Source organism: Nocardia brasiliensis, from assembly GCF_042691675.1.
GTDB classification, from domain to species: Bacteria; Actinomycetota; Actinomycetes; order Mycobacteriales; family Mycobacteriaceae; genus Nocardia; species Nocardia brasiliensis_D.
In genome coordinates, this window is record NZ_CP170507.1 from 8433615 (window position 1) to 8488775 (window position 55161).

At 66.7% G+C, this 55161-nt stretch carries 58 protein-coding genes (2 of these 58 running past the window's edge); 30 read left to right on the forward strand and 28 right to left on the reverse strand.

From position 1 onward, the window contains the following. Positions 1-642 carry the 3' portion of a class I SAM-dependent methyltransferase gene (locus ACFK0J_RS38890; protein ID WP_378734758.1) on the forward strand. The gene continues 147 nt to the left of window position 1, outside the view, so the window shows 642 of its 789 coding nt (coding positions 148-789); the start codon falls outside the window, past its left edge; the stop codon is at positions 640-642. A gap of 2 nt (positions 643-644) precedes the next feature. Here the strand turns inward: ACFK0J_RS38890 and ACFK0J_RS38895 are convergent, their stop codons facing one another. After that, a complete protein-coding gene (locus ACFK0J_RS38895) occupies positions 645-947 on the reverse strand; it encodes a hypothetical protein (RefSeq protein ID WP_378734760.1) in 303 nt (100 codons plus the stop codon). A gap of 210 nt (positions 948-1157) precedes the next feature. On the opposite strand from ACFK0J_RS38895, the gene ACFK0J_RS38900 reads away from it, so the two are divergent. Then, the gene (locus tag ACFK0J_RS38900) at positions 1158-2600 is read left to right on the forward strand and encodes an aldehyde dehydrogenase (protein ID WP_378734762.1); all 1443 of its coding nucleotides are present in this window, start codon (positions 1158-1160) and stop codon (positions 2598-2600) included. Here ACFK0J_RS38900 and ACFK0J_RS38905 read toward each other — a convergent pair whose 3' ends face one another. The 5 genes from ACFK0J_RS38905 to ACFK0J_RS38925 all read right to left on the reverse strand — a co-directional run bounded on the left by ACFK0J_RS38905 (position 2601) and on the right by ACFK0J_RS38925 (position 8874). Continuing rightward, positions 2601-2804, reverse strand: a complete 204-nt coding sequence (locus ACFK0J_RS38905; protein WP_218472286.1) for a hypothetical protein — start codon at positions 2802-2804, stop codon at positions 2601-2603. It lies immediately after the preceding gene. Positions 2805-3225: 421 nt separating this feature from the next. After that, a complete protein-coding gene (locus ACFK0J_RS38910) occupies positions 3226-5058 on the reverse strand; it encodes a phosphoenolpyruvate carboxykinase (GTP) (RefSeq protein ID WP_378734764.1) in 1833 nt (610 codons plus the stop codon). Between the two features lie 242 nt (positions 5059-5300). After that, positions 5301-6908 carry a hypothetical protein gene (locus ACFK0J_RS38915; RefSeq protein ID WP_378734766.1) on the reverse strand — a complete coding sequence of 536 codons (1608 nt, stop codon included), beginning with the start codon at positions 6906-6908 and terminating at the stop codon, positions 5301-5303. Then, on the reverse strand, positions 6895-8028 hold the full coding sequence (locus ACFK0J_RS38920; RefSeq protein WP_378734768.1) for a hypothetical protein: 1134 nt from the start codon (positions 8026-8028) through the stop codon (positions 6895-6897). The genes ACFK0J_RS38915 and ACFK0J_RS38920 overlap by 14 nt, the downstream gene beginning before the upstream one ends. Positions 8029-8091: 63 nt before the next feature. Then, the gene (locus ACFK0J_RS38925; RefSeq protein WP_378734769.1) at positions 8092-8874 is read right to left on the reverse strand and encodes an SDR family oxidoreductase; all 783 of its coding nucleotides are present in this window, start codon (positions 8872-8874) and stop codon (positions 8092-8094) included. Between the two features lie 152 nt (positions 8875-9026). On the opposite strand from ACFK0J_RS38925, the gene ACFK0J_RS38930 reads away from it, so the two are divergent. Genes ACFK0J_RS38930 through ACFK0J_RS38945 form a run of 4 tightly spaced genes read left to right on the forward strand, consistent with a single transcriptional unit; the run spans position 9027 to position 14948 of the window. Further along, complete coding sequence (locus tag ACFK0J_RS38930; RefSeq protein WP_378734771.1) at positions 9027-10367, forward strand: lipase family protein; 1341 nt, start codon at positions 9027-9029, stop codon at positions 10365-10367. Positions 10368-10425: 58 nt separating this feature from the next. Then, positions 10426-11235: a tRNA (guanosine(46)-N7)-methyltransferase TrmB gene (gene trmB / locus ACFK0J_RS38935; RefSeq protein ID WP_378734773.1), complete on the forward strand. Its 810-nt coding sequence runs from the start codon at positions 10426-10428 to the stop codon at positions 11233-11235. After that, the gene (locus ACFK0J_RS38940; RefSeq protein ID WP_378734775.1) at positions 11235-11963 is read left to right on the forward strand and encodes an NYN domain-containing protein; all 729 of its coding nucleotides are present in this window, start codon (positions 11235-11237) and stop codon (positions 11961-11963) included. The genes trmB and ACFK0J_RS38940 overlap by 1 nt, the downstream gene beginning before the upstream one ends. Then, positions 11964-14948, forward strand: coding sequence for an MMPL family transporter (locus tag ACFK0J_RS38945; RefSeq protein ID WP_378734778.1), 2985 nt, complete (start codon positions 11964-11966; stop codon positions 14946-14948). It begins immediately after the preceding gene. Here ACFK0J_RS38945 and ACFK0J_RS38950 read toward each other — a convergent pair. After that, the gene (locus ACFK0J_RS38950) at positions 14914-16515 is read right to left on the reverse strand and encodes a DUF2339 domain-containing protein (RefSeq protein ID WP_378734779.1); all 1602 of its coding nucleotides are present in this window, start codon (positions 16513-16515) and stop codon (positions 14914-14916) included. The genes ACFK0J_RS38945 and ACFK0J_RS38950 overlap by 35 nt on opposite strands. 912 nt (positions 16516-17427) lie before the next feature. On the opposite strand from ACFK0J_RS38950, the gene ACFK0J_RS38955 reads away from it, so the two are divergent. Beyond that, positions 17428-17622, forward strand: a complete 195-nt coding sequence (locus ACFK0J_RS38955) for a type II toxin-antitoxin system VapB family antitoxin (protein WP_378734780.1) — start codon at positions 17428-17430, stop codon at positions 17620-17622. Further along, positions 17612-18031, forward strand: coding sequence for a PIN domain nuclease (locus ACFK0J_RS38960; RefSeq protein ID WP_378734782.1), 420 nt, complete (start codon positions 17612-17614; stop codon positions 18029-18031). The genes ACFK0J_RS38955 and ACFK0J_RS38960 overlap by 11 nt, the downstream gene beginning before the upstream one ends. Positions 18032-18052: 21 nt before the next feature. Here ACFK0J_RS38960 and ACFK0J_RS38965 read toward each other — a convergent pair whose 3' ends face one another. Continuing rightward, on the reverse strand, positions 18053-18511 hold the full coding sequence (locus ACFK0J_RS38965; protein ID WP_378734784.1) for a hypothetical protein: 459 nt from the start codon (positions 18509-18511) through the stop codon (positions 18053-18055). A gap of 184 nt (positions 18512-18695) precedes the next feature. On the opposite strand from ACFK0J_RS38965, the gene ACFK0J_RS38970 reads away from it, so the two are divergent. Continuing rightward, positions 18696-19886 (forward strand): helix-turn-helix domain-containing protein, encoded by a 1191-nt coding sequence (locus ACFK0J_RS38970; RefSeq protein WP_378734786.1) that lies wholly within the window; start codon positions 18696-18698, stop codon positions 19884-19886. Positions 19887-19899: 13 nt separating this feature from the next. On the opposite strand, the gene ACFK0J_RS38975 is transcribed toward ACFK0J_RS38970, so the two are convergent. The 5 genes from ACFK0J_RS38975 to ACFK0J_RS38995 all read right to left on the reverse strand — a co-directional run bounded on the left by ACFK0J_RS38975 (position 19900) and on the right by ACFK0J_RS38995 (position 24326). After that, on the reverse strand, positions 19900-20274 hold the full coding sequence (locus ACFK0J_RS38975) for a MerR family transcriptional regulator (protein ID WP_378734788.1): 375 nt from the start codon (positions 20272-20274) through the stop codon (positions 19900-19902). Between the two features lie 132 nt (positions 20275-20406). Continuing rightward, positions 20407-21054, reverse strand: a complete 648-nt coding sequence (locus ACFK0J_RS38980) for a DUF1707 domain-containing protein (protein WP_378743324.1) — start codon at positions 21052-21054, stop codon at positions 20407-20409. Positions 21055-21191: 137 nt separating this feature from the next. Continuing rightward, positions 21192-21824, reverse strand: a complete 633-nt coding sequence (locus tag ACFK0J_RS38985) for a response regulator (RefSeq protein ID WP_378743326.1) — start codon at positions 21822-21824, stop codon at positions 21192-21194. 67 nt (positions 21825-21891) lie between these two features. Then, positions 21892-23067 carry a MacS family sensor histidine kinase gene (macS, locus tag ACFK0J_RS38990; RefSeq protein WP_378734789.1) on the reverse strand — a complete coding sequence of 392 codons (1176 nt, stop codon included), beginning with the start codon at positions 23065-23067 and terminating at the stop codon, positions 21892-21894. Positions 23068-23072: 5 nt separating this feature from the next. Further along, positions 23073-24326 (reverse strand): AI-2E family transporter, encoded by a 1254-nt coding sequence (locus tag ACFK0J_RS38995; RefSeq protein ID WP_378734791.1) that lies wholly within the window; start codon positions 24324-24326, stop codon positions 23073-23075. 204 nt (positions 24327-24530) lie between these two features. Here ACFK0J_RS38995 and ACFK0J_RS39000 point away from each other — a divergent pair, with 204 nt between their 5' ends. The 3 genes from ACFK0J_RS39000 to ACFK0J_RS39010 all read left to right on the forward strand — a co-directional run bounded on the left by ACFK0J_RS39000 (position 24531) and on the right by ACFK0J_RS39010 (position 27605). After that, positions 24531-26051 (forward strand): adenylate/guanylate cyclase domain-containing protein, encoded by a 1521-nt coding sequence (locus tag ACFK0J_RS39000; protein WP_378743328.1) that lies wholly within the window; start codon positions 24531-24533, stop codon positions 26049-26051. A 4-nt stretch (positions 26052-26055) separates the two neighbouring features. Then, positions 26056-27144 carry a YbhN family protein gene (locus ACFK0J_RS39005; RefSeq protein ID WP_378734793.1) on the forward strand — a complete coding sequence of 363 codons (1089 nt, stop codon included), beginning with the start codon at positions 26056-26058 and terminating at the stop codon, positions 27142-27144. 80 nt (positions 27145-27224) lie between these two features. Next, complete coding sequence (locus tag ACFK0J_RS39010) at positions 27225-27605, forward strand: DUF3054 domain-containing protein (RefSeq protein WP_378734795.1); 381 nt, start codon at positions 27225-27227, stop codon at positions 27603-27605. On the opposite strand, the gene ACFK0J_RS39015 is transcribed toward ACFK0J_RS39010, so the two are convergent. After that, positions 27602-29239, reverse strand: a complete 1638-nt coding sequence (locus ACFK0J_RS39015) for an NTF2-like N-terminal transpeptidase domain-containing protein (RefSeq protein ID WP_378734797.1) — start codon at positions 29237-29239, stop codon at positions 27602-27604. The two genes, ACFK0J_RS39010 and ACFK0J_RS39015, sit on opposite strands and share 4 nt — an antisense overlap. A gap of 439 nt (positions 29240-29678) precedes the next feature. On the opposite strand from ACFK0J_RS39015, the gene ACFK0J_RS39020 reads away from it, so the two are divergent. Then, a complete protein-coding gene (locus tag ACFK0J_RS39020) occupies positions 29679-30278 on the forward strand; it encodes a hypothetical protein (RefSeq protein WP_378734799.1) in 600 nt (199 codons plus the stop codon). A gap of 16 nt (positions 30279-30294) precedes the next feature. Then, positions 30295-30735 (forward strand): type II 3-dehydroquinate dehydratase, encoded by a 441-nt coding sequence (gene aroQ / locus ACFK0J_RS39025; RefSeq protein WP_378734801.1) that lies wholly within the window; start codon positions 30295-30297, stop codon positions 30733-30735. 64 nt (positions 30736-30799) lie between these two features. Here aroQ and ACFK0J_RS39030 read toward each other — a convergent pair whose 3' ends face one another. Beyond that, positions 30800-31246 (reverse strand): nitroreductase family deazaflavin-dependent oxidoreductase, encoded by a 447-nt coding sequence (locus tag ACFK0J_RS39030; RefSeq protein ID WP_378734803.1) that lies wholly within the window; start codon positions 31244-31246, stop codon positions 30800-30802. A 238-nt stretch (positions 31247-31484) separates the two neighbouring features. On the opposite strand from ACFK0J_RS39030, the gene ACFK0J_RS39035 reads away from it, so the two are divergent. Further along, entirely contained in the window at positions 31485-32609 is a 1125-nt protein-coding gene (locus ACFK0J_RS39035; protein WP_378734804.1) for a glycerate kinase, read from the forward strand. Positions 32610-32744: 135 nt separating this feature from the next. On the opposite strand, the gene ACFK0J_RS39040 is transcribed toward ACFK0J_RS39035, so the two are convergent. Beyond that, entirely contained in the window at positions 32745-33119 is a 375-nt protein-coding gene (locus tag ACFK0J_RS39040) for a winged helix-turn-helix transcriptional regulator (RefSeq protein WP_378734806.1), read from the reverse strand. Between the two features lie 119 nt (positions 33120-33238). Here ACFK0J_RS39040 and ACFK0J_RS39045 point away from each other — a divergent pair, with 119 nt between their 5' ends. Together ACFK0J_RS39045 and ACFK0J_RS39050 are read left to right on the forward strand one after the other, a co-directional pair. Beyond that, positions 33239-34120: an NAD(P)-dependent oxidoreductase gene (locus ACFK0J_RS39045; protein ID WP_378734808.1), complete on the forward strand. Its 882-nt coding sequence runs from the start codon at positions 33239-33241 to the stop codon at positions 34118-34120. A gap of 27 nt (positions 34121-34147) precedes the next feature. Then, positions 34148-35071 (forward strand): NAD(P)-dependent oxidoreductase, encoded by a 924-nt coding sequence (locus ACFK0J_RS39050; RefSeq protein ID WP_378734810.1) that lies wholly within the window; start codon positions 34148-34150, stop codon positions 35069-35071. Positions 35072-35091: 20 nt separating this feature from the next. Here ACFK0J_RS39050 and ACFK0J_RS39055 read toward each other — a convergent pair whose 3' ends face one another. The 3 genes from ACFK0J_RS39055 to ACFK0J_RS39065 are packed head-to-tail and all read right to left on the reverse strand — an operon-like array spanning position 35092 to position 37101. Beyond that, entirely contained in the window at positions 35092-35334 is a 243-nt protein-coding gene (locus tag ACFK0J_RS39055) for a helix-turn-helix transcriptional regulator (protein WP_218472310.1), read from the reverse strand. After that, a complete protein-coding gene (locus ACFK0J_RS39060; protein WP_378734812.1) occupies positions 35324-36175 on the reverse strand; it encodes an ABC transporter permease in 852 nt (283 codons plus the stop codon). The genes ACFK0J_RS39055 and ACFK0J_RS39060 overlap by 11 nt, the downstream gene beginning before the upstream one ends. After that, positions 36172-37101 (reverse strand): ABC transporter ATP-binding protein, encoded by a 930-nt coding sequence (locus ACFK0J_RS39065; protein WP_378734814.1) that lies wholly within the window; start codon positions 37099-37101, stop codon positions 36172-36174. Before ACFK0J_RS39065 ends, ACFK0J_RS39060 begins: the two co-directional genes overlap by 4 nt. A gap of 159 nt (positions 37102-37260) precedes the next feature. On the opposite strand from ACFK0J_RS39065, the gene ACFK0J_RS39070 reads away from it, so the two are divergent. The 4 genes from ACFK0J_RS39070 (at position 37261) to ACFK0J_RS39085 (ending at position 40260) form a co-directional block, all read left to right on the forward strand. Next, positions 37261-38058 carry an ArsR/SmtB family transcription factor gene (locus tag ACFK0J_RS39070; RefSeq protein ID WP_378734816.1) on the forward strand — a complete coding sequence of 266 codons (798 nt, stop codon included), beginning with the start codon at positions 37261-37263 and terminating at the stop codon, positions 38056-38058. A gap of 160 nt (positions 38059-38218) precedes the next feature. Beyond that, a complete protein-coding gene (locus tag ACFK0J_RS39075; RefSeq protein ID WP_378734818.1) occupies positions 38219-38701 on the forward strand; it encodes a peptidylprolyl isomerase in 483 nt (160 codons plus the stop codon). Positions 38702-38789: 88 nt separating this feature from the next. Further along, positions 38790-39149 carry an MmcQ/YjbR family DNA-binding protein gene (locus tag ACFK0J_RS39080; protein ID WP_378734821.1) on the forward strand — a complete coding sequence of 120 codons (360 nt, stop codon included), beginning with the start codon at positions 38790-38792 and terminating at the stop codon, positions 39147-39149. A 220-nt stretch (positions 39150-39369) separates the two neighbouring features. After that, the gene (locus ACFK0J_RS39085) at positions 39370-40260 is read left to right on the forward strand and encodes an alpha/beta fold hydrolase (RefSeq protein WP_378734823.1); all 891 of its coding nucleotides are present in this window, start codon (positions 39370-39372) and stop codon (positions 40258-40260) included. A gap of 22 nt (positions 40261-40282) precedes the next feature. Here ACFK0J_RS39085 and ACFK0J_RS39090 read toward each other — a convergent pair whose 3' ends face one another. From ACFK0J_RS39090 to ACFK0J_RS39110, 5 genes are all read right to left on the reverse strand, one after another. Continuing rightward, the gene (locus ACFK0J_RS39090) at positions 40283-40645 is read right to left on the reverse strand and encodes a hypothetical protein (RefSeq protein WP_378734825.1); all 363 of its coding nucleotides are present in this window, start codon (positions 40643-40645) and stop codon (positions 40283-40285) included. A 116-nt stretch (positions 40646-40761) separates the two neighbouring features. Next, positions 40762-41451, reverse strand: a complete 690-nt coding sequence (locus tag ACFK0J_RS39095; RefSeq protein ID WP_378734827.1) for a nitroreductase family protein — start codon at positions 41449-41451, stop codon at positions 40762-40764. A 96-nt stretch (positions 41452-41547) separates the two neighbouring features. Beyond that, positions 41548-42510 (reverse strand): alpha/beta hydrolase, encoded by a 963-nt coding sequence (locus ACFK0J_RS39100; RefSeq protein WP_378734829.1) that lies wholly within the window; start codon positions 42508-42510, stop codon positions 41548-41550. A gap of 193 nt (positions 42511-42703) precedes the next feature. Beyond that, positions 42704-43255, reverse strand: a complete 552-nt coding sequence (locus ACFK0J_RS39105; RefSeq protein WP_378734831.1) for a GNAT family N-acetyltransferase — start codon at positions 43253-43255, stop codon at positions 42704-42706. Positions 43256-43320: 65 nt separating this feature from the next. Further along, a complete protein-coding gene (locus tag ACFK0J_RS39110) occupies positions 43321-44907 on the reverse strand; it encodes an alpha/beta hydrolase (protein ID WP_378734833.1) in 1587 nt (528 codons plus the stop codon). A 216-nt stretch (positions 44908-45123) separates the two neighbouring features. On the opposite strand from ACFK0J_RS39110, the gene ACFK0J_RS39115 reads away from it, so the two are divergent. Beyond that, positions 45124-45435 carry a GNAT family N-acetyltransferase gene (locus ACFK0J_RS39115; RefSeq protein WP_218472322.1) on the forward strand — a complete coding sequence of 104 codons (312 nt, stop codon included), beginning with the start codon at positions 45124-45126 and terminating at the stop codon, positions 45433-45435. Here ACFK0J_RS39115 and ACFK0J_RS39120 read toward each other — a convergent pair. Beyond that, complete coding sequence (locus ACFK0J_RS39120; protein WP_378734835.1) at positions 45429-46190, reverse strand: lysophospholipid acyltransferase family protein; 762 nt, start codon at positions 46188-46190, stop codon at positions 45429-45431. The genes ACFK0J_RS39115 and ACFK0J_RS39120 overlap by 7 nt on opposite strands. 115 nt (positions 46191-46305) lie before the next feature. Between ACFK0J_RS39120 and ACFK0J_RS39125 the strand changes: the two genes are divergently transcribed. From ACFK0J_RS39125 to ACFK0J_RS39135, 3 genes are all read left to right on the forward strand, one after another. Next, positions 46306-46950, forward strand: coding sequence for a YqgE/AlgH family protein (locus ACFK0J_RS39125; RefSeq protein WP_378734837.1), 645 nt, complete (start codon positions 46306-46308; stop codon positions 46948-46950). Positions 46951-47097: 147 nt separating this feature from the next. Further along, positions 47098-47634: a sigma-70 family RNA polymerase sigma factor gene (locus ACFK0J_RS39130; protein ID WP_378734839.1), complete on the forward strand. Its 537-nt coding sequence runs from the start codon at positions 47098-47100 to the stop codon at positions 47632-47634. Then, positions 47631-48362 (forward strand): anti-sigma factor family protein, encoded by a 732-nt coding sequence (locus ACFK0J_RS39135; protein ID WP_378734841.1) that lies wholly within the window; start codon positions 47631-47633, stop codon positions 48360-48362. Before ACFK0J_RS39130 ends, ACFK0J_RS39135 begins: the two co-directional genes overlap by 4 nt. A 64-nt stretch (positions 48363-48426) precedes the next feature. Here the strand turns inward: ACFK0J_RS39135 and ACFK0J_RS39140 are convergent, their stop codons facing one another. The 3 genes from ACFK0J_RS39140 to ACFK0J_RS39150 form a co-directional block, all read right to left on the reverse strand. Next, positions 48427-49197 carry an ABC transporter permease gene (locus ACFK0J_RS39140; protein WP_378734843.1) on the reverse strand — a complete coding sequence of 257 codons (771 nt, stop codon included), beginning with the start codon at positions 49195-49197 and terminating at the stop codon, positions 48427-48429. After that, entirely contained in the window at positions 49194-50174 is a 981-nt protein-coding gene (locus tag ACFK0J_RS39145; RefSeq protein WP_378734846.1) for an ATP-binding cassette domain-containing protein, read from the reverse strand. The genes ACFK0J_RS39140 and ACFK0J_RS39145 overlap by 4 nt, the downstream gene beginning before the upstream one ends. A 129-nt stretch (positions 50175-50303) precedes the next feature. Further along, positions 50304-50819, reverse strand: a complete 516-nt coding sequence (locus ACFK0J_RS39150; protein WP_378734848.1) for an EXLDI protein — start codon at positions 50817-50819, stop codon at positions 50304-50306. A gap of 181 nt (positions 50820-51000) precedes the next feature. Between ACFK0J_RS39150 and ACFK0J_RS39155 the strand changes: the two genes are divergently transcribed. The 5 genes in view from ACFK0J_RS39155 to ACFK0J_RS39175 are tightly spaced (at most 22 nt apart) and all read left to right on the forward strand, a layout consistent with a single transcriptional unit that may run on beyond the window. Next, positions 51001-52686 (forward strand): thiamine pyrophosphate-binding protein, encoded by a 1686-nt coding sequence (locus ACFK0J_RS39155; protein ID WP_378734850.1) that lies wholly within the window; start codon positions 51001-51003, stop codon positions 52684-52686. After that, positions 52683-53345, forward strand: a complete 663-nt coding sequence (locus ACFK0J_RS39160) for an SRPBCC family protein (RefSeq protein ID WP_378734852.1) — start codon at positions 52683-52685, stop codon at positions 53343-53345. Before ACFK0J_RS39155 ends, ACFK0J_RS39160 begins: the two co-directional genes overlap by 4 nt. Positions 53346-53352: 7 nt before the next feature. Next, positions 53353-54396 carry a 3-oxoacyl-ACP synthase III family protein gene (locus tag ACFK0J_RS39165; RefSeq protein WP_378734854.1) on the forward strand — a complete coding sequence of 348 codons (1044 nt, stop codon included), beginning with the start codon at positions 53353-53355 and terminating at the stop codon, positions 54394-54396. Next, a complete protein-coding gene (locus ACFK0J_RS39170; RefSeq protein WP_378734856.1) occupies positions 54393-54755 on the forward strand; it encodes an aminotransferase class I/II-fold pyridoxal phosphate-dependent enzyme in 363 nt (120 codons plus the stop codon). The genes ACFK0J_RS39165 and ACFK0J_RS39170 overlap by 4 nt, the downstream gene beginning before the upstream one ends. Positions 54756-54777: 22 nt before the next feature. Next, positions 54778-55161, forward strand: partial view of a recombinase family protein gene (locus ACFK0J_RS39175; protein ID WP_378734858.1) — the 5' portion only. Its footprint extends 1170 nt past the window's final position; the window shows 384 of its 1554 coding nt (coding positions 1-384); its start codon is at positions 54778-54780; its stop codon lies off the right edge, out of view.

The window sequence follows — 55161 nt, forward strand, 5'->3', positions numbered from 1 at the left end:
GACAGTGCGGCGATGATCGGCGATTTCTACGCCGATCTCACGGGCCAGGCTTTGACGGGCGCGACGATTCTGGATGTCGGCGGCGGTCCGGGTTACTTCGCCGACGAGTTCGTCAAGACGGGTGCGCGGTATATCCCGGTGGAGCCGGATCCGTCGGAGATGCACGCGGCCGGGCTGTCGGTGGCGGGTGCGGTGCGCGGCTCGGGGATGGCGTTGCCGTTCCGCGACGACGCGGTGGATATCTGTTTTTCCTCGAATGTCGCCGAGCATGTGTCGAAGCCGTGGCTGATGGCGGACGAGATGGTGCGGGTGACGCGGCCGGGTGGGCTGATCGTGTTGTCGTACACGGTCTGGTTCGGCCCGTTCGGCGGACACGAAACCGGGCCGTGGCATTACCTGGGTGGCGAATATGCCGCGCGCCGGTATCGCCGCAAGCAAGGGCGGGAACCGAAGAACCGGTTCGGCGAGTCGCTGTTCGCGGTGCGTGCGGCGGACGGATTGCGCTGGGCGGCGGGTACTTCCGCGGACGTGCGGACGATCTTCCCGCGCTATCACCCGCGTTGGGCGTGGTGGCTGGTCCGCATTCCGGTGGTGCGGGAGTTATTGGTGAGCAATCTCGTCGTTGTGGCAGCCAAGAAGTAGCGCTAGTGCTCCAGCCAGCCGCGCCGCCAGGTGCGCCGGCCGCACGGCTCGTGTAGCGGCTGGCTCCACGGCGATTCCTGAATGGCGAGTCCGACGGTCTCCAGGGTGGTCAGCCCGACTTGGTCGGCTAAAGCTCCGACCACGGCGACAGCCTCAGCTGCCTGCATAGCGGCGGTCGCTTGCTCGATGGTCAGCGTCCGGCCGGGCAGGAAGGAGACGACCCAGCCGCCTGCGCCAACGCTCTTCGCTTGATGTTCGGTCTGGTCGCTGGTCATCAGCGATCGGCCGACAACTTGCACCGCCATGACTCGGTCTCCCCAATGGTGGTATCGGTTCAGAAATCGAGCGAGCTGATCAGTAGCTATTAGCATCCTCCGTCCAGCAACAGAACGCAATAGTGCGTTCTACGAAAAGCGAACCGACGGGTTGGGATTCGTCCTGCTCAGCGAGACTGTCGCACTACGGAACTGAAACAGGTTACAGACAAGCGAGAGGCAAAACTGTAACGTGTTCTCATGCATTACGACAGCTTGTTCATCGGCGGCCGCTGGACCGCGCCAGCCACCGCCGAGCGCGTCCAGGTCATCTCGCCGGTCACGGTCGAGCCGGTGGGCAGCGTCCCCGCGGTGGCTCGGGCCGATGTCGACGCCGCGGTCGCCGCGGCGCGGCACGCCTTCGACCACGGTCCGTGGCCGTCGACGCCGCCGGAAGAGCGAGCTCAGGTGCTCACCCGCGCCGCGCGGCTGATCGAGGAGCGCTCGGCCGCACTGCTCGCCGCGCTCACCGCGGAGATGGGCGCGCCGCAGATGATCGCGATGACGCTCAACCAGATTCCGGCGGTCGCCGCGCTCGACGCGTACGCCGGACTCGCGAAATCGTTCCCCTGGAACGAAACTCGCACCGGCCTGTTCGGCACCGCACGCGTCAGCAGGGAGCCGCGCGGGGTCGTCGCCGCCGTCACCGCGTGGAACGTCCCGCTCTTCCTCGCGGCCAACAAGCTCGCGCCCGCGTTGCTGGCGGGCTGCACGGTGGTGCTCAAACCCGCACCGCTGACGCCGATCACCGCCAATATGGTCGCCGATATCTGCACCGAGGCGGGCCTGCCGGAGGGCGTGCTCTCGGTGCTGCCCGCCGAGGCCGAGGTCGCCGAATACCTGATTTCGCACCCTGGCGTCGACAAGGTCACCTTCACCGGTAGTACCGCGGTGGGCAAGAAGATCGGCGCGATCGCCACCGGACAGCTCAAGAGCGTCTCGCTCGAGCTCGGCGGTAAGTCGGCGGCGATCCTGCTGCCGGATATGGACATCGCGGGCATTCCGGTGCTCGCGTTCTCCGGACTGATGAACAGCGGTCAGGGTTGCGTCGCGCAGACCCGAATCCTCGCACCGCGCAGCAGGTATGGCGAAATCCTCGACGCGCTGGTGGAACACGTGAAGACGATGAAGGTCGGCGTTCCCGATGATCCGACCGTGCAACTGGGCCCGCTGATTTCGGAGCGCCAACGTACGCGGGTCGAGGGCTATATCGCCAAGGGCAAGGTGGAGGGCGCGCGCCTCGCGCTCGGCGGCGGTCGCCCGGCGGGTCTGGATCGCGGCTGGTTCGTCGAGCCGACGATCTTCGCCGACGTGGACAACAAGTCGACCATCGCACAGGAGGAGATCTTCGGCCCGGTGCTGTCGGTGATCCCCTACGAGACCGAGGACGAGGCCGTGGCCATCGCCAACGACTCGGTATACGGCCTGGCCGGATCGGTCTGGACCGCGGATGTCGAGCACGGTGCCGAGATCGCCGCACGGGTGCGGACCGGGACCTCCGCGATCAACTGGTACGCGTTCGACCCAAGCGCACCGTTCGGCGGCTACAAGAGCTCCGGACTCGGCCGGGAGAACGGCCCGGAGGGCCTCGACTCGTTCTGCGAGCAGAAGTCGGTGCTCATGCCCATGGGCTGGGCGGGCTGATCAGTCGGTCGGCATGACCACCCGCAGCACGGGTTCATTGTCGCGGCCCGTGAGGCTCGGCGCGTCGACGATCTCGACGCGCCAGCCCGGGGGCAGGACGGCCTGCAAACGCCCGGCAGCGCGGCGCAGCGGCGTGCTAGCGGTCGCCAGTTCGAAACCAGCAACCAGGGGCGCGATGGACGCCCCGGTTTCCAGATCGGTCATGCTCCAACCACCTCTCGCGCGTCGATCCCATCGTTCGCCGCGAGCATCGCGGAAACCCGATGTCGATAGGGAAGTAGTTCAGTCGATCAGTTAACAGTTAGCAATCGGACTGGCAGGTCATGAGACTAAGAACACGGCAAGCATAGGCCACTTGTGCGCAAACCTCGCACACCGGGCAACTACCCTATACCGCGTCTTGGCAAACCTTTGGGCGCTCGCACCGTGTGAACACTCGACCATTACCCATAGCACCACAACATGGGGTCCGCGCGGCGGGAAACACGCACAACAACCGATCATTGATCTGTCATTGTGATCCGCAGGGGGCGCATCGCCCATCTGCACCGAATAGCACTGTCGCACAAACAAAACCGCCCGCACCAAGGGAAATGGTGCGGGCGGCTTGGTCTTTGCCGGGCGATTATGCCAAACGCTGCTTCAGCGCCTCGAATTCATCGCGCACGCCGGACGGCAGCTTGTCGCCGACGAATTCGAACCATTCCTCGATCAGCGGAATCTCCTTGCGCCACTCGGCAACATCGACCTTGAGTGCCTCATCGACATCGGCGGGGTCCACCTTCAGGCCGTCGAGATCCAGGTTCGCGGCGACCGGCACATTGCCGATCGCGGTGGCTTCCGCCTCCGTGGTGCCGTCGACCCGGCCGACGATCCACTCCAGCACGCGGGAGTTCTCGCCGAAACCGGGCCACAGGAAGCGGCCGTCGGCGCCGCGGCGGAACCAGTTGACATAGAAGATCTTCGGCAGCTTGTTCGCGTCCGCGTTCTTGCCGAGGTTGATCCAGTGGTTCAGGTAATCGCCGACGTGGTAGCCCATGAACGGGATCATCGCCATCGGGTCGCGGCGCACGGTGCCGACCTTGCCCTCGGCCGCCGCGGTCTGCTCCGACGACAGGGTGGCGCCCATGAAAACGCCGTGCTGCCAGTCGAACGACTCGGTGACCAGCGGGACCGTGGTCTTGCGGCGCCCGCCGAACAGGATCGCCGAGATCGGCACACCCTGCGGATCGTCCCACTCGGGAGCCAGGATCGGGCACTGCGACATCGGCGTGCAGTAACGCGAGTTCGGGTGGGCGGCAAGCGTTTCGGTCTCCCGGCGGTACCAGTCGTTGCCCTTCCAGTCGATCAGGTGATCGGGCTCGCCCTCGAGACCTTCCCACCACACGTCGTTGTCATCGGTCAGCGCGACGTTGGTGTAGACGGTGTTGCCCGCCTCCATGGTGGCCATGGCGTTCGGGTTGGAGCTGCGGTTGGTGCCCGGCGCGACGCCGAAGAAGCCGTACTCCGGGTTCACCGCGTACAGACGACCGTCCTTGCCGAAGCGCATCCAGGCGATGTCGTCACCGAGGGTTTCGGCGCGCCAACCGGGCACGGTCGGCTGGATCATCGCGAGGTTGGTCTTGCCGCAGGCACTCGGGAAGGCGGCGGCGATGTAGTAGGCCTTGTTCTCCGGGGAGATCAGCTTGAGGATCAGCATGTGCTCGGCCAGCCAGCCCTCGTCGTGGGCCATGGCCGAGGCGATGCGTAGGGAGTAGCACTTCTTGCCGAGCAGCGCGTTGCCGCCGTAGCCGGAGCCGTAGCTCCAGATCTCGCGGTCCTCCGGGAAGTGGGTGATGTACTTCGTGTCGTTGCACGGCCACGGCACGTCGGCCTGGCCATCGGCCAGCGGCGCGCCGACCGAGTGCAGCGCCTTCACGAAGGGCTTGTCGGTGCCCATCTTCTCCAGCGCCGCCTTGCCCATCCGAGTCATCACGCGCATCGAGACGACGACGTATTCGGAGTCGGTGAGCTCCACGCCGAGCTTGGGGTCCTCGGCGCCGAGCGGGCCCATGCAGAACGGCACCACGTACAGGGTGCGGCCCTTCATCGAGCCGCGGTACAGCTCGGTCATGGTGGCGCGCATCTCGGCGGGGTCGACCCAATTGTTGGTGGGACCGGCGTCGGCTTCGCTCTTGGAACAGATGTAGGTGCGCGACTCGACCCGAGCCACGTCGGAAGGATCGGAGAGTGCGAGGAAGGAATTCGGCTTCTTCTTCGGATCGAGCTGCTTGAAGGTGCCCGCCTCGACAAGCTGAGTGGTCAGGCGGTCCCATTCTTCGTCGGAACCGTCGGCCCAGACCACTCGATCTGGCTGAGTGAGTTCTGCGACTTCCTGTACCCAGGCGAGTAGTTCGCTGTGCTCGGTCGGCGCTTTGCCGTCGGATCCACGAAGACCAGGAATGGTCGCTGAGGTCATTGAAAACTCTCCTGAGATGGGCGGTCCCTACGTTGTGTCGCCGCCTGGGCTTGCCCTTGACCAGCGCGAACACACCGAGCGCCACCATTGGCGGGAAGGCACCCGCTACGACCAGTCGAAAGCGCGCCCCGGCTGGACGGCGGACGAGGACTTAGCGGACGCCCAAGTTCCTGATTAGAGGTTAACGCGATGTGACGGCCGGTACGGAATCGGGTTCGTCACTATGTACCCATTCTTAAGAGTTAATCAACCAGCGAGATCCATCGATCGAGGATCGCGATATCCCGTTCGCATGCCGCGAGTTGGCCGGGTTGTTCGGCGACCATACGTCGTAAACGAGCCTCCAACTCCGCCACTCGCCGATCGGTCTCTACCATGCGGGCAGCGCTCGCCCGGACCACCCGGTCGGCCAGCGCCGTTTCGGTTTCCACCAGGGCGGTCGCCACTCGCTGCTCGAGCTGGGCTTTTACGCTGACCAGCGCGTCGGAGACCCATTGCCGCACGTGCGCGCGATCGGCCAGCTGTCCGCGGGCCCGCACCACCCAGCCGGCCGCGCCGCCACCGAGCAGCAAGGTCACCGGCCAGCTCGCGAAATCCAGCGCGGGCACCAGCGAGAGTGGCGAAACCAACAGCCTGCCGAGGCCGACACCGGCCGACGCGCCGAGCACGATCATGAGGTGATCTTCGACACCACGGTGCCGCGGATCAGGGTCGGGCCCGACCCGGGGCGCGGGGTCGCGACGGCGCGGCGGCAGGCCCGGCGCCTGCGCCACACCGTCGATGAGGGTGGCGAGCTCGGCGAGCCGCTGATCGATGGCGTGGTCGACCACACCGGTCAGTTCGGTGGTGGCCTGCTGCAACCGTTCCGGGTAGTCGCCGAGTTCGTTGCGACGCATCCGGTCGAGGTCGGCGCGGGTCGCGACGTGCAGTGCCCGGATCCGGGCGCCCACCTCGGTCATCAAGTCCAGGCGAGCCAGGTGCAGTTGGCCGCGCAGCGTGGACATGGCGGTGGCCCGGCCGCCGTCGCGGCCGGCGAGCAGCACGGCACGCTCCTCCCGCAGCCTGGCCGTCTCCGCGCCGGAGCGCAGCGCGGCCACCTGCTCGACCACTCGCTGCCTGGTGTCGGCGAGCACCCGCGCGGTCACCGCCGCGACCCGGCCACCGCCCTCGGCTTCCGCGCCCGCGGCCGCGGCGGTCAGCTCCGCGTGCAGCGCGCCCAACCCGGATCGATCCAGCAGACCCGCATCACCCGCGGTACGCGCCGCCGCCGCCAGCCGCGCCGAGACCGGCAGGATGTCCAGATCCGCCACGCCCTGCGCGGCCAGAAGTTCCAGATCGCGCGCCCGCACCGAGCGCCAATCCTGGTAGGCGTGAATGCCGTTCATGGCGAGCAGGATTCGGGTGTCGTCCGCGCGCAGGCGGTGCACGATGCGCAAGGTATCGGCGCCGATCGTGGTTCCCGCGTCCAACAGGATCAGCGCGACCGGCGACGGCGCGGTCCCCGACGGGGACGTGGTCTCCACCGCCGCACTGGCGTCGGCCACCGGGTCCGTGAGATCGATACGTGGTTCGAAGCGAGCCAATTCGGTGCGCAACAGCGCGGTATTGGCATCGGCGGGCCCGATCAATGTCACCGCGCCGGCCGCGCCGGTCCCCCGCACGGCGCGCAGCAGCGCGATACCCTGCGGATTCCAGCGCGCCACAACCGCTTCTAGCTCAGGCGGCTGGCCGGCGGCTGGTTCGGCTCGGGTGGCGGCGGGCGGGTCGGCGGGCAGGTCGAGCGGTCGATCTGAAGCAGTAGCCGGACCGGGCAACCGGTCCGGGCCGGGCGGAGGTTCAGAGGCCGGCACTGCTCATCCGTTCCCATAGTCGGACGTAGCCGTTGTGCACGCGCAGGGCGGCGCGGCGGGCGGCGGGCGGCATGTCGCTGGAGACGACGGCGCGCCAGCGGGCGGCGCGGGCCATGGCGTCGTCGGCGTCGGCGGGAGCCGGGGCCGGGTAGCCCGCCGCGAGATGGGCCACACCGGGGTGTGCCAGTCCCGCGCACAGACCGAGCCACCGGGCGTCGTCACCGAAGATATAGGCCTCCAAGATGTCTCGGGCCTTGCTGGCTCCCTCCGGTATTGCCCTGGCGGCCAGCCGGGTCAGCTCGTCGAGGAGTTCACCGCCACGCAGCGCGGAGACCTGCTCGTAGCGGCGGTGCAGCAGGCGGTGCAGCGCGTCGATTCCGCTGGCCGCGTGCAGGATTTGCAGCACCGTTTGCGGGTCGAGCGCCGGATCGTGGCGCAGTGCGGCGAGCGCGCAGGTGACGCCGTAGAGGTCCCAGCGTTGCAGCAATTGCTCGCGAGCGGCCAGGTCCGGGCCGGGCGCGACGAACAGGTCCGGCGAAAGCGTCAGCGCGGCATTGTCATCGGCGGCCAACCTGCGCAGCGCGGCCAGGTCGGCATCGGTCATCGCACCGGCCCGGGTCCGCATGGCCAGCGAGGCGACCACCGGAAGCACCGGAATACCGATCTCCCTGCTGTACTTTTCGGCGGCGGTGACCGCATCGCCCCAGCGGGCGCCGATCGCGTCGGCCTTGTTCAACACCACGACGGTGCGCTCCGGCGGCAGCGTTGCGAGGACCCGCCGGTCCGCGGACGACGGCGCGGCCGACAGCACGTAGACGGCGATGTCGGCGTCGAACACCGGATCGGGCAGGTCCGGCTCGTCGACCGGATCGCTCTCCACGGCGGACATGAGGGCGAGCGCGTGCAGTACCGTCGACCGGCCCGCGTGGGCGCGACCCAGCACCTGGATGCGCGGCGGTTTGCGCCAGGCACTGACGGCGGCGGCCGCGGCGTAGCCGATCCGCGCGTCCCGACCCGTGCCGAACCGCAGGTCGGCCAGCAGCCGGTCGAGCTGGTCGTGTTCGCGCGCGGGTACCCCGCGTTCCCGCAACGGCCCCTCGGACTCGGTGACTGTCGGCATGCTGCACCCCCTCTACGGTGCGCAATTCTTGCAGAAGTCGCAGGCGTTGGAAGCGACGACCGCTCAGCTGCCGCTGAAGTATTTGTTCACGGTGCGCACGGCCCAGTTCGGCGCGTACTTGGCGGCGGTAGCGAGCACCTTCGCCTGCGTACCGATCTCGTAGTGCACCCGGGGCAGCCGACCGCGCTTGCGGGTGGCTTCCCAGATGCCCGCCGCGACGTCATCGGCGGTGAGCCGCACGCCGAGCGACTTGGTCGTGCCGGTTTCCACCCCGTCCACCATCGCGGTGTGCACGAAAAGCGGCCAGATCGCGATTACCCGGATGTCGTGCCGCTCCCATTCGAGATCCAGTGCCTCCGTGAGGCTTTTGACCGCGGCCTTGCTCGCCCCGTAGCTGGCGAGTTCCGGCTGACCATAGATCGCCGAGGCCGAGCACAGGTTCACCACCGTTGCGCCGGGTGTGTCCCGCAGGTACCCGAACGCGGCATGCGTACCGGTGAGCACGCCGCCGAGGTTGACGTCGATGATCGCCTGATGCGTGGCCAGATCGAGGATTTCGAACTGGCCCGCGCGCAGAATGCCCGCGTTGTTGATCAGGATGTCCAGTCGACCGGCGTCGGCGTGGAATTCGGCGAGGCGCTCGGCCCACTGAGTGGCGTTCATCACATCGAGCACTCCGGTGTGCACGCTGCCACCGGCGCCGGTGATGTCGGCCGCGAGCCTGGTCAGCCCGACTTCATCGATGTCGTAGGCACCGACGCGGTACCCCTGCGCAGCGAAAAGCAGGGCCGTCGCCCGGCCTATTCCGGCCGCCGCACCGGTGATGAACACTGTCGGTCTGCCCATACCGGGCAGTCTAGTGCGGCAGTACCTCGCGCTCCGGGCTTCCCAGACCCGCGGCCGGTCATTTACCCTGCTTGGCAGTGGTCGGCGCCATAGTTGGTGCGTAGCTTCGCTTTTCGAACGCGACAACCGACCTCATCGATGAGGAGGTCGCGATGACAGCTGATGTCATCGGCGTTGGCGAATCGGAGCCTGTTCTAGAACGAAAGCCACTGCTGCCGAGTAGCGATCCGTTCCATCGGCCGCCGAAGGGATTCGCGGCGCAGCCGCCCGGCACCATCCTGCGCAGCCGCAAGATCGAACTCGCCTTGTTCGGCGTTGTGCCTCAGCAGGTCTCGGCTTGGCAACTGCTCTACCGCAGCTGCGATATGCACGGCACACCGGAAGCGGCGATCACCACGGTCCTGCTGCCCCTCGACGCGGAGCCGCGAGAAGACCGGCCGCTGCTGGCCTTTCAGACCGCGATGGACGCGGTCACCGAGAAATGTTCCCCCTCTTACGCATTGCGCTACGGCGCCCGCGCGCTCGGTTCGGTCACCCAGTTCGAGTGGCTGCTCGTCGCGAACGCGCTGCGCCGTGGTTGGGCGGTCTCCATCGCCGATCACGAGGGCCCACGCGGAAACTTCGGCGCGCCACGCGAACCCGGCTATCGCGCGCTCGACGGCGTCCGCGCGGCACAGCGGTTCGCGCCGCTCGGCCTCGGCCCCGCCACCCCGATCGCAGTCTGGGGCTACTCCGGCGGTGGCATGGCCAGCGCCTGGATGGTCGAGATGGCGCCCACCTACGCACCGGAACTCGACATCGTCGGCGCGGTCCTCGGCGCACCGGTCGGTGACCCCGGCCAGGTGTTCGCCCGATTGAACGGCTCCCATTACGCGGGCTTGCCCGCCATCGTGATCGCGGCCCTGCGCAGGCTGTATCCCGTGCTCGGCGCGATGATGCAGAACGAACTCACCCTCGACGGCAGGCGTTTCGTCGCCCGCGCCGAAACCTCCACGCCGTTCGGCGCCATCTTCGGCCTCGCCAACAAGCGCATGGACGACTACCTGACCCGCCCGCTCGCCGAAGTGCTCGCGACACCGGAGTTCCAGGCCATGTTCGACGATCTGCGCCTGGGCAATTCGACGCCGACCTGCCCGCTGCTCGTGGTGCAGCCGGTGCACGACCAGGTGATCCACCTGGACGGCATCGACGGCCAGGTCGACCGCTACCGGCGCGGCGGCGCCATGGTCACCTATGTCCGCGATCGGCTCAGCGAGCACTTCTCCCTGCTGCCGCTGTCCACCCCGATGAGCCTCGACTGGCTCGCGGACCGGCTGGCCGGGCAATCGGTGAGCGACGAGGGCGACAGCACGGTGTGGTCGGTCGCCGCGTCGCTGACCGGAGCGCGCGGGCTGTACGAGATGATGGTGACCGCGGCCAAGGTCGCGCTCGGCCGTCCGCTGCGGCAGGAGAGCGAGCCGGTGGCCAGGATCACCCGCGCACGCGCCGCCTGACCTCCCGCTGGACCGCAAGCCACAGTCGATTGCCGCGCCACTGCGCCGATGCTGGACAATGGACGCCGTGAACGACGCCGCGAACCATACTGCCGAGTCAGTTCCGGGCCCGCCGTCCACAGGTTCGGCCCCGGCTGAGCGCGGGCCCCGCAACAGCACCGGCTCCCGCTTGTATCCACGGGTGACCAGTTTCCGGTCGCGCCGGGGCGCACTGACCGCGACCCAGCAGCAATCGTGGGCCAGGATGTGGCCGACGATCGGCCGCGAGGTCGCCGACGAACCGCTGGACGCCGCCGCCTGGTTCGGCCGCGAGGCGCCGCTCGTCGTCGAAATCGGCTGCGGCACCGGCACCGCCACCGCGGCGATGGCGCAGGCCGAACCGCACCTGAATCTGATCGGCATCGAGGTATACAAACCCGGCCTCGCCCAACTGGTGCAGCGCATCGAACGCGAACAGATCGACAACATCCGGCTGCTGCGCGGCGACGCCGTCGACGTGCTGGAAAACATGATTGCTGCGGAATCGCTAACCGGCGTCCGAGTTTTCTTTCCTGATCCGTGGCCGAAGGCTCGTCATCACAAAAGGCGGCTGCTGCAACCCGCGACATTCGCCTTGATCGCCGATCGCCTGAAACCGGGCGGTGTGTTGCATGTCGCGACCGACCACGCGGATTACGCGGAACACATTGCCACCGTCGGCGCGGAAGAGCCGCTGCTCAGAGGTTTGAACGAGACCACGGGCGGGGTCAGCGCGGAGAATCGGGACACTGCGCCGATCGGCTTCGAAAGGCCGGTCACGAAATTCGAAGGCAAGGCACATCGTGCCGGTAGCGCCATCACAGAGCTCATATGGGGGAAGATCGAATAATGAGCGTCAGTGAAATGGCCCACGAAGTGGTCGATGTTGCCGGGGAGGTGCCAGGAACCGGAGCAGAAGTTCTGGGTGGCGTACCGCCGGACGTGCGCCGGGTTCTGCTGGTGTGGGACGCCCCGAATCTCGACATGGGTCTCGGCGCCATCCTCGGTGGGCGGCCGACGGCGGCCTACCGCCCCCGGTTCGACGCGCTCGGCCGCTGGCTGCTGGCCCGCACCGCCGAGCTCTCGGTCGGCAGCGTGCACCGGGTCGAGCCGGAAGCCACCGTCTTCACCAATATCGCGCCGGGCACGGCGGACGTGGTGCGACCGTGGGTCGAGGCACTGCGCAATGTCGGTTACGCGGTCTTCGCCAAACCCAAGATCGACGAGGACTCCGACGTCGACGCCGACATGCTCGCGCACATCGAAATGCGCAGCCGCGGGGCCGGCCTAGCCGGCATCATGGTCGCCTCGGCCGACGGCCAGGCGTTCCGTGAACCACTCGAAGAACTCGCCGCCGCCGGAATACCTGTTCAGATACTCGGCTTCCGCGAGCATGCGAGTTGGGCCGTCACATCCGATACCCTCGAGTTCATCGATCTCGAGGACATCCCGGGCGTGTTCCGTGAACCACTGCCCAGGGTCAGCCTCGACTCGCTGCCCGACGAGGGCGCCTGGCTGCAGCCGTTCCGGCCGCTGTCGGCGCTGCTCACCTCTCGCCCAGCGCAAGGAGTCGCTTAAGTGTTCACACGCTGGGGCGATCTGGTCTACAAGCTGCGCTTCGGCGTCATCGGCATCGTCGCGGCCGCGCTATTGGCGCTGGGCGGCTACGGCCTCGGTTTGGGAGACAATCTCAGCTCCAGCGGGTGGGATGATCCGAACTCGGAATCCTCGCAGGGTGCGCGGATCGCCGACGCCGCCTTCGGGCGCGACCACACCAGCGACGTGATCGTGCTGTACACCGCGCCCGAGGGCAAGACGATCGACGATCCCGAGTTCAAGAAGAAGGTCCTCGACAGCCTGAACAGTCTGCCGCGCGAACACCCGGAGATCACCAAGATCAACGGTGCCTACTGGCAGACCGAGACCGGGCCCGCGTCGCCACTGACCTTCGGTTCGAAGGACAAGAAATACACCTTCGCGTCGATCGCCATCAAGGGCGACAACGACACCGAGATGTTGAACAACTTCCGGAAAGTGAAGGACGTCTTCACGATTCCGGGGGTGGATGTGCAGGTCGCGGGCCTGCAGGCGGTGGCGGGCACGCTCAACGACACCATGGCCGAGGACCAGCACCGGATGGAGATCCTGGCCATCCCCGCCGTCGCGGTGCTGCTGTTCTTCATCTTCGGCGGCCTGATCGCCGCCGGGCTGCCGCTGATCGTGGGTGGCCTCACGGTGATCGGCGCCAACGGCATCGTCCTGTTCCTCACCGAGTTCACCGAAGTGAACTCGTTCGTCGCGCCGGTCGTGTCGATGATCGGTCTCGGGCTCGCCATCGATTACGGCCTGTTCATCGTGAGCCGATTCCGGGAGGAACTCGCCGAGGGGTACAGCACGCCCGCCGCGGTGCGCCGGACGGTGATGACCGCGGGCCGCACCGTCGTGTTCTCCGCGACCATGATCATCGCCAGTCTCGGCGGCATGCTGCTGTTCCCGCAGGGCTTCCTGAAGTCGATCGCCTACGGATCGATCGCCACGGTCTCGCTGGCGGCGCTGACGTCGATCACCATCCTGCCCGCCATGTTGGGTGTGCTCGGGCCGCGGGTGGACAAGTTCGGGCTCAAGCGATTCCGCAAGACCAAGACGGCCGAGGAAGTCGAGAACGGCTTCTGGGGCAAATCCACCCGCTGGGTGATGCAGCATCCGCTCAAGATCGCGATCCCGATCTGCATCCTGCTGCTGCTGTTGATCATTCCGGTCAAGAATCTAGCGTTCGGCGGCATCAACGAGCGGTACCTGCCGCCGGACAACTCGACCCGGCTCGCGCAGGCGAAGTTCGACTCGATCTTCCCGTTGCGAAAATCCGATCCGATCCAGTTGGTGTTCGTCTCGGCGAACAGCGCCGATGTCGGCAAGGCGTGGGCCGAGGCCAAGCAGGCGCCCGGTCTAGCAGGCACTTTCGAGGTGCCGTCGCGCTCCAATACCGATCCGAATGTGTATCGCACCAGCGCGACCCTCGCCGACTCGGAGGACGCCGACCCGACCATCGAATATCTGCGCTCGATCGACGTGCCCGACGACGTGACCATGTACGTCGGTGGTCAGCCGGTCATCCAGAAGGACAGCATCGACGCGTTGCTGAACCGGATGCCGTTGATGATCGCGCTGGTGCTGTTCGTCACCACGCTGCTGATGTTCCTGACCTTCGGCTCGCTGGTGTTGCCGATCAAGGCCGCGTTGATGAGTGCGCTCGGCTTGGGTTCCACGCTCGGCATTTTGACCTGGATCTTCGTCGACGGGCACGGTGCCGGTCTGCTGAACTTCACGCCGCAGCCGATCATGTCGCCGGTGCTGGTGCTGATCATCGCGGTGATCTACGGTCTCTCGACCGACTACGAGGTGTTCCTGCTATCACGGATGGTGGAAGCGCGCACCCAGGGCGCCTCGACCACCGAGGCGGTCCGCATCGGCACCGCGCAGACCGGGCGCATCATCACCGCCGCCGCGCTCATCCTGCTCGTGGTCACCGGCGCGTTCGCGTTCTCCGATCTGGTGATGATGCAGTACCTCGCGTACGGCATGATCGCCGCGCTGTTCATCGACGCCACCATTCTGCGCATGCTGCTGGTACCCGCGACGATGAAGCTGCTCGGCGACGACTGCTGGTGGGCGCCCGCCTGGATGAAGAAGATCCAGCAGAAGATCGGTCTCGGCGAGCCCATCCTCGACGACGAACGCCCCGGCGGCGGCGAGGTCGTCGACCTGGTCAAGACCACCCCCATCACCGACCCGGTCACCATGCAGATCCCCGCCATCAACGAGGGCAATCGCCCCCGCAAGCCGCGCCGCCCGCGCACGGTGGAGGAGATCGAAGCCGAGGCACCCACCCGGCGTCTGGACAAGATTCCGCCCGCCGCTGCCAAGCCACCCCCGACACCGGCGCCCGCCCCGCTCGATCCGACTCGCCAGCGGCCGACACCGGCCCCGGGCTTCCTGTCGGACCCGAACATGCCGCGACCGGCTGCGCCGCCGACCACCGGGTCGGATCCGCATGCGCAGCGGCCGGTGCCGTTCCCGGCGATACCGCACGACCCCACCGGTCCGCGGCCCGCTCCGCCAGCTTCGTCCGGCAGCGGCAGGCCCGAAACATCCTCGGGATCTTCGTTCTCGGCATTCGAGTCTCCTGCCGCTTTCGAGCCGCCCGCAGTGTCCTTCGACCCCTCCCGACGTCCCGAGGCGAAGTTCGAGCCGACGCAGCCGACGCCTTCGGTAGACCCGATTCCGTCCGCGCCGACCTACTCCGAGTTCGTCCCGCCTCGGCCGACCTCGCAGGACAGCGCCGCCGCGCCGGACCGGCCCGCCCACCACGCCGCGCCGGACCCGGCTCCGGCGGAGTCCGACGCCACCGACGCGGGCGATCCGAACCGCAACAGCATCGAAGACTGGATGGCCGGACTTCGTTCCTCCCGCCGCACCGGGAAGCCCGAAGAGGGCCGCCACCACGGCGGTGACGGCCGCACCGTCAGCGTCAACGAACTCCTCCGTCGCCGCGAACGGGAGTAGCGCCGGCATCGCCGGAGTTCGCGGCCACCTCGGCGAAGGCGCGGGCGTACCTGGTGCCCACCACGAGGAGTAGCACGCCGACGGCGAGGAAGGCGGCGACGCGCACCAGGCCGTCCAGGGTGGCCAGGTCGAACAGGAACAGCTTGGCCAAAGCTGCCGCGGTGACCAGCAATCCGGAGCCGAGGGCGAGTTTGGCTACCGCGGCGGCCTTGCCGAGATTGCGCAGTCCGTAGAACAGCGCGGCGGTGGCGGCCGTCATCCACAGGATGGTCGCGGCGCTGTGGCCGGTACGGAAGCCGTCGCCCGCACCGGTCGCGACGCCGATCGAAACCGTTGCGGCGGTGACCGAATACAGGCCCGCGATGCTCGCGGCGATCCACTGCAACTCGGCGGTGTTCCGCAGGCCGGGCAGTTGGCGCGCGCACCAGACCGCAACGGCGACGACCGCGAGGGCGAGCACCGCGCCGAGCAGCGTCGCCACGCCCAGGTTCGCCTCCGAACGCTGCTGGGAGGCAAGGACTTCCGGGCCAGCGACGGCTAAGAAGGCGAAGGCGCCCAGTACCGCGAAGGCCGCGCCGATGCCCGCGCTGACGCCGGACCGTCGCTGCCCGGCCACGCCGAGGAAGGCGAGGGCCACCAAGAACCACGCGGTCGGCAAGGTCCGCGGATCGGTTACCGAGACACAGACTTCGAGCAGAGCGATGGATCCGGCGACGGCGGCGACCACGGCGGTGTGGCCCGGGATCTTGGTGACCGCGGCAACTTTCGGCACCAATACGGTCCCCGCCACGGCGAGCAGCACGGCCGCGAAGGTGCCCGCGATCAGTGCCGCGATCGGTCGGTCGGTCGAATACATCCCCGGTGCGGCGAGCATCGGCACCGTCGCCAGCGCGAGCATCAGCGAGGCAGTCACGTCGGTGGACCTGCGCCGGACCACCGATACGGTCCCGGCCAACCCCACCACCGCGACCGCCGCGGCGGCGATGAGCAGCAGCGGGCGCTCACCCACCGAAGATCCGCCCAGGATCGCGCCCGCGACGAACGAGAACGAGGCGAGCACCGCGGGCAACGTCCGCACCACATGCAGGTACGGCCAGTCCCGCACCAATTGCACCGGCAGACAGGCCAACTGCAAGACGATGAGGAATGCCAGCAGCGCTAGCTCAGTGGTCAGTACCGGCGACAACGCGGCCGCGCCGACCACGACCAGCACCGCGAACGGCTGCGATTGCCACCGCATCGCCAGTGCGACACCGATGGCGGCGACACCCAGCGCGACCGCGAAACCGATCGCGGGCAACAGCCAGTGGTAAATCGTGGTCACCGCAACAACATCGAGGTAGGCACCCGCAATACCGGTGGCCGCCAACGCGATCCCACCGACTCGGCCGCCGGTGCGCCCGAACACCCGCATCCCGGCCGCCACCAGTCCGGCCGAGAAGAGCGCACCCGCGACAACTCTCGGCACCGGCCCGAAGAAGCCAGCCTGCGCGGCCAGCACCAGCAGCATCACCACGCCGATCAACGTGACGGCCACACCCGCCACCGCGAGCAGCCGGCTGATCACGCCGTCTCGCTGCCACCACGGCGTGTGTGGGACCGGCGGACCACCTTTCGCCGGACGCGGCGGGCGCGTTCCCGGCGGAGGAACCGGCGGCGACATCCCGCGCGACGGCATCGGTGTACGTGCACTCTGCGGCATGTGTGCGCCTTGTGGTGGTGCGCCTTGTGGCGCAGGTCCGCCTTGCATCGCGGGCGCATCTTGTGGCGCGGGGGCACCTTGCACCGCGGGGGCGCGCGCCGCTGCGCCGTGGGGCGTAGGCGCACTCGGCTGCACAGCGTCCCCCTGCGGCGTAAATGCACCCGGTGCGGCCCAGCCGGAGACCGGCTGCGCCGGAGGCGGTGCGAACCTTGCCACGTAGACAGGAGCGGGAGGCGCCACCGAATCTGGCGAAACTATGCCGGGCTGGGCAGGCCCCGCAGGCCACGTCTGCACCGGAGCACCTGCCCCCGGCGGCTGAGGAACCCGACCACCTTCGCTCGACTCCGCCGCCGTCTGCACCCCCTCCTCCACCGAAACCCCCTGCGCCCCAACCGAACCCCCCACAACCTGAGCCCGCAACAACTCCAAATCCCGCCCGAGCACACCCATCTGCGCCCCCAACGCGGAAAACTCCCCCGAAATGCGCGAAATCAGCCCCGGATCGATAGATGTGGTCATCCCCCCATGCTCACCCCCACCCCACCCCCGAACATGAGTAGTTACCCCCGGTAGACATCAGATATCTACCCGAGTTCGGCCGCTCCCGCCCACGTGGCCCGGCGTCCGACCAACCCGACGGTCGGCCGACGAGCCGATCCAGACCTACGACGGCACCGAATACATCCACAGACGGCCACGCCGAATGGCTGTCCACTTGGAGGAAGAGGGGGACGATATACAATGGGGTGGAAAACGATATCAAATTCGGAGGTGCCGATGACCCGCACCGTGCTCGATATCGATGATGACCTGCTGGCCCAGGCTGCGGAAATCCTCGGCACGTCGAAGAAGGTCGCGACCGTCAACGCGGCGCTGGCCGATGTCGTGCGCCGCCGCCAGCGGGAGCAGTTCGCCTCCTGGGTGAAAGCCGGCGGCCTCCTCGACGAGTCGCAAACACCCAGTGGGCACTGAGCGATACCTCGTCGACAAGTCCGCCCTGGCCCGGTGGGGCAAACCGGCCATAGCGCCGATCCTCGACGAGTTGTCGGCTCGCGGCACGCTGGCCATCTGTGGCGCTGTCGAATACGAGATCCTCTACAGCGTGCGCAAATCCGCCGAACTCGAGTTGGTGCGGCAAATGCTGCGCGGCTTCGACTGGCTCCCGACACCAGACGAGGTGTGGGACCGAGTCAACGAAATCCAAATCGAGTTGATCCGAGCGGGTCGACATCGCGCGCTGTCCATGCCCGACCTGGTGATTGCGGCCACCGCGGAACGCCACGAGTGCACAATTCTGCATTACGACGGCGACTATGACATCGTCGCCGCAGTCACCGGTCAACCGAGTCAGTGGGTGGTGCAGGCCGGTCTTGCCGACTGACCACTCACGTGACGCGGGAGCTCAGGGGGTGGTGGTTTGTAGGGTGGTTACCTGGTGGACGGCGTCTATTACGGCGGTGCGTGGGGGCATGCGGAGGGCGCCGGGGGTGGGTTCGGCGGCCCAGTGCCAGCCGAGGGCGGAGTCGGTGGTGGGGAGCATGATGTTGCGGCCGCCGGGGACTACGACGACCTGGTGGGCGGCGAGGCCGCGGCGGACCGGGACCTCGACGGGGCGGGCGGGGCTGGGTGGCGCGACCAGGAAGGTCCAGCTGCGGTCCCCGGGATCGGCGATCACGGGTGCGGGGGGTGTGTGGTCCAGTGCGGCGAGGACTTCGCGGCCCAGTTCGGGCGGCATGACGATGGCACCGAGGATGGAGCCGGTGGTGACCATGGGGCGGCCTGCTACGAGCTGGACCGGCAGCCCGTACAGATGGCGCAGCAGATGCGCGATTTCCAGGGGAGATTGACAGCGCTCGAACATGGTTCTTACCCTTCGGCGACAGCGATGAATCGGATCGTGGATCGCCCTTTGCTATCAAAGTTGCAGAAAGGCAACGGTATTCCATCCAGCGGCGAACGAGTCGTACGTAATGTCCCACTTTGCTCGATCGCAATGACTTAGCGTCGTACCCTGAAACCCAGCTGTAACAAAAGGAATTGGGTACATGGACGATTCGTCGATCGGCGTTCGCATCCGAATGTTCCGCGGCAAGGCGCTCACCCAGCGTCAACTCGCGGATACGGCGGGTGTCAGCGTCGACCTGGTGCGCAAACTCGAGCAGGGCGGCCGGCAGACCGCCTCGATCGCCAGCCTGCAGAAGCTGGCACGCGCACTGGACGTGGACATCGCCGACCTCATCGGCAAACGTGCGGGCGTGCCGTCCAGCGATCCCGATTCGGGCATCGTCGCCATTCGCCGCGCGCTCACACCGGTGGACGATCTGCTCGGCGAGACGAACGAGGAGGCGGCGATCAGCCTCGACGACGCTCGCCGCGCCGTCGATTACGCGTGGGGCGCCTACTGGGTCGGCCGCTACGAGCTGCTCACCTCGATCCTGCCGTCCGGGCTCACCCAGTTGCGGGCCACCGTCCACGCCGCCCGGAACGGCTCGGTCGCGCTCGCGAATGAGCTGCTGGCGCGGATGTATTGGGTCACCGGCTGCACATTGGTGCACCTGGGTCAGACCGATCCGGCATTCCTGGCGATCCGGCACGCACTCGCGGCGGCGGAGAACGGCAACGACCCGCTGTTGCTCGGCACCATCCGCGGCTCGGTCGCCTGGCAGTTGCTGGTGCAGGGTCGTTACGACGAATCGCGTGGCGTGGCGCTGCGTGCGGCGGCGAGTTTGGAGCCGACCGGGGAGGTCACGCAGGCACATCTGTCGGCGTATGGATCGCTGGTATTGCAGGGCGCGACCGCCGCGGGCCGGGCGCAGCAGGTGCCGGAGGCGTTGTCGCTGGTCGAGGCGGCGAACGAGGTCGCGTTGCGGATCGGCGGCGACCGCCGGGACTACGAAACCTATTTCGGCCCCGCCCAAGTCGTCATGCAGACGGTCGATGTCAATGTGTCCGCCGAGCGGTATCCGGAGGCGTTGGCGGCCGCGAAGGCCATGCCCGCGAACGGCGGTCTCCCGCAAGCCTCGAGAGCCCGCCACCTCGCCGACACCGCCGTCGCCTTGACCCGCACCGGCCAGCACCAGCGCGCACTCGACACCCTGCTCACCGCCGAACGGGTCGGCGGACCGGACTGGCTCAAATACCAGTCCTTGCCGCGGCACATCGTGTCCGAGCTGCTCGACCACGACCGGCGAGTTCCGTTGCGCGCCTTCGCCCGTCGTATCGGTGTCAATACCTGACGGGCCGCGAGGTCTAACTTGTCTCCGCGAAACGTGCTGCGGCCCGGTCGATCACGTCGTCCAGGACTTCGCGGGAGCGAATGAGTTCGTCGATGGTGCGGTCGATCCGCTCGCGTTCGACCGCCAACTGGGCGACCAGCTCCGGCGTGGCGGCTTCGTTCGGCCCGCCATCCACATCACGCATGCACGGCAGCAGCTGCGCGATGGTCTTGCTGTTCAGTCCGGCCGCGAACAGTTCCTGGATGTGGATGACCCGATCCACCGCCCGCTCGGGATAGTCACGATGCCCGCCCGGCGTGCGATCGGACACCAGCAGCCGTTGCTCCTCGTAGTAGCGCAACGACCGTTCGCTGACCCCGGTGCGCTGGGCGAGTTCCCCGATCCGCATCCGCCACCTCACATTCGCCACACGACTCGAATCTCACATCGATGTGAGGTTCTACCCTACCCGGATGACTCTCATTCGCCGCATCGGTGCCAGCAGCTGACCGAACTGCCAAGTGATTGCGGGGGATTCGCGTCAGTGCCCCATGAGGCGGCGCCAGTGGGCGATGAACGGGTGCTTGGCGGTGATCGAACCGAAGCGGAGGCGGCCGCGGACCACCAGGTGCAAGGGGCCGATCGGCGGGCCGGTACGGACCTTGTTGTTCACGCTGGAGCCGATCAGGTCGACGTCGTTGAGGTCGACGGTCGCCTCCGCGGGGACGATCAGCGTGAGCGAGCTGAAGTAGTCGTCCAGGTTCACCTCGACCACCTGGGTCGACATGATCGCCTCGGTGAAGTCCAGGGTGACACCGGAGAGCCAGTTGTTCAGCCGCAGCGACGGCGCGACATGCCAGGGCCCGCGCCTGCTCACCCCGGACAGGCGCGCGCGGATCACCGCTCCCGGATGCCCACCGGCGGGTGGCGGCACCGGCCGGTGCTTCACGAACGACGGCGCGGTATTCACGAAGGTCGATGGCGGCGCGGCGGGCTGACCGGCCAGCCGGACCCCGGGCAGGTCGATCAGCACGGCATTCAGCTCGCCGCGGGTCTTCGCGGCCAGCGCCGTGTCCATCCGCTCGGTGAACTCGCCGAGCGAGAGCATGCCGAGCCCGACGGCCCGCTGCAGCAGCTGACCGACGTGCTCACGCTCGACGTCGGACACGCGTAGATCCCGGTCGCCGATCGCGTCGCCGGAGCCGACGCTGTTGGATACCGATTCGGGTCCGCCCATGGTTCGAGATTACCGATCCGACGGCCGTCGTGTATCAGGGCAATCCCGGATTCCCGGGTACTACCAACGGTCGCGCGACCGGTTCCGCTCTACTCGAGCCCCTGTTCGATCGCATAGCGGGTGAGCTCGACCCGATTGGCCAGCTGAAGCTTGCGCAGCGTCGCCTGGACGTGGTTTTCCACGGTCCGATGGCTCAAACCGAGACGGGACGCGATCTGCTTGGCGGACAAGCCTTTCGCGACCATCCGCAGCACTTCGGTCTCCCGCTCGGTCAGTGCGGGACGGTGCGGCTCGTCCGGGGCCGCCGGTGTCGTGGCCATGCGCCGATATTCGCCGAGCACCAGGCCCGCGAGCCCGGGGGTGAACACCGGCTGTCCGGCGGCGGTCGCGCGGACGGCCTCGATCAGCTCCGCCGCCGACGCGCTCTTCACCAGATAACCCGAGGCCCCGGCCTTGATCGCGTCGAGCACGTCGTCACGTTCCGCCGACGCCGAGAGCACGAGCACCCGGCTGTCCGGCGAGACGCGCAGCACCTCGGCGGTGGCCTGTGCCCCGTTTCCGTCGGGCAGCTGCATGTCCATCAGCACCACCGCGGGCCGCACCGCCGCCGCCCGCCTGGTCGCCGCGCCGACCCCGTCCGCGGTGGCGGCCACCTCGAATCCGGCCTCGGCGAGGTCGCGCGAGACCCCGTCCCGCCACATCGGATGGTCGTCCACCACCATGATCGAAATGGCCTCGGCCGCAGCGTCATCGGTCACGACATACCTCCTGTGTCTTGTCGGCGACGGGTCATGTTCGCGGCACCCGGAATTCCCATTCGGTGCCGAAGCCGACCCCGCCGTCGATCTCGGTGAGCAGGTCGGCGGTCCCGCCGAGCGCCGCGATCCGGCCGACGATGGACCGCGAAACCCCGAGCCGCCCTTCCGCTTCCGCCTCCGCCAACCGGCCGGGCGGGATGCCGACGCCATCGTCGCGCACGCTGATCACCAGCTCGTCCCCCGTGTCTTCGAGCAGTACATAGGCTTTCGCGTCGGGACCGGCGTGCAATTCGACATTGGACAGCGCCGTCGCCACGGCCGCCGCGATCTCGGTGCCCGCCCAACGCCCGACCAGCACCGGATCACCGGGCGTCGAGACGAACACCGACGGCTTGGCCTGCACGGTCAGCAGCGGACGCAGATCGACTTCGGTGCCACCGGAATCCCCTCGATCGGCCTGTTCACTGAGCAGCACCCGCAGCGCCACTTCCTGTTCCGCGGCACGCTGGGCCAATTCCTCGGTAGGGCCGCCGATCTCGGTGCCGCGTCGCTTGATGTAGCTGAGCACCTGCAGCACCCCGTCGTGCACCTCACGCGAAAGCCGTTCCCGCTCTTCGGTGGCCGCGGTCAGCCGGACCGCGCGTTCGAGCTGGTCCTGGGCTCGCCGCGCGGTGTTGGCCGCCAAACCCAGGGCCAGGCCGACGGATACGAGCACCGGTACCGTGGCATCGGTCCACACGTCCTGCCCCCATTGGTCGCGCACGGTCAGCGCGACCGACGCGATCAACGCGCCGGACAGTACCCCCGCGACGGGTCCGCGCAGGATTGCCGCGCCGATCACCGCATTGGTGGCCCACAGCGTCGTCGGCAGCGTCTGATGTCCGTGGTACCAGCCGTAATCGGCGACCAGCCGGGTCGACGCCATCAGCGCGATCACCACAACGTGGTCGCCGAAGACCACCCAAACCCGCAGCCGCCGCACATCCGGAACTTGCCACTGCGACAGCATGATCGCCGACGCGCCGGACCACACCGCCATCAAGGCGATCAGCACCCAGCTCAACCGCTGGTTCTGGTAGTAGGGCACCGACGCGATCTGCTGCCCCACCGCATACAGCAGCGTCACCAACCGCAATGCCTGCGCGGCGCGCCACAGTGGCGTGGTCGCCACGTCGGACGACCGCGGCTCAGCGCGGCGACGCACCATCGAACTCAGCCCTTCGGCGCGCCGTCATCGGATTCCGGCGCGGCGGCCGAGGATTCCCCCGCTTTTTTCGCCAAGGTCGCTTCCACATCGAACCGGCCAGGGTCCGGTTCGTCCGGTTCGGCGTCATATAGGTCCTCGCCGGTCTGTAGTTCCTCGAACATCTCCTCCGGACTGTCCGCGAGCAGCGACCGGATGGCCGTATTCATCACCGCGACGAACGGCACCGCGAGCAGACCGCCCGCGATTCCGCCGAGCACCACGCCCGCGGTGATCGCCAGCACCACCGCCAGCGGATGGATGCTCACCGCCCGACCGAGCAGCAACGGTTGCAGCACATGCCCTTCCAGCTGCATCACCGCGATGATGATGCCGAGCACGATCAGGGAGGTGATCAAACCCTTGGTCACCAGCGCGATGAACACCGCCACGAACCCGGCGACGAAGGCACCGATGATCGGGATGAACGCACCGAGGAACACCAGCGAGGCCAGTGGAAGGGCCAGCGGCACACCGAGTATGCCCAGCCCGGCACCGATGCCGATGGCGTCCACCGCCGCGACCGCCACGGTGGCCCGGACGAATCCCACCAGGGTGCCGAACCCGAGCTGACCGGCCGTGCGCACCCGCTCCCGCTGCGGCGTCGGCACGATCCTGGTGACGAAATTCCAGATCTGATCGCCGCCGTAGAGAAAGAAGATGAGGATGAACAGCGTCAGGAACAGGCCGGTCAACAGCTCGGCGATGACCGTCGCGGTGGTCAGCGCCCCGCTGGTGAGCCGGTCCTGATTGGACTGGATCGTCTTGACGATCTGGTCACCCGCATTGCGGATCTGATCGTTGCTCAGATGCGGCGGCCCGGTGATCAACCAGTCCTGGATCTTGTGAATGCTGTTGGTGAACTCGTCGGACAGCTGCGGCACACCGGCGACGAACTGCTCGACGACAAAGGTCATTACCCCGGCCACCAGCCCGAGCGATCCGACCAACGCGACGAACACCCCGACCGGGCGCGGCACCCCGAGCCGTTGCAGCCAGTCCACCAGCGGCGCGAGCAGCGCGGCCGCGAGCAACGCGATGGCCAGCGGAATGACCACGGTCGCCAGCTTCTGCACGATCGCGGCCAGTGCGAGCGCCACCGCGAACAGGATCAGCAGTCGCCAACCCCACTCCGCTGACACCCGAACGATCGGATGCACCGAATCCGCGGCAGGCCGGGCCACGGAGGCTTTCCGCTTCGAGCTTGGCTTGGGGTCCGTCACCTGGCCGAGCATAACGAGCGCGGCACGGCGTTGTCCGTCCTCAGCATGCGCCGAGCCGGGTGAATCGCAACGCACAGTCCGCGCCGGGTGGCGCTGAGGGGTGGCGGTCGCCTAGTCGGCTGAACAGCGCCGCGCAGAGCCGCACATGATCGAAACGCTAGATTGTTGGTTGTGTCAGCGCCCTTGGAAGCGGTCAAACAGACCATGCGAACGCGCTGGCCGCTGTACCTGACATCGATGCTGCTGGCCAATGCCTTCGGTGCGGTGCTGGTGTGGGCGTTCATTCAGTACGGCCTGCCCGTCCCCGAAGGATCGCAGGACGGTGCCAGGCGCACCGGCCTGCTCGTCCCCGCCCTCGTCTTCATCACCGGCGGCCTACTCAGCATGGCCGCGTCCGCACTGATGCTGCGCCCGGTGATGCGCTGGCAGATGCGCGGCGGACCACCGAGCCGCCAAGAACAGATGGCCGCGCTACATGCCCCGCTCCGCCAGGCCATCCTGCATCTGGCGCTGTGGCTGATCGGCGGGGCGATCCTCGCGTTGCTGATCATCACCGACGAGCCGAAGCTGGCGGGCGCGGTCATCGTCACCCTGTGCATGGCCGCCACCATCGTGTTCGGCTTCACCTACATGCTGGGCGAGCGCATCCTGCGCCCGGTCGCCGCGGCGGCATTGACCGCGGGCACGTTCGACCACACCTTGACGCCGGGCGTCGGCACCAGGATGGCAATGACCTGGGGCATGGGCACTTTCGCCCCCACCATCGCCATCGTGCTGCTGTGTATCACCCAGATCTCCTCGGACGTGAAGTTCTCCGCCCAATCGCTGGCCATCTCGATCCTGCTGCTCTGCGGCGTGGTGATCATGCAGGCACTGGCCCTTTCCATGCTCACCGCATCCAGCATCTCCGACCCGGTGCGCCAGCTCAGCCAGGCCATCGACCGGGTGCAGGAAGGCGCGCGCGACGTCCAGGTCGAGGTATTCGACGGCAGCGAGATCGGGCTGCTGCAGGTCGGCTTCAACCGGATGATGGAGGAGGCCGCCAAGCGCCGCCAGCTGCAGGAGCTGTTCGGTCAACACGTCGGCGAGGAAGTCGCGCAGCGCGCCCTCGACTACGGCACCGAACTCGGCGGCGAAACCCGATTCGTCGCGGTGCTGTTCGTCGACATGGTCGGTTCCACCGCGACCGCCGCCGAGCGCCCGCCGACCGAGGTGGTGAGCCTGCTCAACGAGTTCTTCCGGATCGTGGTCGACGTCATCGACCGGCACAACGGCTTCGTCAACAAGTTCGTCGGCGACGCGGCGCTGGCCATCTTCGGCGCACCGCTGGACCGGCCGGACGCACCGACCGCCGCGCTGGCCGCCGCCCGCGAACTGCGTGCGGTGCTGCGGCAAGTACCCGGCCTCGATATCGGCATCGGCGTATCCGCGGGCCTTGCCGTCGCCGGAAATATCGGCGCGGCAAATCGTTTCGAATATACGGTGATCGGCGACCCGGTCAACGAGGCATCGCGGCTGACCGAGCTCGCCAAAGACCAGCCAGGACGCACTCTGGCCTCGGGCAGCGCGCTGTATTTCGCCGATGAAAGCGAGCAGGACAAGTGGGAAACCGGCGACGAGGTACAGCTGCGCGGACGGCGCCGGAAAACACTTCTCGCCTATCCGAAGGAAGGCATCGACGTGCCCGACGGTGCAGACGCCGAAACGGTGCGTTCGTTAGGCTGACCGGGTGACGGCCAATGGGGAACTGGCAGGGGAACCTCCTCCGCCGCCCACGGCCGAGCGCCGCCGTGGCAAATTCTGGTGGGCCAAATGGGTGCTCGGCGTCGCCCTGCTGGCCTTACTGATCGCCGAGGGCATCTATCTGTGGCCACGATTACACGAATCGTGGCGCAAACTCAGCGATATTCACTGGGGGTGGGTTGCCGCCTGTATTTGGCTACAGGCCTTGTCGATGAGCGGATTCGGGCGGGTGCAGAAACAGCTACTGCACGCCGGGGGTGTCGAGGTAAGTCAGCGAAAATCTGTCGCCGTGGTCTACGGCGCCACCGCAATGTCCGTCACGTTGCCCGCGGGGCAGGTGTTCTCCACCGCCTTCACCTATCGGCAGACCCGGCGCTTCGGTGCCAGTCCCATCGTCGCGTCCTGGCAGTTGGTGTTCTCCGGCGTGGTCGCCGCAGCGGGCCTCGCACTGCTGGGGGTGGGCGGCACGCTGCTGTCCGGCGGCACCATCGGGCCGTTCAAGCTGATCCTTTCGCTGGCCGCGGTGGTCGCGCTGGTATTGGGCGGCAACTATGTTTCGCGCAATCCCGGGTCGTTGGAGGCGCTGCTGCGCAAGGTGCTCGGCCTGGTGAACCGGCTGCGCAAACGTCGGGCCGACCAGGGCGCGAGCAAACTCCGGGACGTGCTGTCGCAGTTGGAGTCGGTGGATCTCGGCAAGCGCGACGGCACCTGGGTCGGGGTGTGGGCGCTGGTGCACCGGTTCGCCGACGTGGCCTGTCTCGGCGCCGCGTGCTACGCCGTCGGCGCCGATCCCCGCCTGGCCGGGCTGCTGCTGGCGTTCGCCATCGGCAAGGCGGTCGGCTCGATCCCGTTCGCGCCCGGCGGCATCGTCTATGTCGACGCGACGCTGATCTACGGTCTCACCGCGGCCGCCGGACTACCCGCCGCACAGGCGGTCGCCGCCGCGTTCGTCTACCGGCTGGTGAGCTTCATCCTGGTGGCGATCGTCGGCTGGATCGTGTTCCTGTTCCTGTTCCGCACACCACAGGACGACGACGCCGAGTTCGAAAAGGAATTCTCCCAGCGCCGGTTCTGAATTCTGGCCGCGTGCGCGCGAACACGCTGCGCCGCAGGTGCTTCACATCTGGCACTGGCTGTCGCACTACGCTTGCCCGCGTGAAGAAACTGGTGCCGTTGCTGGTAGATGCGCTGCTGGTGATCTTGTTCTGTGCGATCGGTAGGCGTAGCCACGACGAAGCGGTGCTCGCCGGGCTACTTCGCACGTTGTGGCCGTTCGCCATCGGCCTGGCGATCGGCTGGATCGTGGCGGTGGCCGCGGCGAGCCGGGTGTTCGGTGACGCGGGGCGTGACGCGCGGTTCGACGGAACGGCGTTGTGGCCCACCGGAATTCTGGTCTGGCTCGGCACCCTCTGCGGCGGCATGGTGCTGCGCGTGATCAGCGGTCAGGGCACCGCGTTCAGCTTCGTCCTGGTCGCGGCGGGCGTGCTCGCGCTGTTCCTGCTCGGCTGGCGCGCGGCCATCCAAGCCTTGAATTAAGTCTCCGGAGCGGCCAGCGACTGGAGCATCCGCGCGGCCATTCGCGCGGTGGCGTCTCCGCTGTCCACGTCGTTGATGTGGATGGCGAAGGCCAGGTCGCCCATGAGCGCGACGAGCCAACCGTCCCGTCCCGCGGTCGCGCTGAAACCGCTGACATCGCGGTACATTCGCAGGCTCGCGAACTCGGGGGCGTTGGTCGAGTCGCGCAGCATGCCGCGCAACCGGTCGGCGACCTCCGGCGACAGCGGGGCGAGCTGCGCGTCGGTGGTGCTCGGCCGGCCGACCTCGATCAGCGGGCGCGGCACCTCGCCGCGGGCGATCGCGGCGGCGGCGATGGCCATCCCGAAGGGGCTGGCCAGCACCGCGTCCGAGCCGCCGCCCTGGCGCACCTGCTCGGCACTGCGGCCCGCGACGGCCAGCCGTCCGGTCACCTCGTCCAGACCCGGGACCTTGAAGTCGATGCCGATGCCGAGCGCGGTCGCCGCCTCGGCCGCCTCCTGCACCGAAACGTCGTGCGGCGCCTTGCCTTTGCTGACGGCCGCGATATTGCGGAACAGCTCGATATTGCCGCCGACCGGGTAGAGCCCGGTGAACGCCACCGGCCCGTGCTCACTGGCCTGACTGTTCTGGGCGACCGCGACCACCGCGCCGCTGGACGGCTGGATCGCCACGATCGAGGAGGGCGTCGCCGAGCTCACGACCGCGTCCTCGGCGGCGCGCTGCAGGCGCTGGTCCATGGTGCCCGCGATGTCCGGGCCGGGCGGGCCTTGCACGCCGGCGAGCTGGGTGACGAAACGACCGTCCTGCTCGAAAATCTGCACACCCCAACCGGAGTGCTGTTCCTGGCTTTCCTGCTGCACTTTGCGCAGCGCGTCCAGCATGGGTGACCAGATCCGGCGGTCGGCGGAGATGAGCCGCGGCTGCTTCTCCATCACCACGCCGGGGATCGGCGCCATCGCCGGTTCCAGCAGTTCGAAGTCGGCCTCGCGCAGGTTGACCGCGACCACCGGCTTGCCCTGCGAGGTAGCCACCTGCTGCATCAGCGACGGCCCGGTGATCAGCGGCGCGACCGGTTCGATGGCCTTGGCCAGCGCGTCGGTCGAGGCGACCGGGTCGGGCATCTTCGCCGGATCGAGCTTGATCACATTGATGATCTGCTCGGTCATCAGCGGCTGGCCCGCGATGTCGTTCACCCGCGGCGCGGGCGAGGGCTGCGTCCGCACCAGGCGCACGGTCCGGTTGTGGTCGAGCTGCGGCATGACGATCGCCGGGTCCCAGGAGATGCGCCAGCCGATGGCCAGCTTGCGCACATTGCCCTGCAGGCTGTAGTTCCAGTTCTTGTTCTCGCCGAAGTTCCAGTCGGCGTCCATGCTGAAGATCGCCGCTTCGGAGTCGAGGCCGATGAATTGCGTCTTCTTGTAGTCCACCTTGCCCGGCTGCAATCCGGCAAACATTTGCTTCAGGGTTGCCGAAGCCGCCGAGGGGTACGACGTGAGCTCCGAAGCCCTGGTGTAGTCCTGCTTGTCCAGCAGCTCCGTGAAGCGCTCGACGACAGCCTCGGCCTCATTCTTGCTCTCGTGTATCCCGCACGATCCCATCGCGATCGCGAGCGCCGCCACTCCCATGAGTGCCATAGCGCCCCGGACGCGAAAGCGGCGGGATCCCCACACATCCATGTCGCCCACTCTTCACTCTTGTCACTCCAGTAACAAGACCACCGTACCTGAAAAAGACCTGTCTGCGGTGCCTACGCCGCAAGGATATTACCCATGCTCAGCATCTCAATTGTGCCCGAAATCTCCCGTCTCGGGGGACCGATCATGATCGTTGTCCAGTGCTGCGGCGACAACCGGCGCCGCTACCGTACCGGGACCCCACGCAAAGTTGTGCGCTTACTGCCTTACTCGGCGTTTCGGATCAGTGAGTACCCAGAGCCAGCGTCAGCGAACCGCAAATCACTCCCGTTAACCAGCGACGAACTCTGTTCGCACAGAGCGGAACCATTCACCTCGATTGCGACGTAATCTTGTAATCATTGCAAGCAACACTGAACAGTAAGTAGGTGATCTTCACATGAGGCACACACACCGGGGACGGGGCTTCGGACGACCGGGCGGCTGGCAGCAAGCCGACCTGCCGGATCCCGCCGACGTGCCGGATTGGTTCGCGGGCAGGTTGCCCGAGGACTGGTTCACCGGTCCGCCCGTCATCGAGATCGACCGGGACGAGATCGTCGTGATCGGCGAACTGCCGATCCCGCAGCCGGAGAAGACACCCGTGGAAGGCGACGCGGACGCGCCGACCGAGGAAGTTCCGCGGGCAACCAAGGAGGGTGCCGTCTCGCGGTTCCGCGAGTCCACGCGCCCGGCCCGCATGCAGATCGCGGACGAGGCACAGCGACGCTACGGCCGCAGCGTCGCGTGGGGCGTGTCGGTGGCCGGCGAGCGGATCATGTTCACCCACTTGGCCGTCCCCGTCATGACCCGGCTGCGCCAGCCCGAACGCAAGGTGCTCGACACCCTGGTCGACGCCGGCGTCGCGCGCTCCCGCGCCGACGCGCTGGCCTGGACCGTGAAGCTGGCGGGCAAGCACGCGGAATCCTGGCTCGAGGAACTGCGCGACGCCATGCGCAAGGTGGACGACCTGCGCTCGGAGGGACCGCAGGGTCTCTAGGGCTAAAGTTGCGTGCATGTCCGCACCCGGCCCGATCCTGGTCCTCAACGGCCCGAACCTGAACATGCTCGGCACCCGACAGCCGGAGGTTTACGGGTCCGCGACGCTCGACGACGTCGTCGAACTCTGCAGGCAGACCGCGCACCGCTACGGCCGCGAGATCGCCGCCTTCCAATCCAATTCCGAAGGCGCCCTTATCGATCGGATCCACCGTGCCTGCGGCGTCGAATCGGCCATCGTGATCAACCCCGCCGGCCTGACCCACACCTCGGTGGCCCTGCGGGATGCACTGGTGATTCCGGAAGTTCCCATCGTGGAGGTGCACATCAGCAATGTGCACGCCCGCGAGGAATTCCGGGCGCACTCCTACATCTCCCCCATCGCCACCGCCGTGGTCGCCGGAATGGGGATTCAGGGGTACGCGGCGGCAATCGAATTCCTGGTGCGCTCAACTTGATCCGCTCGGCCCGCCGCCGCTGTATCAACTGGGGTCAAGTCGTGGATCTGTGGTGGCCGGAGGGTCAGTTGATTTGGAAGACCGGGAAACCCGGGGCGATGGCGGCGAGTTCCGCGTCGGTTGCGTCCTTGGTTACGCCTTCGAAGAATCTGCCTACTTCCCAGCCCCACTTTTGCAGGTAGAGGCGGAGGAGGGGGACCTTGTGCTCGTCGGGGATTTCGGTGGCGGTGAATTGCTCGGTCTTGCGGCCGAGTCGTAGTTCGCCGCCGCCAGCGACGCGGAGATTGCGTACCCACTGAGTGTGTCCGCGGGGCGCGACTAGAAAGCGGGCACCGTCTTCACGGACCATCAGGTTGACCATGGTGGTGCGCCACTCACCGCTTTTGCGACCGCGGACGGCGAGCAACCGTGACCCCATGACGCTGATGCCGAGCTTCGGCAGCCAGTTGAAGATCCGATTCATGATCGGATCCAGTCCGGCCGGGCCGATGTAGCGGGTGCTGTGGTCCATGATTCCAACTCCTCCGTGAGCACTGCTCTCTGTTGTGACTAGTGTTCCACTTCTACGGAGACAAAGTCAAGAGCACTGCTCTCTCTCTTTTGGTGCGCCCAGTTGAGAGGGGTGTCCACAGACCATCCACACCCTTCACAGGGTGTATAGACCCTGTGAACCGTGTGGATGGTTTGTGAGTTGGGCGGCGGAGAGGCGTGCGGGGGCGGGAGCGCCGAACGTGGCCGAGAATGTGGGGATGACGCGCGAGGCCGTTCGCCGGGTGCTGCTCGCCCCGGACAAGTTCAAGGGGTCGATGACTGCGCCGGAGGTGGCGGCGGCGCTGGCCGCGGGCATAGCGGGGGTGGTGCCGGAGGTGGAGATCCGTCGGGTGCCGGTCGCCGATGGCGGAGACGGGACCGTCGATGCCTTCGTGGCAGCAGGGTGGTCACGGGTCGAATTGATCGCGCCCGGTCCGACGGGCATCCCCGGCAGCACGTCGTACGCAAGGCATGACGCAACGGCCGTCATCGAATTGGCCGCCGTGGTCGGACTAGGGAAACTACCTGGGAATCATCCAGATCCGCTCGGCGCGAACACCTTCGGCCTGGGCGTTGTCATCGCGCACGCTCTCGACCACGGCGTGACCGATATCGTTCTCGGTCTCGGCGGCAGCGCCTCCACCGACGGCGGCGCGGGCATGGTGCGAGCACTCGGCGTCCGCATCCTGGATGCCGACGACAACGAATTACCCGATGGCGGAGCACCTTTGGTCCGGGCCGCACGAGTGGACCGCTCCGGCCTGCACCCGGGAATCGCATCCGCCACCTTTACCTTGGCATGCGATGTGGACAATCCACTGCTCGGCCTCACCGGCGCGGTGGCGGTCTACGCACCCCAAAAAGGGGCAAGCACAGCCGATCTCGACACCCTGGAGACCGCGCTCACGAACTGGGCGCGACTCGCGGGCCCGGATTTCACGAACCACCCCGGTGCCGGAGCCGCGGGCGGAACAGGTTTCGGCGCGCTGGCCGTCCTCGGCGCACAAATGCGCAGCGGCATCGAGGTGATCCTCGAACTGCTCGACTTCCCCGCACTGCTGGCCGACGCCGACCTCGTCATCACCGGCGAGGGCTCGCTGGACCACCAAAGCCTGCACGGCAAGGCACCCATGGGTGTCTGCGAAGCCGCTCGCAAAGCCGGTGTCCCGGCGATCGCCGTCGTCGGCCGCACACTTCTCGGCACACAAGAGATCCGAGCAGCAGGCTTCACCGCCTGCTACGCCCTCACCGACCTCGAACCGGACCCCACCCGCTCGATCGCCGACGCGGCACCACTTCTCGAGCAAGTCGGTGCCCAGATAGCAGCGCGCCACCTGTGTTGACAGTTGCTGCACCGCAACCGATCACAGGCCGCGTCAGCTCACAGCACCGCCAGACAGCCACCCGCTTGGATCGCCTGCACTGAGACCGAGGAAGCTCTGCGAGCCGCGCCACCGAAAGCCGAGTCTCGACGCGCGCTAACTCGCGGAAGCCAAAAGGTTGCCGAGGAGTTCGTGGCGGTGCTTGTCGCCCCACTCTTCGAGCGGCCGCAGGGCAACAGCCAGTTCTTGACCGAGCGGTGTGAGGGAGTACTCGACACGCGGCGGCACCTCGGGGTAGACCTCGCGATGTACGACGCCGCTCGCCTCGAGTTGGCGCAGATTTTCCGCGAGCACCTTCTCGCTGACTCCGGTGAGCAGGCGTCGGATCTCGCCGAAGCGCTGCGGGCTGGCACCTAGCGCCCACATCAGGTGCAGTTTCCACTTCCCGCCGACGACATCGATCGCCACGGACATGCCACACACGTCGTGATCTGCGTCACCGTTCACGTCCACCGCACTCCCTCTGACCATATTTCGAACCTCTAGGTAAGCAACCCCACCTGAACGTTCGGTCTTCCCGACTCTACCTGCGGCAACGACTATTGAGCCCGGCGCCGACAGCATCCGATCCAGAACCGAAGGGACACACAATGTCCGAACAGACCAGCCCCCGCTCCGTCTCCGTCGTCGGCCTCGGGCCGATGGGACAGTCGATGGTCCGCGCCTTCCTCGACGCAGGCGTCGAAGTGACGGTATGGAACCGCAGCACCGACAAGGTCGACGCGATGGTCGAACTCGGCGCCAAGCGCGCCGGCACGGTCGCCGAAGCGCTGGACGCCAACGAAGTGACCGTGCTGAGCCTGACCCACTACGCCGCCATGTACGACGTGCTCGGCCAGGCGACCGACCACTTGGCGGGCAAGGTGATCGCCAACCTGTCCTCCGATTCTCCGGAGAAGGCACGCAAGGGTGCGGCGTGGGTGCGCTCGCACGGTGCGCAGTTCATTTCCGGCGGCGTCATGTCGGCGGGCGACAACATCACCCATCCGGCGTCGTACATCTTCTACAGCGGCCCGCGCGAGGTCTTCGACGCGCACGCCGAGCTGCTGCGGCCGCTGAGCCCGCAGGAGTACCTCGGCGCGGATGACGGTCTGGCGCAGGTCTTCTACCAGGCGCTGCTGACCATCTTCCATCCATGGCTGCTCGCCTTCGACCAGGCGACCGCGATGATCGAGCGCTCCGGCAACGACATCGCGCAGTTCGTACCGTTCGCCGTCCGCTCCGCTGCCGCGTTCCCCTATTTCATGGAGGAGTTCTCGGAAGCGAACCAGAACGGCGGCTGGGCGACGCTGGCGAGCCTGAAGATGATGGACGCGGGCGCGCAGCACATCATCGACGCCAGCGAAGAGGTCGGCGTCGACGCGACGTTCTCGCACACCGCACAGGCGTTCTGGCGCAAGGCCATTGCGGCCAGCGAGGCGAAGGGCACGGCGGTCTCGACCTACGAGATCATCCGCGGCGGCCAGGCGTAGTCGACGAACCCCCACGATCAGGGACCGATGACCGCCGCGAGCGCATGGCGGCGGTCATCCCCGAGCCGAAAGGCGCACAACATGTCCGATCGAAGCGTGACCGTCATCGGCCTCGGGCCGATGGGTCGGGCGATGATCCGAACCTTTCTGGACGCGGACGTCGAGGTGACGGTGTGGAACCGCAGCCCCGAAAAGACCGACGCCATGGTCGAACTCGGTGCCACCCGCGCCGCAACCGTCGGCGAAGCACTGGACGCGAACGAGTTGATCGTCGTGAGTCTCACCGACTACGCCGCGATGTACAACGTGCTCGGCCAGGCGCCAGATAGGTTGGCGGGCAGGGTTATCGCCAACCTTTCTGCCGACTCCCCAGCCAATACTCGCGATGCCGGAACGTGGGTCCGTGCGCGCGGCGGCGAGTTCCTGGCGGGCGGTGTCATGGCGCAAAGTGACGGCCTCGCGAACCCCGAGTCGTACGTGTTCTTCGCAGGACCGCCCACGGTCTTCGAGAAGCATCGCGACCTGCTGAGCGTGCTCGGCACACCGGAGTATCTGGGCAATGACGAGGGCCTGGCCCAGCTCTATTACCAAGCGGTACTTGCCATCTTCAACCCGTTGCTACTCGGCTTCGAGCAGGCGTTGGCGATGATCGACCGCTCCGGCGAGAGCATCGAGCGCTTCCTGCCCTACGCGCAGCGATCAATGGGACAGCTCGACGGCGTGTACGCGGGCTTCGCCGCGGCGGCCCAGGCAGGCGGGTGGGGTGATGCCGCGAATCTGCGGATGATGGAAGCAGGCGCGCGCCACGTCATCGAGACCGGTAAGACAGTCGGTGTCGATACCGCGCTTGCCGAGACGGTCCACGGTTACTGGCGGCAGGCTGTTGCCGCGAGCGAACGGCATGGGCAGCCTGTCCCTACATTCGCGATCATGCGCGGCCACCAGCCATAGAACACCTATCCGCTTGCCGATCACGCGGTTTCGGCGCTGGACCCGAGGCGCGGGAAGGGTGTGGTGGAGAAGATGACCTCCACCGTCACCTCGAAGTACGCCGCGATCCGCAGCGCCAGGTGCAAGCTGGGGCTGTATTCGCCGCGCTCCAGATAACCGATCGTCTGGTAGTGCACGCCGAGCGCCTCCGCCAACTCCCGCCGGGAGATGCCGCGCTCGGCCCGCAGCATCGCGATGCGGTTGTAGATGACTTCAGTAGGCACGCTGCATCGCCTTGTCCCGGCGTTCGGCCACGCTCGACCCGGATTCGCGGCGCGCCATCCGGCGCAGCACCACCGGCGCGATGAGCAACCCGACCGCCGCCCAGATGCCGAGCACCCCAACCGTTTCCAGCTGCCGCCAGGAACCGGTGAGTTCGACCGCCGCCGCTTCGTCGGGCAGCATCGCCGAGCGCATGCCGAGCCCGAGCCAATACACCGGGAAGACCTGGGCCACACCCTGCAACCAGCCGGGCATCGAGGTAATCGGATAGAAGATGCCGGACACCGCGACCACTCCCATGATCGGGAAGGTCATCACAGCGAAGCTGCGCGGATTGGAGAACATCGATCCGAAGACAGCACCGGCGGGCAAGGTGGCGAGCAGCCCGAGCACCACGACCCAGATCAACGCCACCCAGGACCCGACGCTGTCCAGCGCGAGCCCCTCGACCAGGAACATTCCGGGGATCAGGATGATGACGCTGGGAATGATCACCGACCCGGACACCTGAATGATTTTTCCGACCAGGTAGCCCACCATGCCGTTCGGGGTGGCCTTGGCCCGCAACAGGGTTCCGTCCTCGCGGTCCAGGCTCAGTTGCTGCCCCATGCCGACCAACCCGTTCACCGCGACCAGCATGCCGATCACGCTGGGCAGGGCCAGCGCGCCGAGCATCAGGCCGCTCGATTCGAACGAGGCGTCCCGCATGAAGAACAGAATGACCAGCATGATCACGGGCCAGAACATGATCCCGAACAGGTCTTGGCCGTTGGTGAGGGTCTGCCGGGTCTCGATCATGCCGCGGGTCCAGCCCTGACGAACGGCTAGCAGCACCGGGTTCATCGTCCTACCTCCTCGAGTGTGTGCACCTCGGACTCGACCTGACCGGATTCGAATCGGCGCACCAGTGTCATGTAGGTGTCCTCCAAGGAGGCGCGGCGGACCTCGAGATCACCGATCGCCTCGCCGTATTGCTTGAACAGTCCGTGGACGAACTTGGTCGACTCGGCGGTCGCGTGCACGAATCGCTGCCCGTCATTGGTCCAGCTCACCTCGGCCTCGCCGGCGATCCGGCGGGAGAGTTCGTCGGCCGTGCCGTCGGCGATGATCCGGCCGCCCGCCAGGATCAGGATCCGGTCGGCGAGCTTTTCGGCCTCGTCCAGGTCGTGGGTGGTGAGCAGGATGGTGGTCTGCTGGTCGTCGGCCAGCCGGTGCACCAGGTCGTGGAATTCACGCCTGGCCTGCGGGTCGAAGCCCGCGGTCGGCTCGTCCAGGAACAGTACTTCGGGACGGCCGACGATGCCGATCGCCACGTCCATCCTGCGCCGCTGGCCGCCGGACAGGTCTTTCATCCTGGCGTTCGCCCGCTCGGTGAGGCCGACCGCCGCGATGAGTTCGTCGGTATCCCAAGGCCGTTGGATCCGGTCGGTGCTGTAGGGGGCGTAGAAGGCGCCCAGGTAGTCGAGCAGTTCCCGGACTCGCCACTTGCCGTGATCGCGCCACGATTGCAGGACGACTCCGACGCGCGCTCGCCATGCTTCGTCGCCGTGCGCCGGATCGTCGCCGAGTACCTCGACGCGGCCCGCCGACCGCATCCGGAAGCCTTCCAGGATCTCGATGGTGGTGGTCTTGCCCGCACCGTTGGGGCCGAGGAGCACCAGCACCTCGCCGTGCCGCGCCTGGAATGTCACGTCGTGCAGGACGTCTGTGGCGCCGTAGCGCATCCGCAGTTTCTCGACGTCTAGTACGACGCCCTGACCCACTGCCATGGTGCCCTCCCTGTTGTGGGTTTCTGTCAACCCGTAGCATATCTACTACATTTCGCCGCGCCAATGCTTTATTGACGCCGCGCGATCCTTGACAGGCAGCCAATCAGCTGCCTAACCTCAAACATGCAGCCATTTGGTTGCATATAACAGGAAGGCGGCATGGACGAGGTATTCAAAGCGCTGGCCGATCCCCATCGCCGGCGGCTGCTCGACAGCCTCAACGCACGCAACGGGCAGACCTTGCGCGAACTGTGCGCGGGACTCGAGATGGCGCGCCAGTCGGTCAGCAAACACCTCGCCGTGCTAGAGGCGGCCAACTTGATCAGCACCCGCCGCAGCGGCCGCGAAAAACTGCACTACCTCAACGCCGAACCCATCAACGCCATCACCGAGCGCTGGATCGCTCACTACGACCGCGCCCGGGTACACGCACTCGCCGATCTGAAGAAAGCACTGGAGGCAAATCCCATGAGCGACAACGCATTCGTCTACACGACCTACATCAAGACCACCGACCGGAAACTGTGGCAGGCGTTGACCGATCCGGCTTTCACGAAGCAGTACTGGGGCGCCAGTTTCGACACCGATTGGCAGCCGGGATCGGAAATGGTTTGGCACCAACGGGATTGGTCCAGCAAAGACCCCCAGCAGGTAGTGCTGGTGGCCGAGCCGTACACCAAGCTGTCCTACACCTGGCACACCTTCGACCCCGCTTTTGCCGACGAGTTCGAGATGAAGCCGGACAAGGTGGCCGAGTGGGCCCGCGAGCCGCGGTCGAAGGTGACTTTCGAAATCGAACCCGCGGGTGACGGGGTGGTGAAGCTGACCGTGGTGCACGACGGCTTCCAGCCCGGTAGCGCTGTCCTGCCGGAGATCAGCGGTGGCTGGCCGAGCATCTTGTCCGGACTCAAGACCCTGCTCGAAACGGGCGAGACACTGCCGGAACCGACTGTCTAGTCGGCACCGCGCGGTGCGGACAGTCCTGATGCACAGCGGCCGAACGCGATTTCTCGTGGCCGCGCCCCGGTAAGCTGCACTGGTCCGTGTCCAGCTCAGTTGGAGCACGAGTCCCTAGGGGCGACTGCGGGACTGGGCCTGATGCACAAAGTGGGGAAACATGATCAAGGTCCTGCTCCGAACCTCCATGGGTGACGTCGAGCTCGAACTCGACGAAACAAAAGCGCCCAAGACCGTCAGAAACTTCCTGACCTACGTCAACAACGGTCACTACGACGGCACGATCTTCCACCGCGTGATCGATGGCTTCATGATCCAAGGTGGCGGTCTCGATCAGACGATGCGAGAAAAGCCCGCGCCCAACAGAGTTGAGAACGAGGCTAAGAATGGACTGAAGAACGTCACCTACAGCGTGGCGATGGCGCGCACGTCCGACCCGCAGTCGGCGTCGGCACAGTTCTTCATCAACACCAACGACAACGCCTTCCTCGACTATCCCGGTCAGGATGGCTGGGGCTACGCGGTGTTCGGCAAGGTCACCCGGGGCCAGGACGTCGTCGACCAGATCGGCAAGGTCAGGACGGGGGCCCAGGACGTACCAGTCCAGCCGGTGGTGATCGAATCGGCCACCGTGATCCGCTGATCCCGGGCCGACCGGACGGGTCGAGTCGGGAACCGCACGGTCGGTTGACCCGGGTATATTGCGGACTCTGACTTCTGAGGGGTCCACGGTGGCAGTACATAGTGACGAGTTCTTCGAGATAGTGGGCAAGCTCGTCGACGTGCAGAGCACCAAGGGCGAGAAGTACACCTCATACAAGGTGCGCGGCAAACTTTTCGCCTACTACTGGCCACGCACCCAGACCGTCGGCTTGAAACAGACGCTGTCCGAACAGAAGGCGCTGGTGTCGGAACGACCCGATGTCTTCGAAGAACAGTTCACCGCAGGCGGATTCGGCTGGGTCGTGGTCCAGCTCGCAGGTATCGACCTCGACGAACTGTCCGAGCTGGTCTTCGAGGCCTGGCGATTGTCCGCCCCCGAGGAGCTGATCGCCGAGGTGCCGGACTGGCACCGCTCGACCTCTGGCTGAGCGCCGCGAAACCGGTCAGCGGACTGAACCGGCATGCGGTCGAGGAACCGCTCGACCAGCGCGGGCGCTCCTGCCGCACTGGCGATCTCGCGCCGCCGCACTTCATAGTCGATCGCCCGTGGCACGCACACCACCCAACCCCTTGTCCCCTGCCTCGGATTGATGGTATGCCCATACCATTTAAGTGGTACGTTGATACCACCAAGAGGGGAGAACACTCATGACGAAGATCGGGAAGTTCAAGAACGACCAGGCACGCGAGACCTTTCTACGCGCATACGAAGCATTGGAAACGCTGTGGCCGCTGCCCGCCACGACGCTCGACATTCAGACCGCGTTGGGTTCGACCCATGTCCGGCATTCCGGCTCCGGCGCGAAGACGCCCATCGTGTTGCTTCATCCGATCGGGGGCAACGGACTGGTCTGGCATTCCATCATCGAAGACCTTGCCCGGGACCGTGTGGTGTACGCATTGGACACCATCGGCACCGCGGGGCGCAGCGTGCAGACCGCCCCGCTACGGGGTGAGTCCGACCTCGCCGCATGGTTCGACGAGGTGATGGCGGGGCTGGGTCTCGATCGGGTCCACGTGGTCGGTTACTCGCATGGCGCCTGGCATGCGGGCCTGGTCGCGCTGCACGAGGCGGGGCGGCTGGCCAGTGTGACACTCATCGAGCCCGGCGGGGTCTTCGTCAAGCCGAAGTGGAGCGTGCTGCTGAAAATGATCGCGTTCGGGATGAAGGGCAAGTCCGACAAGAACTTGCGGAAGATTGCCGAGTGGCTGACGCCGGGCGTGCGGTTACATGAGTTGGAATTCGCCTTGGCGAAACCGGCTTTGGAGTATCGGATGCGGATCGGATGGGCCAGGGTACTCAAAGACGCTGAGCTGCGATCCATCACCACGCCGACGCTGGTGATGTTCGGCGCCGACACCCTCGTCGCAGACCCCGAACTGGCGGCACGCCGCATCGCCGAGCACATGCCGGACGCCGAGACCGTAATCTACCCCGGCACCGGACACGGTGTGCTTCTTCAGATCCCGCGGCAACTCACCCGCCGGATCCTGGAATTCGTCCAGCAGCACGACCAACTGGCCCCGACCACCGCCTAGGCATCGGGGCCATGCGACATTCCTAGCCGCGGTAGATCTCCACGTAGGCGTTGGTGGCCAAGGCGACGACGCCGGGGCCTACGCCGGTGCACGCTGTTGTGATGCGCTCACCTGACGGGGTGAAGGGGTAGCTGAGCTGGGAGTAGGGGCCTACGCCGTAGAGCGGGAAGGGGCCGGTGGAGTGGAGGCCGAAGCAGTCCACGCGGAGGACGTAATTGGTTCCGCCGTCGGGTTGGCAGACCGCCGAGGCACCAAAGAGACTTCGCTCGACGGTGCAGTCCTGCGGGGCCGCCTGGGCGGAACTGGAGCCGATGACTGCTACGAAGGCCAGTCCCGATGCACCAGCGGCTGCGATTCGGGCGGCTGCGGTAATTGCTTTTCTCATGGAACTCCTCTTGCGACGTCTTCGGGGTAGAGCCTTGAGAACCTTACGGCTGATACCAAGGAACCGCTGCCCCCAGCATTGGGGTCAGCGGGCGCCGTCAGTTGTGCTGATGCCCATCAGATGCGGACGAGGACCTGGTCCATGGACTTTCGGACGAGGTTCGGTACGACGGCGTCGTCTGCCGGGTAGCCGATAGGGATTACCGCGAAAGCCTTTTCGTTGCGGGGCCGCTGGAGGACTTCGGCGAGGAACTTCATCGGGCTCGGCGTGTGCGTGAGGGCGGCCAGGCCGGAAATGTGCAGGGCGGTGAGCAGCATGCCGACGGCTATGCCGACCGATTCGTCGCCGTAGTAGTGCTTGTACGTGGTGCCGTCCGGGCGGAGGCCGAAGCGCTGCTGGAAGACCACCAGGAGGTAGGGGGCGTCGGTGAGGTGTGGTTTGTGTTCGTCGGTGCCGAGCGGCTGGAGCGCGGACAACCATTCCTCGCCGAGGCGGCCGTTGTAAGAGATCTGCTCCTCCGCTTCGGCTGCCTCGCGAATCCTAACCCGCACCTTGGGATCTTCGACGAGCACGAACGTCCACGGCTGCTGATGCGCACCCGACGGCGCCGTGTTCGCCACCGCGATCGCATCGAGAACCAACTGCTCCGGTACCGGATCCGTGGAGAACATCCGGACGGTTCGGCGCTCATCCATCCGCTTCCGGAACGCGGCCGACCTGGCGAGGGCTTCCTCGACGGGAATCCTGTTCGGGTGGTACGGAATCGGCTGATAGGGCTGACCGTGCAGCGGCATCCACGTCGTCATGGATTGCAGTGTGATCCGAACACACTGGGCGGGCAACGCCGAGACGAAGTTATCGTCCACTCGGCCAGACAGTCGACACCCTCGCTCGAGCCGGAATCAGTCGTGCAGCGCGCGCCGCAGGGCCGCGTGCTGGTCGGCGATCATTCGCTGCGATACGGCGGCGAATTCGACGGCGGTGCTGGCATGGAAAGTGCCCGGGTAGTGGCGCAATTCGGTGGGCACACCGGCCTGGATGAGGCGGTGCGCGTAGGTGATGTCCTCGTCCCGGAACGGGTCGAACTCGCAGGCGCTGATGAAGGTCGGCGGGAGGCCGGACAGATCGTCGGCCCGGGCGGGAGCCGCGTAAGGAGACACGCCTGAATCCTGCGGGCCCCCAGCGCCATTCAAGTAGTGCCGCCAGCTGTGCTGGGCGCTGGCTCGGTCCAAGACGGGCGTGTCGGTGAAGGTCTGCGCGGAAGGACTGGTGAGCCGGTCGTCGAGACCGGGGAAGTTGAGGGACTGACAGCGCAGCGCGGGGCCGCCGCGATCGCGCGCGAGCAGGGCCAAACCCGCTGCGAGTCCGCCACCGGCGCTGTCGCCTACGACACCGACCCGTCGCGGATCGATGCGCAGCGAATCCGCGTTGCCCACAGTCCAAGTCAGCGAGGCGTAGCCATCATCGAGGGCGCTCGGGAAAGGATGTTCGGGAGCCAGGCGATAGTCGACGGAGACGACAACAGCTCGCACTCGCTCGGCGAGACGCAGCACCACCGCATGGTTACTGTCCAGGTCGCCACTGATCAGGCCGCCCCAGTGGAAGAAAAGCAATGCGGGCAGCATCCCGGCGTCACCATCGGGACCGTCGGGCCGATACACCCGCACCCGCACCTTCGGCGCGTCCGGTGGCCCCGGAATGAGCATGTCGGTCACTTGAACAGGGATCGACGGCTCATACGGCGGCGCAGCGGCCGCCGCCGCACGCATGGCGGCCCGCGCGGCCCCGGGATCGGCGAAGTCGAGCGGCGCAAGCTCCGGCAGACCGGCCAAGGGGGCCAATTCGGGATCGTAGGCGTAGGGCATGACGCTCCTGGAGGAATAAAGCGGACGGCTCCTTCAGAGACCCGTCGACGAGCCCCACCCCGGGCAGTGCTGCTGCCCACGCAGGCCGTCGTCCGCGTCCATACTGCCACCGCCACCCCGAGAAGGGTCGCGATTCACAAACACAAATATGCTGTCCCCCAGCCAATTTCACGAACGACCAAGGTCCAGCACGCTAGGGGCGGATGGCGGCGTAGAGAAGCATGTCGCGGCGGCGGCCGCCGATTTCCTGGTGGCTGCGTAGCAACCCCTCTCGCAGATACGCGGCGGATTCCGCGACTCGGATCGAGCTGATGTTCCAAGGTTCGATGTAAAGCTCGATGCGATGCAGGGTGGGAATGGTCCAGGCGAAGCCGGTAAGGGCTTTCAGGGCGCTGGTTGCGACGCCGCGGCCGCGATGCAGCGGTGAGACCGAATAGCCCACGACGGCGCGGCCGCTCGGCAGGTCTTGCAACCACAGACCGATACCGCCTACGGCAGTGTCGGTTTCGGCCTCGGCGATGGCGAAGGCGAAACCGTACCCTTCGGCGTGGTGTCCACGCTGGCGCTGTATCCACTCCCGCGCCTGACCGGGAGTGGGGAAGGCGGGCAAGGAGCCGATGAGTGGGATGTAGGGGTCTTCACCCAACTCGACGGCGAGGTGGGCATCCGCTTCGGTGTACTCCCGCAAGATGATCGCACCGCAAGTCGGCGGGACACTCGGCCAGGACGGCAACTGTTCTGCCACCTGTCCACAACTACTCGGTAGAGGGTGAATTGTCTGCTGGACAAGCCTTTTCGGCCGGGGCGAGGTCAGCGGGCGGGGAGGGGCGCCTCGGCGGCTTGGGTAATGGTGACCTGGCCGGTGCGGAGGTAGGTCATCACCGCATCGTCGACCACCTGGTTGCCGCGGCCGAAGTTGCCGTGATCGCCGCCTTCGACGGTGATGAGGGAGCCGTTCAAGGCGCGTGCCATCGCCGGGCCCCCTTCGTATTTGGTGAGGGCGTCGTGGCGGCTCTGCAGGACCAGCGGTGGGGTACGCAGGCCCGCGCCGGTTATCGGGATCGGAGTGGTGACGGGTTTCCATGTGCCGCAAGCCATTCCGGAGCGGACCAAGTCGGCGCGGGCGTCCATCGCATTGCCGCCGGAGGCGATGGTGGCGATCGCGGAGCCGATCACGTCGAGGCGGCCGGGGATGGCGTTCTCGTTGCAGGTGATGGCGGCGAAGACGAAGCGACCGGTCGGGTCGGTGGCGGTGGCGCCCGCGATGGTGCGCAGCCGCTGCACGTTTCCCGGGTCGGCGGCGACATCGGCCATCGCGCGGGCGAATGTCGGCCAGTAGGTGCGGGTGTAGGTGGCGACCGCGGTGGCGCCGAGCAGCGGTCCCTGCGTGGTGGCACCGCCGGAGATCAAGGTGCGCAACAGGTTCTGCAGTTTTCCGGTCTGCTCGAGGCTGCCCGTGTAGCCGTCGCGGGCGATCTCGGCGAGCGGCTCGGGCAGCGCACCGGGCAGGTCGGCGAGGCTGGCGGGCGGCGGGGTCAGGTTGGCGTACCAGCCGCCGCCTTGATCGACCGCGAGCCGCACCCAGTTCTGATAAACCTGCAAAGCGGTGTCGCCGAGGTGGTACTCGCTGCTGTGCTCGGCGATCCAGGCGAACAGGTCGTCCAACCGCTGCTTGCCCGCGACCTGCTGCTGCGCGAATTCCTCGGTCCACACCCAGTCGGGATTGACGTTGGAGTCCAACACCATCCGCTCCACCCGGTCGGGGAACAGCGAGGCGTACACCGCGCCGAGATAGGTGCCATAGGAGGTGCCGAGGTAGTTGATCCGGTCCAGCCCGAGCGCGGCTCGCACCGCGTCCATGTCGCGAGCGGTGTTCTCGGTGGTGATGGTGTCCAGGTAGCCGGGCAGCGCGGCGTCGCACGCCTTCTTGATGGCGTTGCGGTCACCACCGCCGAGCGACACCGGTGCGCCGTCCTCGCCCTTCACCTCGGTCGCACAATTCAACGGTGTGGCCCAGCGCAAGCCGCGCAGCTGCACCGCGATCCGGTCGTAGTGGGTGGCGAGTTCGGCGGGCAGCACGTCGGTCCGCAGCCCCCAGAAGTCCAGCCCGTCCGCGCCGGGCCCACCCGGGTTGGCGAACAGGGCGCCGCGCCGCTGTCCAGTTGCCGCGATCCGGCTGACGGTCACCTGGATCTTCGGCCCGTTCGGGTCCGCGTAATTCATCGGTACGTCGACGACGGCACACCGCACGCCGTGTCCGGCGACCACCGAACCCGCCGGACATTCCCCGAAGGACGGACCGGGCGCGGCGTCGGCCGTACCGGACCCGATCGATCCACCGAGCAGGCACACGGCCAGAGCAGCCGCGGCCCGCGAAAACAGCCGTACCTTCATCATGCTTCGTACCTCCACGGGCCACCACCACACACCCGTGCGCGACCCCGATCATGTGCATTCTGCGCAGGTCGCGAGCGACAGACAAGTCGAGCGACCGATTCCGCCGGTCCGGCCCCAGGGCCGCTGCCGACCGCTGACCGCCGATGGACCGCAGTGGGTGCGGCGGCACGCGTTGCAGAATGCACGGATGACGTCGCACGGGAGTAGCGTCGAGCCATGTCGTCGGAGGTCCGTATCAACACCGCACTGGAACGCTTCGAGCTCTATGTCGACGGTGCGAATGCCGGATACGTCGAATACCAGGACACCCAGTCCGAACGCGCGTTCGTGCACACCGAGATCTACCCGCGCTACGAAGGCCAGGGCTACGGCCGCGTGCTGGTCGAGGCGGCGCTGAACAACACCGCCGGGGACAAGCTCGGCGCGCTGCCGATGTGTCCGATGGTGCACCACTTCATCGAGACCAGGCCGGAATACCTGGTGATGGTGCCGCATTGGGCGCGCGACACCCTGAACCTGCCTCAGTAGGCGGCGACCGCCCCGTTCAACGCCTGCTGCAGATCGGCCCTGGCCAGTCGCGCGATGTCAGCGGGCCGGGTCGGCAGCTCGGTGATCGGAACGCCGAAGTAGAAGCTGGCCGACTTCGCCTCCGCCTTGGTCGGCTGCACCGCGGGGTCGGCGCGCGGTCCGTAACTCAGGCCCATGGACACCAGCACCGGCTCGACGCCGAGTTTCATCGCGCGAAAGGCGATGTGCCCGATGCCGCTACCCACCGGCTGCACCTGGGCGGGGTCGACATCGTTGCAGGTGCCCTCGGGAAATACCGCCACACCGTCGCCGCGCGCCATCCGCTGCGCGCAGATGTCCATCATTCGCTGGCCCGCCGCGTTGACCGCGCGAATCCCATGGTCCTTGCCGCGGAATACCGGAATTCCGCCCATCATGTCGATCTTGCGGCGCTGTTCGGGCTCTTCGAACAATTCGTCCTTGGCCAGCACCCGCACCCGGCCGATGACCGGTCGTAGCGCGCTGCGCCACGCCGCCGCCGCGACCGTATACGGATCGTTCTCGGAAAGATGATTGATCGAGATCAACAGCGGTCGCCGCTGCCGGATCGCCGCACGCAAACCCGCGAGCGCGCCGGCGGCGTAGGAGACCCGGGGATGGTAACGACGGCCCAGAATGGCGTACGCACCCCAGGCTTTCAGCCGATTCTGGCGATGCTCGAGATAGAAGTCGTACACGGTGTCGCTGTTCTCGAGGCGCACCTCGGGAGGTTCCATGACACGGACTCTACGACGCCCGCAAGCGCCCAGCACCGGCCCCCGACGCAAAATTCAGGGCACTGAACTCGGCTGCGGAAGCGCATATCGCGGAAACAACTGCGATGATGTCCGAGTGGCACGCGCAGACGACCCGGATGATCGGAAAACTCGCGGCGGGCACGGCGACCGCAAGCGGCGCGATTTCCGGCACGGCGAGCAGGTGGTGCGCGCCGGCACCCTGCTGGTGTCGGCGACCGAACTGGCCGAACCGACCTTCCGGCGCACCGTTGTCTACATCATCGAGCACAACGAGGCGGGCAGCCTCGGCGTGGTGCTCAACCGGCCGAGCGATACCGCGGTGCACGATGTGCTCCCCCGGTGGACCGAGGTGGCCGCCGCACCGCGCACCCTGTTCATCGGCGGACCGGTCAAGCGGGACGCGGCGCTCTGTCTCGGCACCGTCCGCGTCGGCGCGACCATCGACGGCGTCCCCGGCCTGCGCCGGATCGACGGCCGCGTAGTGCTCGTCGACCTGGACGCCGACCCGGACGAGATCGGGCAGTTGGTCGAGGGCGTCCGCATTTTCGCGGGTTATGCGGGCTGGACCTTCGGGCAACTGGAGGGCGAACTGGAGAACGACGACTGGATCGTGCTCTCCGCGTTGCCGTCCGACCCGATCAGCACCGGCCGCGCCGACCTCTGGGCGCACGTCCTGCGCCGCCAACCCCTCCCTCTTTCGCTGCTGGCCACCCATCCCATTGAACTAGAGCGCAACTGACGACGTGTACTCCTCGGACCACTAAATGAAAACCATGACAACGGGACAACCGATCTGGCGAGAACATGGGTAACTCATCGGGTACGCCCAGAACCCAGCCCTGCGACCGCCCGCCGGCCCGCAACGCAAGTCCGGAGGCACCCACTTGTGCGCAAAATACTCGGAGAGGCGGACAAGCCCGACGTCCAAGCCGAGTTGCTCCGGGTTCTGTACGACGAACACGCTGCGGCGCTATGGCGGTACACGCTCGGTTTGGTGCGCGACCCAGGACGGGCCGAGGACATCGTGCAGGAGACGTTGTTGCGGGCGTGGCAACGCCCGAACGTGCTGGATCAGTCTACGACCTCGGCGCGTGCGTGGCTGTTCACGGTGGCGCGCAATCTCGCCGTGGATGAGCATCGCAGCGCCCGCAACCGCCGCGAGTTCCGCACCGACAGCCCGCCCGAGCAGGCCGCGCCCGACCAGGCCGATCGCGCGTTGGACGGCTGGCTGGTCGCGGACGCGTTGGGCAGACTCAGCGCCGATCACCGCGAGGTGATCGTGCGGGCCTACTATCGGGGCCTTTCCACCCACCAGATCGCCGCGGAACTCGACATCCCGGCGGGAACGGTGAAATCCCGGATGCACTACGGCATGCGGGCGCTACGGCTGGCACTGCAGGAGATGGGGGTGACGAATCAATGACGGATACCACCGACGACTACACCACGTGGGATGCGCCGTACGTGCTCGGCTCCCTGACCCGGACCGAACGCCGTGCGTACGAAGAGCATTTGACCGGCTGCCCCGCCTGCCGGGCCGCCGTCGCCGAGCTGGCCGGGCTGCCTGGCATGCTCGCCATGGTCGACCCCGAGACCGCGCTCGCGATGATCGAGCCGCCGGAAGCCGTTGCGACAGAACTCGGCTCGGCCACGGTCGCGGCGAATCCGCCGGTACCGCAGTTGCTGCCGAGACTAGCCGCGGCAGCGGAGCAACGCAGGCGACGGAGCCGGTGGGTGAGCATCGGCGCGGCGGTGGCGGCGGCCGCGGCCGCGGTGGCGATCGCGGTGCCGGTGGTCGCCACGGTCACCTCGTCCGACCCCACGACCGCCGAACAGGTTGTCGCGGAACGCAGCATGCAACCGCTGAAGCCGAACCCTGTCACAGCGAGCTTCAAAGTCGTTCGGGCCGACGGTAAGACACGGATCGTCATGTCGTGCAGCTACGGGCCGAGCAATCAGCAGTACAGCTGGAATCTGAAGTTGTTCGTTCTCGGCACCGACGGCAGCCAGACCGAGCTCGATCAGTGGCCGGCCGGGCCCGGCACCGAACTGACGATCGATCGGACCATCGACAAGGCGCCGGACCAGATCCGGGCCGTCGAGATCCGGTTGGCGTCGACGGGTGAGACGCTGCTGTCCGGAACGGTCTGACGACAGACCGATCCCCCCGCCAGGTTCGGCGGGGGGATCGGTACCCCTCATCGTGCGGTGGTGATCAGCGCGTCTGGCGACGGAAAATCGAGTTCGCCCAGAAGAATCCGACGATTGTCAGGCCGGTGCACCAGGCGAGCGCGAGGATGCCGTTGTTGCCGATCTCGGTGCCCATCAGCAGGCCGCGGACGGTCTCGGTGATCGGGGTGAACGGCTGATATTCGGCGAACTGGCGCAGCCCGGCGGGCATGGTGTCGGTGCCGACCAGACCGCTGCCGAGGAACGGCAGCATGATGATCGGGAAGACGATGTTGCTCGCGCCCTCCGGATTAGGCGACAGCAGGCCCAAGGCGACCGCAAGCCAATTCAGTCCGAAGATCGTGAAGGTGAGCAGACCGAACGCGGCAATCCATTCGGCGACGTTGGCATCGGGACGCCAGCCGATGAGCAGCGAGACCGCGGCCATCAACACGATGCCGCCGAGCGCCTGGAGCAGCGCACCGACCACGTGGCCGGTCAGCATCGACGACTGCGTGATGCCCATGGTGCGGAAACGATTCACGATGCCTTTGGAAGCATCGGTCGCGATCGACACCGCCACCGACGCTGTGATGTAGGCCGGAACCATCAGCAGCATGCCGGGCGCGAGATAGTCGATATAGTTTCCGCCGGAGGACTTTTCGAGTGCGCCACCGAAGACGAACTTGAAGATCAGCAGCAGGACGGTCGGCATCACGACGACGCCGACGCTCATGCTGGGATATCGCTTCGCGTGAGTCAGATTGCGTCGCAACATAGTTGCCGAGTCGGCGAAGGCATAGGACACAGTACTCATGACACGGTTTCCTTTTCGGAAGTCGGCTGGCCGGTGAGGGTGAGGAAGACATCGTCGAGATTGGGCGTGTGCGCGGCGAGACCGTCGACCTCGATCTGCTCATAGTCGAGTCGATCGAGCAGGGCCCGTAGCGATTTCACGCTGCCGTCGCTCGGCACCGCGAGCGTCAGGTCTTCGTCGGTATCGGCGTCATCGACCACCTGGGCGGCGACGCCCAGCACGGCGGACGCGGCGAACAAGGCGTTGCGGTCGCCGAATTGCAACCGGATATGCCCGCCGGGCACCAGCCGTTTCAGTTCCGCCGCGGTGCCTTCCGCGACGATCCGGCCGTGGTCGAGCACCGCGATGCGATCGGCCAGCTGATCGGCCTCCTCCAGATACTGGGTGGTGAGGAAGACCGTCACGTTGTAGTCGTCGACCAGCCCGCGGATGAGCTCCCAGATAGCCCGCCTGCTGCGCGGATCGAGGCCGGTGGTCGGTTCGTCGAGAAAGATGATGCGCGGATCGCCGACCAGGGTCATCGCCAGGTCCAGCCGCCGGGTCATGCCGCCGGAGTAGGTGGACGCGGGCTTGTCGGCGGCCTCGACGAGATCGAATCGCTCCAGCAGATCCGCTGCCAGCCTTTTGGTTTCGCGCCGCGGCAGGTGCTGTAGGTCGCCCATCAGGATCAGGTTCTCCCGGCCGGTGAGCAATTCGTCGACCGCGGAGAATTGGCCGGTGACACCGATTGCCGCGCGGACGGCATCGCGTTCTGCCTCGACATCGTGTCCGCCGACCCGGCTTTCACCGCCGTCGGCGTGGATGAGCGTGCTCAGGATCTGCACGGTGGTGGTTTTGCCCGCGCCGTTCGGGCCGAGCAGCGAATAGACCGTGCCCTCGGGGACGGTGATATCGATGCCGTCGAGCACTACCTGCTCGCCGAATGATTTGCGCAGGCCCAGTGCCGAAATGGCGGGTGCGCGATGGCCGTTGACCATGGCTGTCCTTTCAATGGATACATAAGTGAATGCGCATGAACGCATGGCTGATCCACACCGCTCCCGGTGTCCCGGTGCGGCGGTAGGTGTCGAGTAGGAGCTATTCAGCTGTGCGGTAACCGAATTCGGTCAGATGTCGAGGTCCTCGACCTGGGGATGTTTCGCGATATCGGCCACCCGTTCGTACAACTTCGGTGGAAGCTTGTCTTTCAATTCGTCGATCGAGTCCACGATCTCCAGGATGAAATCGCCCCAGTCCTCCTCACCGACGCCGAGCATGCGCCGCCAGTTCTTCAAATCCTTGAGCCAGTTGGCGGATTGGGGATAGTCGTCCCAGTTGGCGTACTGGGCGTGCATCACGAACTTGCCTTTGCGACTGCGATACACCCGGACGTTTTCCATCCGCTGGTCGTTGACGTCGTGCCATTCACCGAGCAACGCGCCGGAGAACCGCACCTGCCTGGCGCCGTTGTGACCGACGCGGACCACGACCTCGTCGTAGCCCTCTTGGCGACCCTCCTCCAACTCGATGAATCGGCGCAGCGCCGTGGTCACCGCCCCGGAGAGGTTGCCGCCAACCAGTTCCTGGGCCCGCTGGAACAGCGGCAGATCGTCATCGGCAACATAGATCGTCTTGTTGGGCATGACTCGACTATACGTAGATGTATACGTACACGCAAGTACCGCGTTCGGCCCGCAGTAAATACTTCCTGGCTTCCTGATCCAGCGTTGAACCGTCCCGCGCTCCCACCCGTATCACTCCTGTACGCAGTAAGTGATCTCGCGTGTGCCCAGGCACAGGTGGCCATCGCGGGAAGGAGTGCCGATGCAGAGCCGGGTCGTGGATTATCTGGTGCACGCCGTTTCGGCCCTGGGTGTCCGGCACATCTTCGGTGTGGACGGCGCGAATATCGAGGATCTGTACGACGCCGTCTTCGACGCGCCGGACGAGGTCACCGGGGTGATCGCCAAGCACGAATTCTCCGCCGCGACCATGGCCGACGGCTACGCCAGATCAACCGGCGGAATCGGCGTCGTCGCCGCGACATCCGGCGGCGGCGCGATGAATCTCGTTGCCGGACTTGCCGAATCGTTCGCGTCCCGGGTGCCGGTGCTCGCGCTGGTCGGCCAGCCGCCGACCACGCTGGAGGGCAATGGCGCCTTCCAGGACACCAGCGGACGTGCGGGCACCATCGATGCTGTCCGCATGTTCGGCGAGATCACCCGGTACTGCGCACGCGTCGAGACCGGTGCCGAGGTGCCCGATCAGCTGGCCAGGGCGGTCAGCGCCGCCCGGCACGGTGGGCCTGCCGTGCTGCTGCTGCCCAAGAATGTGCAGCAGTCGAACATGGCCGAGACACCGCCATTCCGGTTGCCTGCCAAAGCCTATCGTCGTGACGCGGCAGGACTTGTCCGGTTGCGCGCCGCGCTGACGACGGCCAGGCGGACCGGGAAGATCGTGATCATCGCCGGTGACCAAGTCGCTCGTGATGACGCGCGAGACGAGTTGGCGCGGTTGGCCGGGGTCCTCGATGCCGTGGTCGGCGTTGCCCCCGATGCCAAGGACACCTACGACAACGCCGACCCGGCCTTCTGCGGTGTAGCGGGCAGCATGGGACACCCGGGACTCGGGGCGGCGATCCGATCGGCGGCATTGTGTTTGTTCATCGGCACGCCGATGCCGATCACGGCGCGCACCGGACTGGACGAACTGCTGCCGGGCCGCGTGGTCGCGAGCATCGGTGTGACGCCGCCGTACTCGCCGACGATCCATGCCACCAGCACCGATCTGGCGCGGACACTAGGCGAGCTGGCCGATCAATTCAGCAGCGCCGCAATCGAATCCGTGCAGCGTTCGGCTACACCGCCTACCCCGCTCCGGGTCCCGGAATCGCCCGGACCCGGCCTGCGCTATCGGGACCTGGTGGAAACCATCGAAGCGGCGCTGCCCGACGGCACCGATGTGTTCGCCGACGCGGGCAATACCGGTGCCGCGGTGGTGCATCATCTGCGGGTGCCGCGTGATGGCCGGTTCGTCGTCGCGCTCGGGATGGGCGGCATGGGATACGCGTTCGGAGCGGGTATCGGTTCCGCGTTCGCACGCCGTCGCGGACCGGATGGCGTGCGGCGGACGGTCGTCGTCGCCGGTGACGGCGCGTTCTTCATGCACGGCATGGAGATACACACCGCGATCGAGCACGCGCTGCCGATCACCTTCATCGTGCTCAACAACAACGCCCATGCCATGTGCCTGACCAGGGAGCAGCTGTACTACCGGGACCGGTACAGCTTCAACAGATTTCGGCCCGCGCACCTCGGCGCCGGTATCGGCGCGATGTTCCCCGATCTGCCCGCCCGCTCGGTGCGCGCACCGGGCGAACTCGCCGCGGCGCTGCGGCACTGCATGAAAACGCCGGGGCCGTCGTTCCTCTCGATCGACGTGGACCCGGACGAGGTGCCGCCGTTTCTGCCGTTTCTGACGACTATCGAACAAGCCAGGAGTAAGCCGTGACCACCAGCGCCCTGCCAGCCCTCAGCGACATTCCGGCGGACGCGCTGCCGCCCGGGGTGTTGCGTATCGAGAACTCCGACAAAGACGCGACCACCCCGATCATCATGGACATGCTCCGGTCGGTGTACCCACACGACCAGATCTTCGGCGAATACTGTCCGGTGCAGGCGTATATCGCCGCGCCGCCACGCGAGGTGTACGAGTATCTGGCCGACACTCGTTCGTTGGAGGAGTGGACCTACAGCCTGCGTGGATTCGTCCCGACTGAAGAGCCGGGCCTGTGGCTGGCCTACGACCGGCTCGGCGACGAAACAAGAATCTTCACCCGCACCGTGGCCCATCCGGACGCGATGACCATCGACTACCACTGCGCGTGGGACCAGTCGCGACACCTGTGGATGATCTACCTGCTGCGGGTGGTGGACGCGCAGGCCGTATTCAACAAGCCGGGTTCGGTTGTGCTGTGGGTCAATTGCAAGCACCCGTTCTACGACGAGAATCCCTACCCCGAGACCGCGCCGGAAAAGCGGCCGGTATGGGTCGGCGATTTCTGGGACATGTTCTCCGCGGGCCACCAGTTGGAAATGGACAACCTCAAGGCGATCTGCGAGTACCGGGCGGCCCATGGCCTGCCCGTCAAACCCGACTGGATGAAATGAGAGCCGCATGACCCCGACGAATCCCGACGCTCCCGGATTTCCCCCGGTCAGCTTGATCGATGTGGCCTCGTATCTGCCCGGGGAGCCGGTCGGCACCGAATACTTCACCCAGTTCTCCCGCTCGGACCGGATGGCCAAGAACGTGATGTTCCGCTCGCCCAAGGCACGGCATCACGTGCACCGGGACGAGACCGCGGTGGACATGGTCGAACGCGCCGTCGCGCCGCTGATCGAACGCCATGGCGCACAGTTTATTTCGGACATCGACGTACTGGTCACCCACACCCAGTTGCCGACCAATCCGGTGCTGGGCTGTGGGCCGGAGGTGGCCAAGCGGCTCGGCGCGCGGCCCGGCTTCGTGTACGACGTGCACAACGGCGGCTGTGCGGCCTTCGTGCACATGATGTCCATTGCCCGAATGGTGTTGCAGACCACCGACGCTCGCACCGCGTTGATCGCGGCGACGCAGAACTGCGCGGGCCCGGTGTTCACCCAACCGGACATCCGCAAGCTGGCGCAGGCGCCGGTGCCGGGTGATGGCTGCGGTGTCGGACTGCTCATGCAGGACGACAGCGCGCCGATCCTCGACATCGAATGCCGCACCTATCCCGAATTCGCCGGGGATATGGAGTTTTCCACCAACGGCGACCGCAAGTACTGGGAACCGGGTGCGGGCCAGGGCTGCGTCAGCTTCACCGAATCGAAGATCACCAAGGTGTTCGCGCGCGGCAACCGGCTGGTGCCGGAAGTGGCGCTGGCGGTGTGCGATCGGATCGGGGTGAAGGGCCGCGACATCGATACCTTCGTCACCAATCAACCGAACCGGCTGTTCCTGCGCAACTGGCACGACGCGCTCGAGCTGCCGCCGGAACGGCATCCGGACACGTTCGACAGGTGCGGAAACCTGTTCGCCGCTGGCATTCCGGTGACCCTGGATGTGGAGAACCAGGCGGGCAGGCTGCGCAACGGGTCGGTGGTGCTGATGTCGGCGTTCGCCCACGCGGGTGACTTCGCGGGCGCCGCGGCCGTCCGATGGGGCGCGGCGCGATGAGCATCCACCTCGTCGACGAGACCACGCCGTCGCAACGGCGCGCGCCGTCCTCGACGCGACCCCGGTTCGATCTGAGCCTCAGCGAAAACCCTTTCCCGCCCTTGCCTTCGGTGCTGCGTGCGGTGAACAGCGTGCTGGCACAGGCCAATCGATACCCGGAATTCCTGCCGCGGCAGCTGCCGACATTGATCGCGCAGCATCTCGGTGTGCACTCGGAGCAGGTGGTGGTCGGCTCCGGCGCGACCGGGGTGGCGATGCAGATCATCCAGTCGCTCACCCAGCCCGGAGCCGAAATGGTTTATGGGTCACCGACCTTCGACGGCTATGCATGGGACCACTTACGACACAGCTACATCTGACACTAGTGCCAACGTCCAGGGCGTGATCGTCGCTGCACAGACCGAAGAACTCGATAACCCTGACGTCAAGCTCACGGCCAAGGAACGGCGTGCGTTGGTCGAACGCCTGCGGAAAGCAGTCGTTCGTCTCGACCGCTTGGCGTCCACAGGGCTGCGGATCGGGATTTACGCGCGGATCAGCCGGGACCGTAAAGGGTTTGCTCGCGGTGTAGAGCGCCAGATCGAGGATGACGTCATCCTCGCGCATGCCACCGGAGGAACGGTAGTCGCTATCTACGTCGACAATGACATGTCGGCCTACTCAGGAAAGCCTCGGCCCGACTACGAGCGCATGCTTATGGACATCGAAGCAGGCTTGATTGATGCGGTGATCGCTTGGCATCCCGATCGTCTGCACCGTTCACCC

What these genes read in the sequence shown, in the direction of transcription:
- ACFK0J_RS38895 (WP_378734760.1), bottom strand. Translation starts at nt 947, where the DNA reads ATGGCGGTGCAAGTTGTCGGCCGATCGCTGATGACCAGCGACCAGACC.
- ACFK0J_RS38900 (WP_378734762.1), top strand. Translation starts at nt 1,158, where the DNA reads ATGCATTACGACAGCTTGTTCATCGGCGGCCGCTGGACCGCGCCAGCC.
- ACFK0J_RS38905 (WP_218472286.1), bottom strand. Translation starts at nt 2,804, where the DNA reads ATGACCGATCTGGAAACCGGGGCGTCCATCGCGCCCCTGGTTGCTGGT.
- ACFK0J_RS38910 (WP_378734764.1), bottom strand. Translation starts at nt 5,058, where the DNA reads ATGACCTCAGCGACCATTCCTGGTCTTCGTGGATCCGACGGCAAAGCG.
- ACFK0J_RS38920 (WP_378734768.1), bottom strand. Translation starts at nt 8,028, where the DNA reads ATGCCGACAGTCACCGAGTCCGAGGGGCCGTTGCGGGAACGCGGGGTA.
- ACFK0J_RS38925 (WP_378734769.1), bottom strand. Translation starts at nt 8,874, where the DNA reads ATGGGCAGACCGACAGTGTTCATCACCGGTGCGGCGGCCGGAATAGGC.
- ACFK0J_RS38930 (WP_378734771.1), top strand. Translation starts at nt 9,027, where the DNA reads ATGACAGCTGATGTCATCGGCGTTGGCGAATCGGAGCCTGTTCTAGAA.
- trmB (WP_378734773.1), top strand. Translation starts at nt 10,426, where the DNA reads ATGGACGCCGTGAACGACGCCGCGAACCATACTGCCGAGTCAGTTCCG.
- ACFK0J_RS38940 (WP_378734775.1), top strand. Translation starts at nt 11,235, where the DNA reads ATGAGCGTCAGTGAAATGGCCCACGAAGTGGTCGATGTTGCCGGGGAG.
- ACFK0J_RS38955 (WP_378734780.1), top strand. Translation starts at nt 17,428, where the DNA reads ATGACCCGCACCGTGCTCGATATCGATGATGACCTGCTGGCCCAGGCT.
- ACFK0J_RS38965 (WP_378734784.1), bottom strand. Translation starts at nt 18,511, where the DNA reads ATGTTCGAGCGCTGTCAATCTCCCCTGGAAATCGCGCATCTGCTGCGC.
- ACFK0J_RS38970 (WP_378734786.1), top strand. Translation starts at nt 18,696, where the DNA reads ATGGACGATTCGTCGATCGGCGTTCGCATCCGAATGTTCCGCGGCAAG.
- ACFK0J_RS38975 (WP_378734788.1), bottom strand. Translation starts at nt 20,274, where the DNA reads ATGCGGATCGGGGAACTCGCCCAGCGCACCGGGGTCAGCGAACGGTCG.
- ACFK0J_RS38985 (WP_378743326.1), bottom strand. Translation starts at nt 21,824, where the DNA reads ATGGTGGTGGACGACCATCCGATGTGGCGGGACGGGGTCTCGCGCGAC.
- macS (WP_378734789.1), bottom strand. Translation starts at nt 23,067, where the DNA reads ATGGTGCGTCGCCGCGCTGAGCCGCGGTCGTCCGACGTGGCGACCACG.
- ACFK0J_RS39000 (WP_378743328.1), top strand. Translation starts at nt 24,531, where the DNA reads ATGCGAACGCGCTGGCCGCTGTACCTGACATCGATGCTGCTGGCCAAT.
- ACFK0J_RS39015 (WP_378734797.1), bottom strand. Translation starts at nt 29,239, where the DNA reads ATGGCACTCATGGGAGTGGCGGCGCTCGCGATCGCGATGGGATCGTGC.
- ACFK0J_RS39020 (WP_378734799.1), top strand. Translation starts at nt 29,679, where the DNA reads ATGAGGCACACACACCGGGGACGGGGCTTCGGACGACCGGGCGGCTGG.
- aroQ (WP_378734801.1), top strand. Translation starts at nt 30,295, where the DNA reads ATGTCCGCACCCGGCCCGATCCTGGTCCTCAACGGCCCGAACCTGAAC.
- ACFK0J_RS39030 (WP_378734803.1), bottom strand. Translation starts at nt 31,246, where the DNA reads ATGGACCACAGCACCCGCTACATCGGCCCGGCCGGACTGGATCCGATC.
- ACFK0J_RS39035 (WP_378734804.1), top strand. Translation starts at nt 31,485, where the DNA reads ATGACGCGCGAGGCCGTTCGCCGGGTGCTGCTCGCCCCGGACAAGTTC.
- ACFK0J_RS39040 (WP_378734806.1), bottom strand. Translation starts at nt 33,119, where the DNA reads ATGGTCAGAGGGAGTGCGGTGGACGTGAACGGTGACGCAGATCACGAC.
- ACFK0J_RS39045 (WP_378734808.1), top strand. Translation starts at nt 33,239, where the DNA reads ATGTCCGAACAGACCAGCCCCCGCTCCGTCTCCGTCGTCGGCCTCGGG.
- ACFK0J_RS39050 (WP_378734810.1), top strand. Translation starts at nt 34,148, where the DNA reads ATGACCGCCGCGAGCGCATGGCGGCGGTCATCCCCGAGCCGAAAGGCG.
- ACFK0J_RS39060 (WP_378734812.1), bottom strand. Translation starts at nt 36,175, where the DNA reads ATGAACCCGGTGCTGCTAGCCGTTCGTCAGGGCTGGACCCGCGGCATG.
- ACFK0J_RS39065 (WP_378734814.1), bottom strand. Translation starts at nt 37,101, where the DNA reads ATGGCAGTGGGTCAGGGCGTCGTACTAGACGTCGAGAAACTGCGGATG.
- ACFK0J_RS39070 (WP_378734816.1), top strand. Translation starts at nt 37,261, where the DNA reads ATGGACGAGGTATTCAAAGCGCTGGCCGATCCCCATCGCCGGCGGCTG.
- ACFK0J_RS39075 (WP_378734818.1), top strand. Translation starts at nt 38,219, where the DNA reads ATGATCAAGGTCCTGCTCCGAACCTCCATGGGTGACGTCGAGCTCGAA.
- ACFK0J_RS39085 (WP_378734823.1), top strand. Translation starts at nt 39,370, where the DNA reads ATGACGAAGATCGGGAAGTTCAAGAACGACCAGGCACGCGAGACCTTT.
- ACFK0J_RS39090 (WP_378734825.1), bottom strand. Translation starts at nt 40,645, where the DNA reads ATGAGAAAAGCAATTACCGCAGCCGCCCGAATCGCAGCCGCTGGTGCA.
- ACFK0J_RS39095 (WP_378734827.1), bottom strand. Translation starts at nt 41,451, where the DNA reads ATGACGACGTGGATGCCGCTGCACGGTCAGCCCTATCAGCCGATTCCG.
- ACFK0J_RS39100 (WP_378734829.1), bottom strand. Translation starts at nt 42,510, where the DNA reads ATGCCCTACGCCTACGATCCCGAATTGGCCCCCTTGGCCGGTCTGCCG.
- ACFK0J_RS39110 (WP_378734833.1), bottom strand. Translation starts at nt 44,907, where the DNA reads ATGATGAAGGTACGGCTGTTTTCGCGGGCCGCGGCTGCTCTGGCCGTG.
- ACFK0J_RS39115 (WP_218472322.1), top strand. Translation starts at nt 45,124, where the DNA reads ATGTCGTCGGAGGTCCGTATCAACACCGCACTGGAACGCTTCGAGCTC.
- ACFK0J_RS39120 (WP_378734835.1), bottom strand. Translation starts at nt 46,190, where the DNA reads ATGGAACCTCCCGAGGTGCGCCTCGAGAACAGCGACACCGTGTACGAC.
- ACFK0J_RS39135 (WP_378734841.1), top strand. Translation starts at nt 47,631, where the DNA reads ATGACGGATACCACCGACGACTACACCACGTGGGATGCGCCGTACGTG.
- ACFK0J_RS39140 (WP_378734843.1), bottom strand. Translation starts at nt 49,197, where the DNA reads ATGAGTACTGTGTCCTATGCCTTCGCCGACTCGGCAACTATGTTGCGA.
- ACFK0J_RS39145 (WP_378734846.1), bottom strand. Translation starts at nt 50,174, where the DNA reads ATGGTCAACGGCCATCGCGCACCCGCCATTTCGGCACTGGGCCTGCGC.
- ACFK0J_RS39150 (WP_378734848.1), bottom strand. Translation starts at nt 50,819, where the DNA reads ATGCCCAACAAGACGATCTATGTTGCCGATGACGATCTGCCGCTGTTC.
- ACFK0J_RS39155 (WP_378734850.1), top strand. Translation starts at nt 51,001, where the DNA reads ATGCAGAGCCGGGTCGTGGATTATCTGGTGCACGCCGTTTCGGCCCTG.
- ACFK0J_RS39165 (WP_378734854.1), top strand. Translation starts at nt 53,353, where the DNA reads ATGACCCCGACGAATCCCGACGCTCCCGGATTTCCCCCGGTCAGCTTG.
- ACFK0J_RS39170 (WP_378734856.1), top strand. Translation starts at nt 54,393, where the DNA reads ATGAGCATCCACCTCGTCGACGAGACCACGCCGTCGCAACGGCGCGCG.